Here is a 57,671-nt window from a genome sequence, read left to right on the forward strand (position 1 = left end):
CCTCTCCCTCCCCGCCGGCTCCGACGGCACGCTCGCCGCGGTCGCCGAGGGCGTCGCTCTCGGCGTCCACCGACGGGGTCGCCTCGTCAGTGGCCTCGGTCTCGGCGGCCTGGACCTCGGGGGCCTCCTCGGCGGGAGCCTCGGGCTCGGACGCCGACGCGGCTCCGGAGCCGTCTCCGATGCGCACCAGCTCGGCGCCGACCTCGACGGTCTCGTCCTCCTGGACGAGGATCTCCTCGATCACTCCCGCGACGGGCGACGGGATCTCGGTGTCGACCTTGTCGGTCGAGACCTCGAGCAGGGGCTCGTCCACCTCGACGCGGTCCCCGACGTTCTTCAGCCAGCGGGTGACCGTTCCTTCCGTGACACTCTCTCCGAGTGCCGGGAGGCTGACGGATTCGCTCATGAGCCTGTCTCCTTAAGACGCTTGTGTTTCGATGTCCAGCTTACTAATGCGGAAGCGGCGGGTCGCCGCACCGCAGTGGTTCTACAGGGCGTGCAGCGGCTTCCCGGCCAGAGCGAGGTGCGCCTCGCCGAGCGCCTCGTTCTGAGTGGGGTGCGCGTGCACGAGGGGTGCGACATCCTCGGGGTGCGCCTCCCAGTTCACGATGAGCTGAGCCTCGCCGATCAGCTCGCCGACGCGGGCTCCGACCATGTGCACGCCGACGACCGGGCCGTCGACCAGGCGCACGACCTTCACGGAGCCGGTGGTCCCGATGATCGTGCTCCGGGCGTTGCCGCCGAGGCCGTAGTCGTACACGGCGACGCGCTCGGCGCCGTACTCGGCGATCGCGCGGGCCTCGCCGAGGCCGACGGAGGCCACTTCGGGGTCGCTGTAGGTCACCTTCGGGACGTTGACGTCCGAGACGACCTGCGGGCCCAGACCGGCGATCTCCTCCGCGACGAAGATCCCCTGCTGGAAGCTCCGGTGCGCGAGCTGGAGCCCCGGCACGATGTCGCCCACGGCGTACACGCCGGGGACGGAGGTCTGCAGGCGCTCGTCGGTCAGCACGTAGCCGCGGTCGAGGCGGACCCCGGCCTCCTCGAGGCCGATGCCCGCGGTCACCGGGCCGCGGCCGACGGCGACCAGCAGGATCTCGCCCTCCACCGTGGCGCCGCTCTCGAGCGACACGGAGACGCCGCCCTCGCTCTGCGAGACCGACGCGACGCGGGATCCCAGCTGGAAGGCGATGCCCCGCTTGCGGAAGGCGCGCTCCAGCTGCTTGCTGACGCTCTCGTCCTCGTTGGGGACGAGGTGGGGGAGGGCCTCGACGATCGTGACCTCGGCGCCGAACGAGCGCCAGACGCTCGCGAACTCGACGCCGATCACTCCGCCGCCCAGGACGACGACGCTCGCGGGAACGTGGTCGAGCTCGAGAGCCTGGTCGCTCGTCAGGATGCGGCCACCGATCTCGATCCCGGGGAGGGTGCGGGAGGCGGACCCGGTGGCGACGACGACCGACGCGCCGTGGAGCACGTGCTCACCGACCGTCACGGTGCCCGGCGCGGTGAGGCGGCCCTCGCCCGTGACGACCGTGATGCCGCGCGAGGACACGAGGCTCTGGAGCCCCTTGTACTTGCCGGCGACGACGCCCTCGCGGTAGCGCGTGACGCCCGCCATGTCGATCCCGGTGAAGCTCGAGAGCACGCCGTACTTCTCTCCCTCGCGGGCGCCGTCCGCCAGCTCGGCGGCGTGCAGCAGGGCCTTGGTGGGCACGCACCCGCGGTGCAGGCAGGTGCCGCCGAGCTTGTCGCGCTCCACGAGCGCGACGCTCATCCCGAGCTGCGTCGCCCGGAGGGCCGCCGCGTACCCGCCGCTGCCACCTCCGAGCACGACCAGGTCGTAGCGCTCTTCCGACACCCAGTGACTCCCTCGCGACGTGCGGTCCCGCTTCCCGGCCGACCGGCTCCGGCGCTGAGCGCCGAGCGGATCGGGAGGGGGGACGAGGCGGGATCTCCCGCCCCGTCGACCCTACTACGCGCTCGCGAAGCGCTCAGCCAGGGCGATCAGCGCGCGCACCGAGACCCCCGTGGCGCCGGCTCCGGTGAAGCCGTAGCCGCCGCCTCCGTTGCTCGAGGGGCCGGCGATGTCGAGGTGCGCCCACGGGATCGTGGTCGCGTCCTCGCCCTCGCCGCGCTTCCCGACGAACTCGCGGAGGAAGTGGCCGGCGAGGAGCATGCCGCCGGCGGTGTTGCCCGGCTTGACGTTCGCGATGTCGGCGATGTCGGAGTTGAGCAGCGGTCGCAGCTCCGCGGGGAGGGGCATCTGCCAGAAGGGCTCTCCCGCCGCGCGGGCGGCGTCGAGGACGCGGGAGACCAGCTCGTCGTCGCCCAGAGCGCCGACGGTCCGGTTGCCGAGGGCGACCACGGAGGCGCCGGTCAGCGTCGCGACGTCGATGATCGCATCGGGCTGCTCCTCGCTGGCGGCGACGAGGCCGTCGGCGAGCACCAGTCGGCCCTCGGCGTCGGTGTTCAGCACCTCCACCGTGGTCCCGCCGCGCACGGTGAGCACGTCGTCCGGGCGGATCGCGGTCCCGGAGGGGAGGTTCTCGGCGATGCAGAGCCAGGCGGTCGCGCGGAGCGGGAGGCCGAGCTCCGCGATGGCGCGCACGACGGCGTACACGGTCGCCGCGCCCGCCATGTCGGTCTTCATCCCGATCATCGCGGCCGGCGGCTTGAGCGAGAGTCCGCCGCTGTCGAAGGTGATGCCCTTGCCGACCAGGGCGAGGTGGGTGCTCGCGCCCTCGGGCGCGTAGGCGACCTTCACGAGGCGGGGCGGGCGGGAGGAGCCGCTGCCGACTCCGAGGATGCCGCCGAACCCGTCCTCCGCGAGGGCCTCCTCGTCCCAGACGGTGACCTCGAGGGGCAGTCCCTCTGCGCCGGTCTGCACGGCCTCGGCCAGCGTCTGCGGGTAGAGGTGCGACGGGGGAGTGTTGACGAGGTCCTTCACCGTGCCGACCGCGCGGCCGAGCACGAGCGCCCGGTCCAGGACGGCGGGGTCGGCCGACTCGCCGCCCAGCAGGACGACGTGCTCGACGGGCGCCTTAGACGCGGCGGCGGTGCTGCCGCGGAAGGCGGTGAAGGAGTAGGAGCCGAGCGCGGCGCCCTCGGCGACCGCGGCGAGCGTGCCGTCGGAGCCGGCGGGGAGGGAGAGGGCCACGGAGGCGGACCCCGCGAGCAGGCGGACGGCGGCGCCCGCGGCGTTCCGCAGCGCGGTGTCGTCGGGCTCCGCCGAGCCGAGTCCGACGAGCACGATCACTCCGGCACGGACCGAGGACGGCACGCGCACGAGCGTCTCGGCCGCGCCGGTCGCGCCGAGCGCGCTCAGCGCGGGGGCCAGCTCCTCGAAGCCCTCCGCACCGACGAGCCGGGGACCGTCGGGTCCCGGGGCGACGCCGAGGACGAGGGCGTCGGTGTCGATGTCGGAGGCGGGAACGGTCGAGTACTCGAGAGAGGAGAGGGGCATGGCGGCAATGCTAAGCGCTGTTCGCTGAGGGCTCAGCGGACCCGGCCGGGGCGCCGGGACCCCCGTTTAGACTGGACGCATGCTGGATCCGGAAGACCTGTTCGAGATCGAGGGCGACCTCTCCGAGATCCCGCGCGGGCTGCACCTCGTCGCGGGCCTGACCGGCTCGGCCGACGCCGGGGGAGCGGTGGGGCAGCTGGGGGAGTACCTCTTCGAGACCCTCGAGCACCGCGGGGTCGCGGTCTTCGACCAGGATCAGCTGCTCGACTACCGGGCCCGCCGCCCCATCATCACGTTCGACCAGGACCACCTGACGGACTACCGTCCTGCGATGCTCCGGCTCTCGCTCGCGCACGACGAGCTGCACCAGCCGTTCCTCCTGCTCACCGGCTTCGAGCCCGACTTCCAGTGGGAGCGGTTCACCCGCGCGGTGGTCTCCCTCCTCGAGCGGCTCGACGTCGCCTCGACCACGTGGGTCCAGGCGATCCCGATGCCCGTGCCGCACACCCGGCCCGTCGGCGTCACCGTGAGCGGCAACCGCGAGGACCTGATCGAGGCGATGTCGGTCTGGAAGCCGCACACGCAGGTGCCCTCGAACGTCCTCCACCTGCTCGAGCTGCGCCTCTACGAGCGCGGTCTGACCGTGGTCGGCTTCGCGCTGCTCATCCCGCACTACCTGTCGGACACCGAGTACCCGCAGGCGGCGGTCGCGGCGCTCGAGAGCATCTCGGCGTCGACCGGCCTCATCTTCCCGACGGACCGCCTGCGCGAGAGCGGGCGGGAGTTCCTCGGCAAGGTCGACGAGCAGGTCGGCGGCAACGACGAGCTGCAGAAGCTGGTCTCGGCCCTCGAGGCGCGGCACGACACCTACATGGAGGGGACGAGCCTCCGCTCGCCGCTCACCGACGAGGACGGCTTCGTGCCAAGCGCCGACGCGATCGCCGCCGAGCTCGAGAAGTTCCTCGCGATCCGCCGCCCGGGCGAGGAGCCCACCGCCTCCTGAGCGGCCGTAGGATCGGACGAGTGCGTGATCGTCGAGCCTGGTTCGTCTTCGGTGCCGGAGCGTTCGCCTACCTCGTGGCGGTCCTGGACCGCACGACGCTGGGCGTCGCAGGAGTGGACGCCGCGGAGCGGTTCGGGGTGGCGGCCGCCGTCCTCTCGTCGCTCGCCGTCGTCCAGCTGATCGTCTACGCCGGGATGCAGATCCCGGTCGGGATCCTCATCGACCGGTTCGGCCCGCGGACCCTGATCCTCTCGGGCACGGCCCTGATGATGGCGGGCCAGGTCGTGGTCGCGATCGCGCCGAGCATCGGCGTCGCGATCGTCGGGCGGATCCTGCTGGGAGCCGGGGACGCCGCGATCTTCACCTCCGTGATCCGCCTCACGGTGACCTGGTTCAGCGGACCGATCGTGCCGCAGCTCTCGCAGTGGATCGGCAACATCGGCCAGGTGGGCCAGATCCTCTCCGCACTCCCGTTCGCGGCGATCCTCCACACGTTCGGCTGGGAGCCCGCGTTCCTCAGCGCCGCCGGCCTCGGGGCCGTGTCCTTCCTCGGCGTGCTCCTCCTGGTCGCCGACGTCCCGCCGCGCACCGAGCCGATCACCCTGGTGCCGCCGACGCTCCGGGCGACGATCGCGCAGCTCGGAGTGAGCCTGCGCCGGCCGGGGACGCAGCTCGGCTTCTGGTCGCACTTCGTCACGCAGTCCTCCGGCACGGTGTTCACGCTGCTCTGGGGCTACCCCTTCCTCGTCTACGCGATCGGCCTGCCGCCCACCGTCGCCGCGCCGACCCTCACGATCGTCGTGATCGCGGGGATCGTCGTCGGGCCGGTGCTCGGCGTCCTGACCGCTCGCCACCCCATGCGCCGCAGCAACCTCGTGCTCGGGATCGTCTCGGCGATGGCGGTCGCCTGGACCGTCGTGCTGCTCTGGCCCGGCGTCCCGCCGTACTGGCTCGTGGTGCTGCTCCTGATCGTCGTCGGAGCGGGCGGCCCCGGCTCCATGATCGGGTTCGACTTCGCCCGCACGTTCAACCCCTCGCGGAGCCTCGGCGCGGCCAACGGAGTCGTGAACGTGGGCGGGTTCCTGGCCAGCTTCACGATGATGTTCGCGATCGGCCTGATCCTCGACGCACTGGCCGGTCCCGGCGCCTCCTCGGAGCAGACCTACTCGCTCGAGCACTTCCGCCTGGCGTGGTGCGTGCAGTACGTGGTGGTCGGCGCCGGAGTCGTCGGACTCGTCGTCGCGCGCCGCCGGACCCGCCGCCGCCTGGCCGAGGACGAGGGAATAACCGTGGCCCCTCTCTGGGTTGCACTGAGTGACCGGATGCGCCGCGGCCGCGCGGGGTGCTGACGGTCGTCCCCGTCGATCCGCCCTTCTGCAGACGCGATGTCCCAGCGGAACGGCCCGGATCCCGTCCGATCGAGCCCCACTCGCACCGCACCGCACGGCTGCACTACTCAGACGTGCAATAATTGTCAATAGGACCCGTTCGGGTCGAGGAGCACCAGGCCCACGTCGGGCGTGCGACGTCCTCGACTTGACATGGGTCCTCGTAATGCCCACCGACGGACGACGCCCTCCCGCGCCGCCCGCCCCCGGGACGCAACGGATGGAGAGGTGCCGCCATGGCCACCAGAGCTACCAAGACCGCAACGCTCGACCCCGTCGACGACGACGTGACGACGACCACCAAGAAGCCCGCGACGCGCAAGCCCGCGGCGAAGACCACGGCGGCCAAGACCACCGCGGCCAAGACGACCCGCTCGCGCGCCACGACCAAGGCCGCCGCTCCCGCCGACACCGAGGAGGAGCCGACCGACGCCGTCGAGCCCGACGAGGCAGCGGAGGAGGAGGAGACCGAGGTCGTCGCCGAGGACACCGAGACCGACGCCAAGGACGACGCGGAGACGCCGGAGGCCCCGGCCGCCGCTGCCGTCGCCGCTCCGGCCGAGCCGCTCCCTAGTGGTGCGCTCGTCCTGTCCTTCGGCGGAGAGGACGACGAGGTCCCGGTCTACTCGACCGCGATCACCGGTGCCACCGCCGACCCGGTCAAGGACTACCTGAAGCAGATCGGCAAGGTCGCGCTCCTGAACGCGGCCGAGGAGGTCGAGCTCGCGATGCGCATCGAGGCCGGCCTGTTCGCCGAGGACAAGCTCGCCAACTCGACCGACCTCAGCCCGGAGCTCGTCCGCGAGCTGCGCTGGGTCGCGAAGGACGGCCAGCGCGCGAAGAGCCACCTGCTCGGAGCGAACCTCCGGCTCGTCGTCAGCCTCGCGAAGCGCTACACCGGTCGCGGGATGCAGTTCCTCGACCTCATCCAGGAGGGCAACCTGGGCCTCATCCGCGCGGTCGAGAAGTTCGACTACACCAAGGGCTTCAAGTTCTCGACCTACGCCACGTGGTGGATCCGCCAGGCGATCACCCGCGCGATGGCCGACCAGGCCCGCACCATCCGCATCCCGGTGCACATGGTCGAGGTCATCAACAAGCTGGCCCGCGTGCAGCGCCAGATGCTCCAGGACCTGGGCCGCGAGCCCACGCCCGAGGAGCTCTCGCGCGAGCTCGACATGACCCCCGAGAAGGTCATCGAGGTGCAGAAGTACGGGCGCGAGCCGATCTCGCTGCACACGCCCCTGGGCGAGGACGGCGACAGCGAGTTCGGCGACCTCATCGAGGACACCGAGGCGGTCGTCCCGGCCGACGCCGTGGGCTTCACCATGCTGCAGAAGCAGCTGGAGTCGCTGCTCGACTCGCTCTCGGAGCGCGAGGCCGGCGTGATCCGCATGCGCTTCGGCCTCGGCGACGGCATGCCGAAGACGCTCGACCAGATCGGCGACACCTTCGGCGTGACGCGCGAGCGCATCCGTCAGATCGAGTCCAAGACGATGGCCAAGCTCCGCCACCCGTCCCGCTCGCAGTCGCTCCGCGACTACCTCGAGTAGGCCGGTGATCCGCTACGCGCCGGCGGTCCTCCTCGGGAGGGCCGCCCGGTTCGCCGCGCGGGTCCGGAAGCCCGGCGGGGGATCCGCCGTGCCCGGACTCGTGGTGAACCGCGTCGCGCCCGGATTCCTGCCCGCGGTGCTCGACGGGTTCCGGGACGGCCTCGTGGTCGTCACGGGATCGGCGGGCAAGTCGACCACGACCAAGATGCTGGTCGCGGTGCTCCGCGCGCACGGGCTCCGGGTCTTCACCAACCCCTCGACGGCCAACATCGCCCAGGGGCTGACCTCCGCGCTCCTGGAGCGGGCGGACCTCCGCGGACGGATCGACGCCGACATCGCCGTCCTCGAGATGGACGAGGGTCACGGCGCGCGCCTCGCGCCCCGGATGCGCCCTCGCGTCGTTCTGTTGACAAACGTGGTGGTCGACCAGATCGACCGCTTCTTCGATCCGGCCATGGTCGCCCGGATGCTCGGCACCATCGCCTCCCGCGCGACCGGTCCCGTCGTGCTGAACGCCGACGACCGCCACGTCGCCGATGTCGCGACCTCCCTCCCCGACGAGCGGATCCGCTGGTACGGCGTCTCCTCCTCCGTCCGCGACTCCGCGTCCGGCGGTCTCGGCTACGCCGCGGAGGCGGAGACCGGGACCGACCGTGCGACCACCGTCGTCGAGAGCACGACGGGAGCGGCCGCGCGCATCATCAGCGACGGCGACCCGCTCGAGGTCCGGCTCCCCGCGCGGGGGGTCCACTACGCGGTGGACGCCGCGGCGGCCGTCTCCACGGCCCGCGCCGTGCTCGCCGAGCGCTTCGACCCGGCCCTCGCCGCCTCCGCGCTCTCGAGCATCGACCCCGTCTTCGGGCGGGGCGAGATCGTCACCGTGCGCGGCCACGAGGTCGAGTTCGTCCTGGTCCAGAACCCGGCGAGCTACCGCCTGAACATCGCGGAGATCCCCGAGGGGACCGAGCAGATCATGCTCGCGATCGGCTCCGACGTCCGAGACCCCTCCTACTTCTGGCCCGTGGACACCTCCGTGCTCGGGCACGTCCGTGTCGTCTCGGGGTCGAAGGCGCACGAGGCGGCGCTGCACCTGCGCTACGACGGCGTGCGCGTCGACTCCGTCGACGAGGACCTGGGTCGCGCGCTCGACGCGTTCCTCGCTCTGCCGACCCCCGCCTCCGGCCGGAAGACCATCGTCTTCTCGGCCGATTCGATGCGCCGCACCCGTGCGCACCTGCAGCTCGTCACCAACCGCGAGGAGACCGCGTGACCACCCTCCGCATCGCCGTGCTCGCTCCCGACGTCCTGGACAGCAACGGCGACGCGGCGAACGCCCGGGTCCTCGCGGCTCGGGCGCGCTGGTCGGGCGTCGAGGCGGAGGTGGTGCCGCTGGTGACCGCCTCCGACGCCGAGGTCCGTCCGGACGTCCTGGTCGCCGGGACGGGAGCGGACGAGGACCTCCCGGGCGTCCTGGCACTCCTCCACGAGATCGCGCCGACGCTGCGGGCCTGGGTCGACCAGGGCACTCAGGTGGTCGCGGTCGGAGCCGGCTGGGAGATGCTGGCCGGTTCGATCAGCACGGCCGCGGGCGGAGCCCGGGGGATCGGACTGTTCCCCGGAGACTCCGTCACGGGCGAGCGCGCGACCGACGACCTCCTCGTCGAGACGCCGGGCGGCGTCCTCGTCGGCTTCGAGAACCACGAGCGCCGGATGACCGGGATCGCGCCCGAGCACGCGCTCGGCCGAGTGCTGCACGGCACCGGCGACGGCGCCGGCCACGAGGGCTACGCGGTGGGAGGCCTTCTGGGCACGCACCTGCACGGCCCCGTCCTCGCGAAGAACCCCTCGCTCGCGGACGCGATCCTGCGGCGCGCCCTCGGCGACGCCTACTCCCCGTCGGACGAGCGTCTCCGCCTGGTCGATGAAACGGCACGAGCCGCTCGCGAAGTGATCGCGAAGCGGCTCGGTGTCGGTCTGTAGGGCGCTGACGCGCCGTCCGGGCTGATCGGGGACGCGCTAGGGGCGCTGCTCCTCGAAGAGTCGGGCGGACTCGTCGTGCCAGCTCTGGGCGATGCTGGAGAGCTTCTCCTGGTACTTCTTCCCGTGGTGCGCGCAGAACAGCAGTTCTCCGTTGTTCACGACCACTCGGATGTACGCCTGCGCACCGCAGCTGTCGCAGCGGTCGGCGGCGGAGAGCTGGTGGGCACCGGCGAGCTCGTCCACGCCGTTCTGGGTTGCTGTGGTCGACATGACTTGGCCTCCTGCACTCGGTCTTCGATCTCTGCTTAGTGGAACCCATCCAAGCACGCGATTGTTTCCGCACGGAGTCGATCGGTCGGCATTTCGCTCTGCGCGTAGGGACCCCGCGCCGAGCGGCCATCGTGCTGCCGCCGGGTGCCGCGCCACCGCGGCCGGAGCGGTTCCCGAAAGTAGACTGGGCGGATGGCCTCCACCGACTACAACGCCCGTCACCTCTCCGTCCTCGAGGGTCTCGAGGCGGTCCGGAAGCGGCCCGGCATGTACATCGGATCGACCGACTCGCGCGGCCTCATGCACTGCCTCTGGGAGGTCATCGACAACTCCGTCGACGAGGCGCTGGCCGGGCACGGGACCGAGATCAGCGTGCTCCTGCACGCCGACGGCAGCGTCGAGGTGCGCGACCGCGCGCGCGGGATCCCGGTCGACATCGAGCCGAAGACGGGGCTCTCCGGAGTCGAGGTCGTGTTCACGAAGCTGCACGCGGGCGGCAAGTTCGGCTCCGGGTCCTACGCGGCGTCCGGCGGTCTGCACGGCGTCGGCGCCTCCGTGGTCAACGCGCTCTCGGAGCGCCTGGACGTCGAGGTCGACCGCAACGGCCGCACCTACCGGATGTCGTTCCACCGGGGGGAGCCCGGGCGCTTCGCCGACGCGGGCGAGCCCACCCCCGACGCTCCGTTCACGCCGTTCGAGAACGGGTCGGAGCTGACGGTCGTCGGGAAGGTCGCCAAGGGCGTCACCGGTACGCGCGTGCGCTACTGGGCCGACCGCCAGATCTTCACGAAGGGCGCCTCGTTCCAGACGGACGACCTGGTGACGCGTGCCCGGCAGACCGCGTTCCTCGTCCCCGGCCTGACGATCGACATCGTCGACGACCGAGCGGACGAGCGCCGCGCCGAGATGTTCCGCTACGACGGCGGCATCTCGGAGTTCGTCGAGTTCCTCGCCCCCGACGCCCCCGTGACCGAGGTGCTGCGCCTCACCGGCTCCGGCACCTTCACCGAGACCGTGCCGGTGCTGACCCCCGGCGGCGCCATGGTGCCCACCGAGGTGGAGCGCACCTGCGAGGTCGACATCGCCCTGCGCTGGGGCACCGGCTACGAGACGGTGATGCGCAGCTTCGTGAACATCATCTCGACGCCCAAGGGCGGGACGCACCAGACCGGCTTCGAGCAGGGCCTGCTGAAGCTGCTCCGCTCCCAGGTGGAGGCGAACGCCCGCCGCCTCAAGGTCGGCTCGGACAAGCTCGAGAAGGACGACGTCCTCGCCGGGCTCAGCGCCGTGCTGACCGTGCGGCTCCCTGAGCCGCAGTTCGAAGGCCAGACGAAGGAGGTGCTGGGCACGCCCGCGGTTCGCGCGATCGTCGCCTCCACCATCGCCTCGACGCTGGGCGCGGTGTTCTCCTCGACGCGCCGCGAGGACAAGGCGCAGACCTCCCAGCTCCTCGAGAAGGTCGTCGCCGAGATGAAGTCGCGGATCTCGGCCCGCGCGCACAAGGAGACGCAGCGCCGCAAGAACGCGCTGGAGTCCTCCTCCCTTCCGGCGAAGCTGGTCGACTGCCGCAGCAGCGACGTCGAGAACAGCGAGCTCTTCATCGTCGAGGGCGACTCCGCCCTCGGCACCGCCAAGCTCGCCCGCAACAGCGAGTACCAGGCCCTGCTGCCGATCCGGGGGAAGATCCTCAACACGCAGAAGGCGAGCATCGCCGACATGCTCTCGAACGCCGAGTGCGCCTCGATGATCCAGGTGATCGGAGCCGGCTCCGGCCGCTCCTTCGACCTCTCGGCCGCCCGCTACGGGAAGATCATCCTGATGAGCGACGCCGACGTCGACGGCGCCCACATCCGCACCCTGCTGCTCACGCTCTTCTTCCGCTACATGCGGCCGCTCGTCGAGGCGGGGCGCGTCTTCGCCGCCGTGCCTCCGCTGCATCGGCTCGTGGTGATGAACGCGGGGAAGAAGCCGAACGAGACGATCTACACCTACTCCGAGAAGGAGCTGCAGAGCGTGCTCGCGACCCTCGGCAAGGCGGGCCGCCGTTACCAGGACCCGATCCAGCGCTACAAGGGGCTCGGCGAGATGGACGCGGACCAGCTGGCCACGACGACCATGGACCGCTCCCGCCGCACCCTCCGCCGGGTGCGGGTCGCCGACGCGGAGAACGCCGGCCGGGTGTTCGAGCTGCTGATGGGCAACGACGTGGCACCCCGCAAGGAGTTCATCGTCCGCGGGTCCGAGTCGCTGTCGCGGGACCGCATCGACGTCTGATCCGCGGGGCTCACAACACCTCGGGCGCCGCTCCGATCGTCGCGATCGGCGCCGCGAGCGCCACGCCGGAGCCGTCGCGCTTCATCCCGGAGTCGGGCAGCGCGGCGACCGAGCCGTCGGCCTCGAGCGCGTGCGCGGGACCGGGGCCGACCCACGCCACTCCGAGGGCGGTCTCACCCTTGAGGAAGCGCTGCGCACGGACTCCGCCGGTGGCCCTGCCCTTGGCGGGGAACTCCGAGAACGGCGAGACCTTCGCACTACCGGTGTCGGTCCCCGAGAGGGCCCAGCTGTCGACGGCGACCGTCGCGACGACGGCCTCGTCCCGGTCCTCGGCGGCGACGACGGCGAAGTGCACGACGTCGTCGGTCTCGGCCAGCTTGACCCCGGCCATCCCCGCGGCGGTCCGGCCCTGAGGGCGGACGGCGGACGCGGGGAAGCGCAGCAGCTGGGCCTCGCCGGTGACGAAGACCAGCTCGTCCTCCTCACCCGACGCGGCCGCGCCCACGACGGCGTCCTTCGGCTTCAGGGCGATGAGCTCGATGTCCGGGCGGTTGGGCAGCTCGCCCGGCGCGACGCGCTTGACGACGCCCTGCTGGGTGCCGAGCGCGATCGGCCGCTCGTCGTCGAGGGCGACGAGCGCGAGCACCCGCTCGTCCTTCGCCAGGTGCGGGAGGTAGTCGCTCATGCGCACGCCCGCGCCCAGCTGCACCGAGGAGGAGGGGACGGCGGGCACGTCGACCGGCGAGAAGCGGAGGAGCCGACCGGCGCTGGTGACCGCGCCGATCTCCGTCCGGCTGGTCGTGTCGAGCACGCTGAGGACGGCGTCGTGCTTCGAGCGGCGCGTGGCGCGCTCGGGGTGGGGAGCGGCCTCGGGGTCGCGGTCGACCCGCACCATGCGGCCGGTGGTGCTCAGCAGCACCCGGCAGGGCACGTCCGCGATCTCGAGCACCGCGGCGGCCTTCCGCCCGGTGGTGGCGACGGAGGGACGCGCCTCGGTGAGCAGGGTGCGCCGCGGGGTCCCGAGGCGCTGGGCGACCTCGTCGAGCTCGTCCGAGACCAGCTCGTCGATCCGTGAGCGGCTGGCGAGGAGGGCCTCGAGCTCGGCGATCTCGGCGAGGAGGGTGTCGCGCTCGGTCTCGAGCTCGATGCGCGAGAACTTCGTGAGGCGGCGGAGCTGGAGCTCGAGGATGTAGTCGGCCTGCAGGGTGCTGAGGTCGAAGACCTCGATCAGCCGGGCCCGCGCCGCCGCGGTGTCGTCGCTCCCGCGGATCAGCTGGATGACCTCGTCGATGTCGAGGATCGCGATGAGCAGGCCCTCGACCAGGTGCAGCCGCTCCTGGCGCTTGCGCAGTCGGTAGCGGGTTCGCCGGGTGACGACCTGCACCCGGTGGCCGATGTAGACCTGCAGCAGCTCCTTCAGGCCGAGGGTGCGCGGGCCGCCGTCGACCAGCGCGACGTTGTTGATCGAGAACGCGTCCTCGAGGGGCGTGTAGCGGTAGAGCTGCTCGAGGACGGCCTCCGGGCTGAAGCCGGTCTTGATCCCGATGACGAGCCGGAGGCCGTTGTCCCGGTCCGTGAGGTCGGTGACGTCCGAGATGCCGCTGAGCTTCTTATTCTGGACGCCGTCCTTGATCTTGTCGATGACCTTCTCGGCGCCGACGAGGTAGGGCAGCTCGGTGACGACCAGGCCGGACTTGCGCGCGGTGATGCTCTCGACCGAGACGCGGGCGCGGGTCTTGAAGCCGCCCCGGCCGGTCGCATAGGCGTCGCGCACGCCGGCGAGGCCGACGATCGTGCCACCGCTCGGGAAGTCCGGTCCCGGGACGAACGACATCAGGTCGTCCAGGGACGCGTCGGGATGGGCGATCAGGTGCCGGGCCGCCCCGATCACCTCCACGAGGTTGTGGGGCGCCATGTTCGTCGCCATGCCGACGGCGATGCCGCTGGCCCCGTTGACCAGCAGGTTCGGGAACGCGGAGGGGAGGACCTCGGGCTGGTCGTGCGAGTTGTCGTAGTTCGGGACGAAGTCGACGACGTCCTCGCCGAGGTGCTCGGTCATGGCCGTGGCGGCCGGGGCGAGGCGGGCCTCGGTGTAGCGGGCCGCGGCCGGGCCGTCGTCGAGGGAGCCGAAGTTGCCGTGCCCGTCGACGAGGGCGACCCTCATCGTGAACGGCTGGGCGAGGCGGACGAGCGAGTCGTAGATCGAGGCGTCGCCGTGCGGGTGCAGCTTGCCCATCACCTCGCCGACCACGCGGGCCGACTTCACGTGGCCGTGATCGGGCCGCAGCCCCATCTCGCTCATCATGTAGAGGATCCGGCGCTGCACCGGCTTGAGGCCGTCGCGGGCGTCGGGCAGGGCCCGCGAGTAGATGACCGAGTACGCGTACTCGAGGAAGGACCCCTCCATCTCGGCCGAGACGTCGACGTCCTCGATGCGCTCGGTGAGCGAGGATCCGGAGGAGGGGGCTGCAGCGTTCATGACTCGATTCGATGGCGGGCGCGGGGCGGCGGCGGGGGACTGCACCGCCCTGCGGCGCTCGACGGGACGGGCGGAGCGGAGACGGCGCCTCGCGGACGGGACCGGCCCTCCCGTTCACGCGGACGCTCCGCCGCACCGGCCCGGCGGGGACGGCGGCGCTGTGCGAAACTGGGCGCGATGACCCACATGCTACCGCCAGCCCCCGACGGGCGGCGGAGCCTCGCCGACGTCCTGCCGGGCGCCCTCGACGCGCTCCTGGGCCGCCCCGGCCTCTTCGGCTCGCCCCGCGTCGAGCGGATCGTGGTCGTCCTCGTCGACGGCCTGGGTGCCGCGAACCTCCGCCAGCGCGGGGGCCACTCGCGCACGCTCGCTCCGGCCCTCAACCGCGGCACCACGCTCGTCTCGGGCTTCCCGACGACCACCGCGGCGGCCCTGGCGAGCCTGACGACGGGCCTGCGCCCGGGCGGGCACGGGATGGTCGGCTACCGCGTGCTCGACCGCGCCTCCGACCGCCTGGTCAACCAGCTCTCCGGCTGGGACGAGGGCATGGTGCCCGAGACGTGGCAGCCCCACCCCACGGTCTTCGAGCAGGCCTCGGCCGCCGGTGTCCGGGCCGGAGTGATCGGCCCCGCGCGGTACGCCCGCTCCGGTCTCACGCGGGCGATCCTGCGCGGCGCCGAGTACCACTCCGCCGGCGGCGTCGCCGAGCGCTTCACGGCGGCGCGCGCCCTGCTCGACGAGGGCGGCCGGCAGCTCGTGTACCTCTACGTCCCCGAGCTCGACCAGGCGGCGCACGCGCGCGGCTGGGAGTCGCCGGAGTGGACGGCAGCGCTCGAGCTCCTCGACGGCGAGGTCGGCGTAGCGGTCCGCGGGCTCTCCACCCGCGAGAGCGTGCTGGTCACCGCCGACCACGGCATCGTGGACGTCCCGGCGTCCTCGCACGTGCTCGTCGAGCGGGGACCGCTGCTCGAGGGCGTCCGGCACCTCGGCGGAGAGCCCCGCTGCCTGCAGCTGCACCTCGAGCCGGGTGTGGACCCCGAGGAGGTGGCGCGGCACTGGATCGAGGCGGAGGGCGCGCGCGCCTGGATCGCGACACGCGACGAGGTCGCTGCGAGCGGCTGGTTCGGCGAGGTCTCTCCGGCGGCGGCCGAGCGGATGGGCGACGTGTTCGTCGCGGCGCGGAGGACCATCGCCTACTACGCGGCGGACTACTCCTCCGGCCGCTCCATGATCGGGCAGCACGGGTCGCTCACGCCGGAGGAGACGCAGGTGCCGCTCCTCCGCTTCGGCGCGCTGGCCTGAGCCGGGCCGAGGGGACGGGGGCACCGTCCACCCCGGCGGAGCCGCGCCGGCGGAGGGTCAGTCGTCGCTGCGCGCTCCGAAGACGATCTCGTCCCAGCTCGGCATGGACGCCCGTCCCCTGCGGAGGCTCCCGCGCACGCCCGACGGCTGCTCGGGGACCGGGGGAGCGGTGCGCGGCGGCTCCGGTGCCTTCTCGACGGGAGGAGCGGCCTCGGCCTCGGGCTCCGGCTCCTCGCGGACGCGGAGGCTCGAGGCGTGATCGCGCTCGCCCCGGCGGCGCCGCAGGGCGTCGAGCAGGTCGGCGGTGTCGTTGAGGTTGCGCTCGCGCTGCTCCGTCGTGCTGGTGACGGGGCGGGGGAGCGTCGAGATCGGGCGCGGGGTCTCGGAGAGGGCCGGCTGCGGCTCCGTGTCGGAGGGGCGGACGGCGGCCGGCCGGGCGTGCGGCATCGCGGCGGGGCGGCCGGCGGTGGGGTGGTCGGCCCGGGCGGAGCGGCTCGGCGCCTCCGCGGACTCCGTGTCGAAGCGCGTGGCGAGCTCGTCGACGGCGGCGGGGATGACGGCGCGCAGGCGCGGGATGAGGGTCGGCCGGATCTCACCCTGCTGCGAGAGCGTGATCGCCTCGGAGGTCAGCGGCGACAGCAGCGCCTTCCGCGGGTCGAAGCGCCAGCGGGCGTCGTGGTCGATCTCGTCCGAGCGGAAGAGGAGCTTGACGACCCAGCCCTCCTCCTCCTTCCAGCTCGACCACTGCTCGCCCTCGGCGCCGAGCGACGCGAGGCGGTCGCGGATGACATCGCCGAAGGGCGTGCCCTCCTCGAGGGGATCGGGGTCGGTGGTCGTGTAGACGCGCACGGCGAGAGCGGACGCGACGATGTGCTCGCGCTCGGCCGTGACGGGTCCCTCGAAGCGCTGGACGTAGCCCAGGTCGGCGCCCGTGAGCTCGGCGACCTCCTCGGCGGAGAGCCCGGAGCGGATGTGGGCCTGGATCTCGCGGGGGGAGACGCGCTTCTCGCGCGGCGGGAGGGTGTGGACCCGCGGCCGCAGCTGGCTCTGCAGCGTCTCGTCGATGCGGACCGAGAAGCGCTCGCCGCCCTCGGACACGAGGACGAGCGATCCGCCCTCGACGCCGATCACCTTCAGTTCCATCATCGTGGGGACCCTCCTTCTGGACGCGGACCGGGCAAGGATGCCACGCGCCCGGGCGATCGGCCGGGAATACCCCGGGCGGGTCGAAAGTTGGTGCGGAAGGAGGCGGGGCGAGCGGGTGTCAAGAGCCGTTCGAGGTGGTTTGCGAATCGATGCGTCGTGATGCACACTGACCCCGCCGATTTGTTGAACAGCAGAAATAAGAAGTGGATGGGAATGGCTACGGACTACGACGCCCCCCGCAAGACCGATGACGACTCCGAGTCGATCGAGGCCCTGAAGGAGCGAGTCCCCGACAAGATGTCCGGAGTCGTCGACGTCGATGACGCCGACAACCCGGGCGGATTCGAACTGCCCGGTGCCGATCTGTCCGACCTCGATCTGGACGTCGTGGTCCTTCCGCCCCAGGCGGACGAGTTCACGTGCGTGAGCTGCTTCCTCGTGAAGCACCGCTCGCAGATCGACCACGAGGAGAAGCTCGGACCGATCTGCCTGGAGTGCGCCGCTTAAGCGCCTCCCGGCTCCGAAGGACGACCGCTCCGTCGCCGTGATCCCCGGATCGCGGCGACGATGTCGTCCGGGCGGCGAGTGGAGACCAGCCAGTACGGCGTCGGGTCGGCCGGATCCTCGATCGGGACCCGCACCACCTCCTTCACCCAGCCGCGGATGACCAGGTACGCCCGCGCGTCCAGGCGCGTCCCGCGCTCGGCGAACGCCTGGTCCCCCGAGTAGGAGGACGGCTCGCCCACGAGGTCCAGCGGGATGTGCGCGCGGCCGGCGCGCAGCTCCCCCTCCGCCACCTCGATCACGGGGGAGAGCGCCAGCAGCGACAGCACGCAGCCCGCGTACAGAACGACCGCGACGATCACCCCCACCGCGAGGTCGATAGGCGCGAACACCAGGATGCTGGCGGGGATCACGAGGGCGGTGGCGACGAAGAGCCAGGGCGCTGGCCACAGCCTCTCTCGGTAGGACGGCATGACCCTATTGGATCAGACGTTTGGTCTACCCTCGTCACGTGCCTGCAACCGTCGACGTCCCGATCACCGCGGACCGGCTCCCCTCCTACGCCCGTCCGGGCGACGCGGGAGCCGATCTCCACTCGACGGAGGACGTGGTGCTCGCCCCCGGTGAGCGCGCCTCCGTCGGCACCGGGGTGGCCGTCGCCCTCCCGGAGGGCCACGCCGGCTTCGTCGTCCCCCGCAGCGGGCTGGCCTTCAGGCACGGCATCACCGTCGTCAACGCCCCCGGAACGATCGACGCGGGCTACCGCGGCGAGATCCGGGTGGCGCTGCTGAACACCGACAGCCGCGAGACGTACCGCGTCTCGGCGGGGGACCGGATCGCGCAGCTCGTGATCGTCCCCGTCGTCCAGGCGAGGTTCACGGCCGTCGACGAGCTTCCCGAGTCGGTCCGCGGCACGGGCGGCTTCGGATCCACCGGGTACGCCGCCGGCGCCCAGGAGACCAGAATCCACGAGGAGAGCGCATGAGCGACATCCAGTCCACGACCGGCGAGGCCGCCGAGCCCGTCCAGCAGGACTTCGAGAAGTCGGCGCCGGAGGACCGCGCGGAGGCCGGGCCCCTGGACGAGCGCGAGGCCAACCCGGTCCGCCCCTACATCGACCTCGGCGGGGTGAAGGTGCTTCCCCGCGAGGGCATGCACATCCGCCTCGAGGTCGAGGAGGGGACCAAGCGCGTCATCGCCGTCGGCCTCGACTACGCAGGGTCGACGCTGCAGGTGCAGCCCTTCTCCGCGCCGCGCTCCTCGGGCCTCTGGCACGAGATCCGCGGCCAGATCGCCGAGCAGATCGGCCGTCAGGGCGGATCGACGACGGAGCGCGACGGCGTCTTCGGTCCGGAGCTCGTCGCCGAGCTCCCGATCGCCGGCGGCCAGACCCGCGTCGCCCGGTTCATCGGCGTCGACGGTCCGCGCTGGTTCCTCCGCGGCGTGATCGCCGGAGCCGGAGCCGTCGACGAGCAGGCGGCCGCCTCGGTCGAGGAGCTCTTCCGCAGCATCGTCGTGGTCCGCGGCAGCGGCCCGATGCCTCCGCGCGACCTGATCCCGCTGAAGGTGCCGACCGGCAGCCAGACCCAGCAGAGCGCGAGCTGACCGGCATGGAGCCGGTGCGGCCCGAGGACCCGGCCCGATCGGAGGAGCCGGTCCGGCCCGAGGTGGGCGACGCGATCGCGCAGGCCGCCCGCCGCTCGGGACTCGGCGCGGTCGCCGACGGCGAGCCGTTCGACGGGAAGGCGCTGCTGCGCACCATGGGCGGCGTCCGGGGGATCCTCGAGGCCGTCGTGCCCGGCATAGCCTTCGTCCTGCTCTACACGGTCACCTCGGAGCTCGTGCTCTCGCTGGTCGCATCCGTCGGGCTCGCCGTGGCGTTCACGGTGGCGCGGGTGCTCGGCCGGACGCCGGTGATCCAGGCCGTCGGCGGACTGCTCGCCGTGGTGGTCTCGGCCGCACTGGCGCTGTTCACCGGGCGGGGCGTCGACAACTTCGCCCTGGGGCTGCTCACCAACCTCGTCTACGGGCTCGTCTTCCTCCTCTCCGTCCTCGTGCGCTGGCCCCTGATCGGCGTCGCCGCCGGCTTCCTGATGGGGGACGGCACCGCCTGGCGATCCGATCGGCGCAAGCGCCGCCTCTTCGGCGCCCTGACCCTCGCGTGGGCGGGGCTCTTCCTCCTGCGCCTGGCCGTGCAGTACCCGCTGTTCCTCGCCGAGGACACCACGGCGCTGGGCATCTGGAAGCTGGCGCTGGGCCTGCCCCTGTACGCGCCGCTGCTGGTGCTCACCGTGCTCGCCGTCCGGGCCGAGTACCGCGGAGCCGGCGAGCGCGCCGATGCGGGCGATGCTCCGGATCGTGCATAGAATTGTCTCGACGTCGAGATAAATAGCGCTCGCCTCCCCGCACCGTCGCGGCGAGGTCGACCGGGCGCCTCGGCGTCGAGGAGTTAGGTCCTCCTTGGTGGCAGGCCGCTGTGCGCGGTCGTCAAGATGAGGACGGAGAGCGGCGCCGCCCGTCGGCGGACGCTGCAGTCAGCGAAGGAGAGGGCGACGTGTCCGCGGTAGACAGCTTTGGATCGAAAGACACCCTGAAGGTCGGCTCGACCGACTACGAGGTATTCCGCATCGACCGGGTCCCCGGTCACGAGAAGCTCCCGTTCAGCCTCAAGGTGCTGCTCGAGAACCTCCTCCGCACGGAGGACGGCGCGAACATCACCGCCGACCACATCCGCGCCCTCGGCGAGTGGGTCCCGGAGTCGGAGCCCGACACCGAGATCCAGTTCACGCCGGCCCGCGTGGTCATGCAGGACTTCACCGGCGTGCCCTGCATCGTCGACCTCGCCACGATGCGCGAGGCCGTCGCTGCACTGGGCGGCGACGCGAACCGGATCAACCCGCTCGCGCCCGCCGAGATGGTCATCGACCACTCCGTCATCGCCGACCTCTTCGGCACCGAGGACGCGCTCGAGCGCAACGTCGAGCTCGAGTACGAGCGCAACGGCGAGCGGTACCAGTTCCTCCGCTGGGGCCAGACCGCATTCGACGACTTCAAGGTCGTCCCGCCCGGAACCGGCATCGTGCACCAGGTCAACATCGAGTACCTGGCCCGCGTCACCATGACCCGCGAGGTGGGCGGTGCGCTGCGCGCCTACCCCGACACCTGCGTCGGCACCGACTCGCACACGACGATGGTCAACGGCCTCGGCGTGCTCGGCTGGGGCGTCGGCGGCATCGAGGCCGAGGCCGCGATGCTCGGCCAGCCCGTCTCGATGCTCATCCCGAAGGTCGTCGGCTTCAAACTCACCGGCTCGATCCCGACCGGCGTGACCGCGACGGACGTCGTGCTCACCATCACGCAGATGCTGCGCAAGCACGGCGTGGTCGGCAAGTTCGTCGAGTTCTACGGGGCCGGCGTCGCCGCGGTGCCGCTCGCGAACCGCGCCACCATCGGCAACATGAGCCCCGAGTTCGGCTCCACCGCCGCGATGTTCCCCATCGACGACGTGACCCTCGACTACCTGCGCCTCACCGGCCGCAGCGACGAGCAGATCGCCCTCGTCGAGCAGTACTCCAAGCTGCAGAAGCTCTGGCACGACCCCGCGGTCGAGCCGGTCTTCAGCGAGTACCTCGAGCTCGACCTCGGCACCGTCGTCCCCTCGATCGCCGGCCCGAAGCGCCCGCAGGACCGGATCGAGCTCTCGTCCGCCAAGACGCAGTTCGAGTCGGATCTCACCAACTACGCGGACGTCTCGCACGACATCGTCGACCTGACCATCGCGGAGTCGTTCCCCGCCTCCGACCCCGGAGAGCTGCAGCCGCAGGACGAGCACAGCAGCCACGAGCACACCCACCGCTCGCACGCGCCGGCGACCGCCTCCAAGCCGACCACGGTCGAGCTCGGCGAGGGCGGGACCTTCACGATCGATCACGGCGCCGTCGCGATCGCGGCGATCACCTCGTGCACCAACACGTCGAACCCGTCCGTCATGCTCGCGGCCGGCCTGCTGGCCCGCAACGCAGCGCAGAAGGGCCTGAAGGCCAAGCCGTGGGTGAAGACCACGCTGGCACCCGGGTCGAAGGTCGTCACCGACTACTACGAGAAGGCCGGCCTGACCGAGTCGCTCGAGGCTCTCGGCTTCTACACGGTCGGCTACGGCTGCACGACCTGCATCGGCAACTCCGGCCCGCTGCTCGAGGAGATCTCGGCCGCGGTGCAGGACAACGACCTCGCCGTGACCGCCGTGCTCTCGGGCAACCGCAACTTCGAGGGCCGCATCAACCCGGACGTGAAGATGAACTACCTGGCGAGCCCCCCGCTCGTCATCGCCTACGCGCTCGCCGGCTCGATGAACTTCGACTTCGAGGTCGACGCGCTCGGCACCGACTCCGACGGCAACGACGTGTTCCTCAAGGACATCTGGCCCGACGCGGCCGAGGTGCAGGCGACGATCGACTCGTCGATCGACAAGTCGATGTTCGACACGCAGTACGCGGGCGTGTTCGACGGCGACGAGCGCTGGCGCGCGCTGCAGACCCCCGAGGGCTCGATCTTCGAGTGGGACGAGTCGTCGACCTACGTGCGGAAGCCCCCGTACTTCGACGGCATGACGATGGAGACGACCCCGGTCACCGACATCGCCGGTGCCCGCGTGCTCGCCAAGCTCGGCGACTCCGTCACGACCGACCACATCAGCCCCGCCGGCTCGATCAAGGCCGACAGCCCCGCCGGCCGCTACCTCGACGAGCACGGCATCGACCGCAAGGACTACAACTCCTACGGCTCGCGCCGCGGCAACCACGAGGTGATGATCCGCGGCACGTTCGCGAACATCCGCCTGCGCAACCAGCTGCTCGACGGCGTGGAGGGCGGCTACACCCGCGACTTCACCCAGCCGGACGCCCCGCAGTCGTTCATCTACGACGCGTCGCAGAACTACCAGGCCGAGGGCACCCCGCTCGTCATCCTGGGCGGCAAGGAGTACGGCTCCGGCTCGTCGCGCGACTGGGCGGCCAAGGGCACGAGCCTGCTGGGCGTCAAGGCGGTCATCGTCGAGAGCTTCGAGCGGATCCACCGCTCGAACCTCATCGGCATGGGCGTCGTCCCGCTGCAGTTCCCCGCGGGCGAGAGCTGGGAGTCGCTGGGCCTGGACGGCACCGAGTCGATCAGCATCTCGGGCATCGAGGAGCTGAACGAGGGCGTCACCCCCAAGACGGTGCACGTCGTCGCCGAGCCGACCGAGCACTCGGCCGAGGGCAAGCGGACCGTCGAGTTCGACGCGGTCGTCCGCATCGACACCCCCGGTGAGGCGGACTACTACCGCAACGGCGGCATCCTGCAGTACGTGCTGCGCTCGCTCGTCTAGATCAGCCGCAGAGCGTGTGCGCCTTCCCTGCGGGGGAGGCGCACACGCGTTCCCGGGGGCCCCGTGCGTAGACTCGGGAGACGTCCCCACCTCGCTCACGACCCCGGAAGGCGGCGCGCATGGCTGTTCTCGAGACCATCGGCGGTCCTCGCGATCTCGATCGCCTGACCGCGGCCGAGCTCGAGACGCTGGCGCAGGAGATCCGCGACTTCCTCGTGCGCGAGGTCTCGAAGACCGGCGGCCACCTGGGGCCGAATCTCGGCGTCGTCGAGACGACCATCGCGATCCACCGGGTCTTCGACTCGCCGCACGACGCGATCGTGTTCGACACCGGTCACCAGTCCTACGTCCACAAGCTGCTCACCGGTCGCCAGGACTTCTCGAAGCTCCGGCAGCGCGGCGGCCTCGCCGGCTACCCGCAGCGGAGGGAGTCGCCGCACGACATCGTCGAGAGCTCGCACGCCTCCAGCTCGCTGTCCTGGGCGGACGGGATCTCCCGCGCCTTCACGATGACCGGCCAGACCGACCGCCACGTCGTCGCGGTCGTGGGCGACGGCGCCCTCACCGGCGGCATGACCTGGGAGGCGCTGAACAACATCAGCGACGACAACTCCCGCGGGCTGGTCATCGTGGTCAACGACAACGGGCGCTCCTACGCCCCGACCATCGGCGGCATGGCCCGCTTCCTCAACGGCGTCCGCACGCGGCCGACCTACCGCACGATGCACCGCGGCTCCCGGGCCGTCTCGGAGCGGCTGGGCGGCCCCACCGCCGCCGTCTACCGCGGCGTGCGCGGCGGGCTCCACGGCTTCCTCAGCCGCTTCATCAACAACGAGGCGCTCTACTCCAACCTCGACATCAAGTACCTGGGGCCGATCGACGGACACGACCTGACGGCGATGGAGGAGGCCCTCCAGCAGGCGAAGGACTACGGCCAGCCGGTCATCGTCCACGCGATCACCCAGAAGGGCAAGGGCTTCGGTCCGGCCGTGCACGACCTCGCCGACCAGTTCCACGCCGTCGGGCAGATCGACCCCGAGACGGGCGAGTCGCTGAGCGCGGCCGGGGCCCGATCGTGGACCTCGGTGTTCGCCGAGGAGATCGTCGCCCTGGCCGACGAGGACCCGACGATCGTCGGCATCACGGCCGCCATGCTCCGGCCCGTCGGTCTCGACCGCCTCGCGGAGAAGTACCCGGAGCGCGTCTTCGACGTCGGCATCGCGGAGCAGCACGCCGTGACCTCGGCCGCCGGTCTCGCCTTCGGCGGGCTGCATCCGGTCGTCGCGCTGTACGCCACCTTCGTGAACCGCGCCTTCGACCAGGTGCTGATGGACGTCGCACTGCACCGCGCGGGCGTCACCTTCGTGCTGGACCGTGCCGGAGTCACCGGGCCCGACGGTCCGAGCCACCACGGCATGTGGGATCTGGCGATCCTGCAGGTCGTCCCGAACATCCGCCTCGCCGCTCCGCGCGACTCCGTGCGCCTGCGCGAGGAGCTGCGCGAGGCCGTGGGCGTCACCGACGCGCCGACCGTGGTGCGCTTCTCGAAGGGGAGCGTCGGCGACGAGATCGACGCCGTCGAGCGCCTCGGCGACGGGGTCGACGTGCTTGCCCGCGCCGAGCGCAAGGACGTGCTGCTGGTCACGGTCGGGCCGATGGCCGCGATGGGTCTCGAGGTCGCCCAGCGGCTCGCGGCCCAGGGCATCGGAGCCACCGTCGTCGACCCCCGCTGGGTCGTGCCCGTGCCCACCAGCATCATCGAGCTCGCCCGCGAGCACCGCATCGTCGTCTCGATCGAGGACGGGGTGCGCGTCGGCGGGATCGGCACGCGCATCCGCCAGGACCTGCGCGAGGCCGGCGTGGACACCGCGGTGACCGAGCTCGGGCTGCCCGACCAGTTCCTCGACCACGCCAAGCGCGAGGAGATCCTCGAGGACGTCGGACTCACTCCCCAGCACATCGCTCGCGACGTCGTCGCGCAGGTGCTGGGCAGCAAGATCCCGGTCGCCCGTCCGCTCCCGGACGAGGTCGAGGCCCGGGACGACGCCCGCAGCGACTGATCGGCCGTCGGGACCCCTCCCGCAGGCGACGCGCGGAAGGGGCGCCGGATCAGATCCGGCGCCCCTTCCGCGTCACTGCACTCCGCGTCAGTCGACGCCGCGGATCGCGGGGTGGTGGAACGTGTCCCCGAACGCCCGCTCGCTCGCGCCGACCCGGTCGAGGTAGGGCGTGAGCCCGCCCATCTGGAACGGGTAGCCCGCGCCGAGGATCAGGCAGAGGTCGATGTCCTCCGCGGCGTGCACGACGTCGTCGTCCAGCATCCGCTTGACCTCGTCCGCGAGACCCGTCTCGACGCGCAGCCGCAGCTGCTCGGCCGTCATCGGCTCCGTGCTCCCGGCGACGATCGCGACCGCGCGCTTGTCGACGCCCTTCACACGCCCCTTCGCGTCGCGCTCGAAGACGTGGCCGAGCTCGGCGAGGCGGTGCAGGTTGGGGCTGTCGAAGAAGCGGTCGGGGAACGCGGCGTGGTGGGTGTCGAGCACGTGCGCGCCGACCTTGAGGCCCACCAGCTCGAGCAGCTCGAACGGGGTCATCGGCAGGCCGAACGGAGCCAGCGACTGCTCGACGACCTCGAAGGGAGTGCCCGTGTCGACCGCGTGCATCGCCTCGCCCAGGACCTTCGCCAGCACGCGGTTCACCACGAAGCCCGGGGTGTCGCGCGTGATGACGGCGTTCTTCTTGAGCTTCGCGGCGGTGACCATCGCCGTCGAGAGGGTCTCGTCGTCGGTGTGCGGTGTCCGGACCACCTCGATCAGCGGCATGACCGCGACCGGGTTGAAGAAGTGGAAGCCGACGAGGCGCTCCGGGTGCTCCAGCCGCTCGCCGATGCGCTCGACGGAGAGGGACGAGGTGTTGGTCGCGAGCACCGCCGTGGGCGAGACGTAGCGCTCGATGTCGGCGAACACCTCCTGCTTCACCGACAGCTCCTCGAAGACCGCCTCGATCACCCAGTCGGCGTCGGCGAAGTCGGAGCGGTCGGTCGTGCCGGTGATCAGCGCGCGGAGGCGGTTCGCGTCGTCGGGGGAGACGCGTCCCTTCGCCAACAGCGCGTCGATCTCGGCGCGGATGCCCGCGACGCCCTTGTCGACCCGCTCCTGGTCGAGGTCGGTGATGACCACCGGCACCTGGAGGCGGCGGAGGAAGAGCAGCGCGAACTGCGAGGCCATGAGGCCCGCGCCGACCACCCCGACCTTGGTGACGGGCTTGGCCAGCGCCCTGTCGGGCGCTCCCGCGGGACGCTTGGCGCGCTTCTGCACCAGATCGAACGCGTAGATGCTCGCGCGGAACTGGTCGCCCGAGATCAGGTCGGCCAGCGCCTCGTCCTCGGCGGCGAAGCCCTCCTCGCGCGTGGTGTTCTTCGCGGCCTTGAGCAGCTCCAGCGCGCGGTACGGAGACGCCGCGACCGTGCCGATCCGCGACTCCAGCTGCTTGCGCGCGATCGAGATCGCGACGTCCCACTTGACCAGCCGCTCCAGCTTGCCGGGCGCGTTCGGCCGCTCCACCTTCACGGAGCCGCCGATCACACCGTCGGCCCAGCGGAGCGAGTCCTCGAGGAAGGCGGCGGGCGGGAAGATCGCGTCGGCGATGCCGAGGTCGAACACCTCCTGGCCCTTGAGCGTGCGGTTGTTCTTCAGCGGGTTCTCGACGACGACCTTGAGGGCGTTCTCGATGCCGATCAGGTTCGGCAGGAGCCACGCGCCGCCCCAGCCGGGGATGATGCCGAGGAAGACCTCGGGGAGCCCGAGCGCGGGGATGGAGGAGTCGACGGTGCGGTAGTCGGCGTTCAGGCCGATCTCGGTGCCGCCGCCCAGGGCGAGGCCGTTGATGAAGGCGAAGGACGGCACGCCCAGCTCGGCCAGCATCCCCAGCGTGCGGTGGCCCAGGCGCGCCAGCTGGCGGCCGAGCTCACGGCTCGGGATGGCCCCGACCTTGCTGAGGTCGGCTCCCGCGGCGAGGATGAACGGCTTGCCGGTGATGCCGACCGCCTGGATCTCGCCGCGCGAGGCGCGCTCCTTCTGCGTGAGGAGGACGTCCGCCAGCTCGAAGAGCGACGCCGGCCCGAAGGTGTTGGGGCGGGTGTGGTCGCGGTCGTTGTCGAGCGTGATCAGGGCGAGCGTGCGGCCGCTGGGCAGCGGCACGTCGCGGACGTAGGAGTGGGTGACGACCTCGCCCTCGGCGAGGTCCACGAGGTTCTCGAATCCGTCGAGCATGGGTCAGCGTCCCTTCCGTCGTCCGCGCTTGCCGTCGTAGTGCGGGTTCTCCCAGATCACCGTGCCGCCCTGGCCGAGGCCGACGCAGAGGGCCGTCACGCCGTAGCGGACCTCGGGGTGCGACTCGAACTGCCGGGCCAGCTGGATCATCAGCCGGACCCCGGAGGAGGCGAGCGGGTGGCCGATCGCGATCGCTCCGCCGTACTCGTTGACGCGCGGGTCGTCGTCGTCGAGGCCGAAATGGTCGAGGAAGGAGAGCACCTGCACGGCGAACGCCTCGTTGAGCTCGAAGAGCCCGATGTCCTCGATGCCCAGGCCCGCCTTGCGGAGCGCCTTCTCGGTCGAGGGGACCGGGCCGATGCCCATGATCTCGGGCTCGACGCCGGCGTACGCGAAGCTCACCATCCGCATCTTCGCGGACAGGCCCAGCTCCTGCGCGGCGTCGGCGCTGGCCAGGAGCGACACCGTCGCTCCGTCGTTGAGCCCGGAGGAGTTGCCCGCGGTCACCCGGCCGTGGGGGCGGAACGGGGTCCGCAGGCCCGCGAGGCCCTCGAGGGTCGTCTCGGGGCGCGGTGCCTCATCGGCGGTCGCGAGGCCCCAGCCCGCGGCGCTGCGCGTGGCGACGGGGACGAGGTCCGGCTGGATGCTGCCGGCGGCGTACGCGGCGGCGAGCTTCTGCTGGCTCCGCAGGGCGTAGTGGTCGGCGCGCTCCTTCGTCAGGTGCGGGAAGCGGTCGTGGATCCGCTCCGCCGTGCGGCCCATGTTGAGCGCGTCCTCGCCGACGAGGCGCTCGGAGAGGAAGCGCGGGTTGGGGTCGGCGCCGAAGCCCATCGGGTGCCGGCCCATGTGCTCCACGCCGCCGGCGAGGACCACGTCGTAGGCGCCGAACGCGATGCCGCCCGCGGTCGCGGTGACCGAGGTCATCGCTCCGGCGCACATGCGGTCGATGGCGAAGCCGGGCACCGACTTCGGCAGCCCTGCGAGCAGCGCCGCCGTGCGGCCGAGGGTCAGGCCCTGGTCGCCCTGCTGGGTGGTGGCGGCGATCGCCACCTCGTCCACCCGCTCCTTCGGCAGCGCGCCGTTGCGCTCCAGCAGACCGATCATCGCCTTGACGACGAGGTCGTCGGCCCGGGTCTGCCAGTACATGCCCTTCTCGCCGGCACGCCCGAACGGAGTACGGACTCCGTCGACGAACACGACTTCGGATCTCTCGGCCACAATGCCTCCCAGGAACTCACGGTCGCCGTCGATCGTAGGAACCGGCACCGCGCAGCCGGAATCCTTTGCCGCTTCCTACGAAAGGGTTTCGGTGCCCTCGGCCGGCGCTTGGGCCGCTTCGACAAACGCGGTGGCGATCGAGCCCGACGTGGCCTCGACCTGCCAGGCACGGGCGCCGGCACGGGTGAGCTCCGCGGCGACCGACTCCGCGGTCAGCGGCTCGGGCGGGTTCCAGGCCACCCGGCGCAGCAGCTCCGGCGTGAGCAGGTTCTCGACCGGGAGCGAGAGCAGCTCGGCGATCTCGGTGACCACGGCGCGTCCCGCCTTCAGACGGGCGTCGGCGGCCGGGTTGCGATCGCCCCACGCCCGCGGAGGGGGGAGCGTGTCGGCGGCCGGGCGGGTCGGGCTCGGCAGGTCCTCGGTCGTCGTCCCGCGCTCGATCGCGGCCCACCAGCGCTCGACCTCGCCGCGGCTGGCGCGGCCGGTGAAATCGCGGCGGCCCGAGAGCTGGCCGATGCTGGTCGGGATGTTGCGGGCGACCGCGATGATCGAGGAGTCGGGGATCAGGCGGCCGGGAGCGATGTCGCGCTCGCGGGCGAACGCGTCCCGGGCCAGCCAGAGCTCGCGCGCCACGGCGAGGGGGCGCGGGCCGCGGAGCGAGTGCATGCCGGAGAGGCGGCGCCACGGATCCGGCGGGACCGCCTTCGGGGCGCGCGCGAGCGTCGCCTCGAACTCCTCGCGGGCGATGCGCGTCTTCCGCGCGGCGATGAGCATCTCCTCCATGCGGTCGCGGAGGTCCACGAGGAGCTCCACGTCCTTCGCGGCGTAGACGAGCCAGCTCTGGGGGAGGGGGCGGGTCGACCAGTCGGCGGCCGAGTGCTCCTTGGCCAGGTGGATGCCGAGGAGGTCCTCGACGACGGCGCCGAGGCCCACCTTGGGCAGTCCGAGGAGCCGGGCGGCGAGCTCGGTGTCGAAGATCCGCACCGGGTCCAGGCCCACCTCGCGCAGGCAGGCGAGATCCTGGCTGGCGGCGTGGAGGACCCACTCCTCCTGGCCGATGACCGCCTGCAGGGCGTCCATCCGGCCGATGGCGGGGGGATCGAAGAGGAACGCGCCGGCACCGCGCCGGTAGACCTGGATCAGGTACGCGCGCTGCGAGTAGGTGAAGCCGGAGGCGCGCTCGGCGTCGACGGCGACGGGGCCCTCGCCGGCGGCGAGGGCGTCGACCGCGGCGAGGAACTCGTCGGGCGTGGAGAGGACACGGTAATCAGTCACGGTTGTTCCGTCGGAAGGCGAGCGGGGTCACACCGTCGCTCGATACGGGCGGGAGACCCGCGAGCATGCACAACAGCTCCCCCCACCCTTCCACGTGAGCGGCGAGCTGCGCATCATCCGGGCTCCAGGAGGCGCGGATCTCGATCTGCGCACCGTCGCCCTGAGCGGCCAGCTCGCCGAAACCGGTGGAGAGCACCTTGGTGGCCGTGCCGGACGCGGCGGAATAGGAGGCGCCCCGCGCCCCGAGGGCGTCGATGAGCCAGGACCAGGCGACCTCGGCGAGGAACGGATCGGTGCCGATCTCGACCTCGAGCGGGGCCTGGGCGAAGCAGACGACACGGAAGGGGCCGCCCCACTGCTCGGGCTCCTCGGGGTCGTAGAGCAGGATGAAGCGCCCCGTGCCCAGCTCGGAGTCGCGTCCGTGCGCGTGCGGCGCGACGTCGCCCGACAGGGCGAGGGCCCAGGGCGCGAGACCCGACGGCGAGGCGATCTCGGAGACGGTGAGCTCGGCGCGCGTGGCAGCGACGCGGATCGACTCCGTCGCGACCCGGAACTCCTCGGGGAGCTGGGACGACGCTGGGAATTCGGGCACGATCGCAGACTAGGGTTCCGACGCGCCCGGGACGCGGAGGCACGCCGGGTGGGCGGCTCTCAGCGCGTGCGGCTCCAGCGGGCGTAGACGGCTCCGGAATCGTCCGCGGCCAGCAGCGTCAGGGCGTAGGCGTCGTCGACGACGGCCGTGCCCGTCGCGACCGGGAGGCCCGGGAGGACCACGCGCGGCGAGGTGGTGAGGCACAGCTCGTCGACCCGGCCCGAGGCGAGGAACTGGCCCGAGAGCGAGGCGCCGCCCTCGCAGACGACGCGGTGCAGGCCGAGCCCGGCGAGAGCCTCCAGGAGCTCGTCGACGCCGATCCGCTCCGAGGAGGACGGGACCGGGACGACCTCGACGCCGGCGGGGAGCCCCTCCACCGCGCCGCGCGACTCCGGCACCAGCAGCAGGACCCGGGAGCCCTCCTGCAGCTCCAGGCGGTGCCCGGCGAGATCGCCCGAGGCGGAGACGACGGCGAGCGGGACCCGCCGGGGGACGCGGTAGCCCTCGGCGCGGACGCTGGCGGCTCCGACGAGGACGACGTCGGCCTGCTCGCGGACGACTCCGAGGATCGTGCGGTCGACGCGGTTGGTGAGCGTCTCGCTCGTGCCGTCGGAGCCGGTGCTGGAGCCGGTGACGCTCGCGATCATGTTCAGGCGCACGCGCACCGCCTCGTCGGGACGCCAGGCGTCCGCGACCGCCGCTCGCGCGCCCTCCTCGCCGATCACGATCGGCGGACCGGCGGGGACGAGCGGCCGGAGGATCATGCGGCCAGGTGCGCGCGGACCTGCCGCTTGGTACGGCCGAGCAGCGCGGTCATGCCGCGCAGGCGCAGCGGCGAGACCGCCTCCGAGAGGCCGATGGTCTGCGGGAAGTCGTCGGGAACGGCGAGCACCTGCTCGGGGGTGAGCCCGGCCAGGCCCTGCGCCAGGATCGACGCGAAGCCGCGCGTCGTGGGCGCCTCGCGGGGAGCCGTGGCGTGCAGGTGCACGATCCCGCCCTCGACGTCGACGACGATGAAGACGGGCGCCTGGCACTCCTCCACGCGCTCGAAGAGGTCCGGGTGGTCGCGGTAGCGCTCGGGCAGGTCGGGGAGCTCGTTCGAGAACTCGAGCAGGAGCTGCAGGCGCTCCGGCTTCTCGAGGGCGAGGAACTCCTCGCGGATGTCGCGCAGAGCGTCGGGGAGCGTGGTGTCGGTCATCCGGTCCAGTGTCTCATCGGGGGAGGGGCGGCGGGCGGTCGCAGCGGAGGCCGGGAGCCCGGATCCGGCCCGTCGACGGGCGGATCGGCGCTCCCGGCCTCCGTCGTGACGCGTCAGCGGGCCGCGGGAGCCTCGCCGGGCTCGGCGCCCTGCACGATCGGGACGCGGACGGCGCTGCCCCACTCGGTCCAGGAGCCGTCGTAGTTGCGGACGCCCTCGAAGCCGAGGAGGTGGGTCAGCACGAACCAGGTGTGGGCGGAGCGCTCGCCGATCCGGCAGTAGGCGATGACGGAGTCGCCGTCCTTCAGCCCCGCGCCCTCGCGGTAGATGCCGTTCAGCTCGTCGAGGGGGCGGAAGGTGCCGTCCTCGGCGGCGGCCCTGCCCCAGGGCACGTTCTGCGCGCTGGGGATGTGACCGGCGCGCAGGGCGCCCTCCTCCGGGTAGGCCGGCGCCGTGGTGCGCTGCCCGGTGAACTCCTCCGGGGAGCGGACGTCGATCAGCGGGTTGCCGAAGTGCGCGAGGACGTCGTCCTTGAAGGCGCGGATCTCGGCGTCGCTGCGCTCGACGACGGGGTACTCGGCGGGCTCCGGGGAGGAGGCGTCCGTGGTCGTCGGGCGGCCCTCCGCGAGCCACTTGTCGCGACCGCCGTCGAGCAGACGGACGTCCTCGTGGCCGAAGAGGGTGAAGACCCAGAGCGCGTAGGCGGCCCACCAGTTGTTCTTGTCGCCGTAGACGACGACGGTGGTGTCGCGGGCGATGCCCTTGCCGCCGACGAGCGCGGCGAACGCGGCACCGTGGATGTAGTCGCGCTGCACCGGGTCGTTGAGGTCGGTGTGCCAGTCGATCTTGACGGAGCCGGGGATGTGGCCGGTCTCGTAGAGCAGGACGTCCTCGTCGGACTCGACGACGACGAGACCGGGAGTGCCGAGGCGCTGCTCGAGCCAGTCGGCGCTGACGAGCCGTTCGGGGTGCGCGTAGGAGGCGAACTTCGGCGACGGATCGGTTTCGACGGACAAGGAGGACCTCCAGGATGGTGCGCGGAGCGCGGGCGTGATTCCACGGCGGGCTACGCTGGAGCCCGCCCTTCAGCGACAGTACGCGTCCGCGGACGACGCCGCACGGAGGGCGCCGTAAGAGTTCGACACAGAACCGCGGCGGCTCCGTGCCCGGTGCGGCCGCCGCCACTGAGCGCACGGACCCCCGCCGTGCGCAGGATGCGAGACGCGAGTGAGCCCCGACGACGTCCGATCGACGAGCAGCCTGACCGCCCGCTCGCCCCAGATCAGCGGGCACGAGATCGCGTCGACGCTGGTGCCCCCGCGCCAGTTCGAGGGCGCCACCTTCGAGAGCTACCGTCCCGACCCGGAGTACCCCTCGCAGGCCGACGCGGTGGAGGCTCTCCGCGCGTTCGCCGCCGGCGGCGGATCCAAGGGCGGCGGAGGCGGCTTCCTGGGCTTCGGCCGGAAGAAGGCCCCCGCGGTCAAGCCGGGCGTGTACCTCGACGGCGGCTTCGGCGTCGGCAAGACCCACCTGCTCGCGGCGATCTGGCACGCGGTGCCGGGCCGCACCTACTTCGGGACGTTCATCGAGTACACCGCGCTCGTCGGCGCGCTCGGCTACGCGGCGACCGTCTCGCTCCTCAAGGGCTCGGCGCTCCTGTGCATCGACGAGTTCGAACTGGACGACCCGGGCGACACGATGCTGATGACGCGGCTCCTCGGCGAGCTGGTCGCCTCCGGGACCCGCATCGCCGCGACCTCGAACACCCCGCCCAACGCGCTGGGCGAGGGGCGCTTCGCCGCGGCGGATTTCCTCCGCGAGATCCAGTCGATGGCCGCCCACTTCGAGACGATGCGGATCGACGGCACCGACTACCGGCGCCGCGACATCGAGGGCCACGCCGTGGTGCGCACCGACGAGGAGATCGACGCTCTCGTCGCGGCCGCCCCCGCAGGCTCCGTCGTCACCGACGACCCGTTCGCGGACGCCGTGCACCACCTGGGCACCGTGCACCCCTCCCGCTACATCAAGGTGATCGACGGCGTCGACACCATCGTGCTCCGGGGTGTCACCGCTCTGACCGACCAGACCGACGCCCTGCGCCTCGTGGCCTTCATCGACCGGGTCTACGACGCGCAGATCCCGGTCCTCGCCTCCGGGACGCCCCTCGACGAGGTCTTCGGCGGCGACATGCTGAGCGGCGGCTACCGCAAGAAGTACCTGCGCTCGATGTCGCGGCTCATCGCGCTCACCTCGATGGCGCCCCGCTCCTAGGGGCGGATCCGCTCTCCTCCCGGCGTTCCCGGGGTCGTCGTCGTGCCGTCCGCCAGCGCGCCGTAACGCGCTTTTTACACAGGGGCCTCGGCCGTAACCTCCGCGAAACGCGGTGCCTCACGGGACGAAACCTCGCGCCACCAGACTGTCGGCTACCCGAGGTGACCCGACACCCGCGTGTCTCCAGGCCGTGCTCCGACGCAGCGTCCTCGCTCCGGGCTTTTCTCTGCACACTCACGAGAGGTTCAACAATGGATCAAGGCAATACCGCGTTCCTGCTCATCGCAGCCGCGCTGGTCCTGCTCATGACCCCCGGGCTCGCCTTCTTCTACGGCGGCCTGGTGCGTGCGAAGAGCGTCATCAGCATGATGATGCTCAGCTTCGGAGCCATGGGCCTCATCGGGGTCCTCTGGGTCCTGTACGGCTACGCGATCGCGTTCGGCAACGGCCCGTCCGGCCCCGCAGGGACCGACACCTTCGTCGGCATCGACGGCGTCCTCGGCATCGACACCGCCCAGATCGGCCTGCAGGGCATCTACAACGACGCGCTCGGCGAGCAGACGTCGGCCTACCCGACGCTGGCCTTCGCCGCGTTCCAGGCGACGTTCGCGATCATCACCGTCGCGCTCATCTCCGGCGCCATCGCGGACCGCGCGAAGTTCGGCGCCTGGATGGTCTTCGCCGGCGTCTGGGCCACCGTCGTCTACTTCCCGGTCGCCTCGTGGGTCTTCAACTTCACCCTCGGCGACGACGCCACCGTCGTCGACGGCGGCTGGATCGCCTACGGCGTCGGCGCGATCGACTTCGCGGGCGGCACCGCCGTCCACATCAACGCCGGAGCGGCGGCCCTCGCCCTCGCCCTGGTGCTCGGCAAGCGCGTCAACTTCACCAAGGGCGCGCACCAGCCGCACAACCCGCCGTTCGTGCTCCTGGGCGCCGGACTGCTGTGGTTCGGCTGGTTCGGCTTCAACGCCGGCTCCGAGCTCGCCGCCGACGGCATCGCGGCCGTCGCCTTCCTCAACACCATCGCCGCTCCGGCCGCCGCGATCCTCGGCTGGCTCGTCGTCGAGAAGATCAAGGACGGCAAGCCCACCTCGATCGGCGCCGCCTCGGGCGCGGTCGCGGGCCTCGTCGCGATCACCCCGGCGTGCGCCAGCCTGTCGCCGTTCTGGGCGATCGTCCTGGGCGTCATCACCGGAGCCGTCTGCGCCCTGGCGATCGACCTCAAGTACCGCCTCGGCTACGACGACTCGCTCGACGTGGTCGGCGTGCACCTGGTCGGCGGCCTCATCGGAACGCTCTACATCGGCTTCTTCGGCACCGGCGTGGGCCTGTTCCTCACCGGCGACGCGAGCCAGCTCGGCAAGCAGGCCCTCGCGGCCTTCACCGTCCTCGCCTACTCCTTCGTCATGACGCTCCTCATCGGCTGGATCATCCAGAAGACGATGGGCTTCCGTGTGAAGAACGAGGACGAGATCGCCGGCATCGACACGGCCATCCACGGCGAGGCGGGCTACGTCCTGGCGGACTGACCCCCTCCTCCGCAGCACCCGACGGGGTGCCGGCTCTCCGGAGCCGGCACCTCGTCGGCGCGTCCGGGACGGGCGACCGCCGGGCACGCCCCCGCGGGCGGGCGGCCGCGGATCCGGGCTAGGGTTCCGGGGTGCCCTCCTCGCGCTCGGTCGTGTCCCTGCTCCTCCGACTCCTCGGCCGCGCGGTCGCCCCGCGGCCGGACGCCGGGCCCCGCCCGCAGCGCCCGTACCTGAGCACGACGGCGCCGACGCCGGGCGCGAGCGGAGTGGGCCGCACCGTCGAGGTCGACCCGTCGCGGCTCCGCGGGGTCCGCCTGGGCTACGCGCCCACGCCCGACGGCGACCCGGACCCGGGCGAGGTCGTCTGGACCTGGGTCCCCTACGAGGAGGACGACGGCCGCGGCAAGGACCGCCCGGTGCTCGTGCTCGCGGTCGAGAAGTCGGGGACGGTTCTCGCCGTGCGGCTGAGCTCGAAGGAGCACTCCGACTACCTGGCCGTCGGCACCGGCGGCTGGGACCCGGACGGGCGCCCCAGCTGGGTCGACCCGGAGCGCGTGTTCCGCGTGCACCCCGCCGGGATGCGCCGCGAAGGAGCAGCTCTGGAGCGCGCTCGGTACGACGCCGTCGCCCGGGTGCTCTCGGCGCGGTACGGCTGGCACTGAGCGCTCGACGCCGTCGAGCGGCCACGAGTGGTCGCCGCTGACCGCCTCACGGGAGATCCCTGCCCGTCGAACGAGGGCCGTGCTCCTCGGAGGAGGCGTCAGACCGGGTCGATCGGCACGAAGCCCGCGTACTTCGCGGCGCGGCCGTCCCCGGAGGACGTGCCGGTGAGCCTGCGCTGCACCCACGGCGCGACGTGCTGCCGGTAGTACTGCACGGTTCCGCCGCGCCGGAGTGCGGCCTCGGGAGCGTCGGGCAGCGCGGCGGGCGGCGTGAGCCCGAGCGCCCGCAGGACCCGGTCGGCCACCCGCCGGTGTCCCCGCGGGCCGAGGTGCAGGCGGTCCTCCGACCACAGCGCCGGATCGGCGAAAGCGGGGTCGTGCCAGTTGTCGGCGACGACCACGTCGGTCCGGTGGCTCGTCCGGCGCAGGACGGCGTCGGTCAGCGCGTCCCCGCGGCGACGGATGAGCGAGCCGAGCGGGAGCCGCGGCGACGGATCGGCGCCGGCCAGGGCGATCAGCACGACGCCCTGCTCGTCGCAGCGCTCGAGGACGCGGAGGTAGGCGTCGGCGATCCGCTCGATGTCGGCCCGCGGGCGCAGCATGTCGTTGCCGCCGCCGTTGAAGGAGAGGTGGGTCGGACCCAGGGCGAGCGCGGGCTCGAGCTGCTCGGCGAGGATCGGCGCGATGAGCCGGCCCCGGATCGCGAGGTTCGCGTACTCGATCCGCTCACCCGTGGCCGCCGCCCATCCCGCGGCCGCCAGATCGGCCCAGCCGCGCGGGGTGCCGTCCGGCCGCTCGTCGCCGACGCCCTCGGTGAAGGAATCGCCGATCGCGACGTAGCGGACGGCCGTCATCGGCGGGTTCCGGAGGTGCGCATCGTGGCACTGTACCGCTCCGAGGCCGGGCTCAGGCGCGGCGCCTCAGCGGGGTGACCGGTGCCGAGCGGATGCTGCTGGGGCGGGCCGGAGTCGCAGCGCCCGGCGCTGCGGTGAGCAGCTCCTCCTCGGGCCGGGTGCCGGGCCGATGCTCGCGCTCGGGACGCGGGGCGGCCCGGAACCAGGCGGCCAGCGCGGAGGACCGGCGGTGCCTCCGGTGGTCGCGGTCCAGCTCGGCGGTGCCCCGGTAGCCGGAGCCCCGGGCGATGCGGTCGAGGCCGCCGAGAGCGACGGGGGTGCTCGCCATCAGGACGGCGGCCAGCTCGAGTCGGCGGAGGGCGAGGTGCTCGTCGAGGCCGAGCCCGTAGCAGCGGCGGAACCGCAGCCGCAGCAGCAGGGCGGGCATGCACAGGAGACGCGTGAGGTCCTTGTTCGTGACGCGGAGGCGCGGAATGCGTTCCGGGTGGCGCAGTGATCGGTGTCGGACCGGCGCGACCGGCGAGGGCTGTGCCATCGTCGGGAGGGGGCGGAGTCCCCGCCGATCCGGAACCGACACCCAGGAGACGACCGCATGGCGCACGCCGCGCTGATCATCCACAGCGCACGGAAGGTCGACGCGGCCGGGACGGTGGAGGACCACTGGCTCCTCGCGCGGGACGGCGCGATCACGGCGACCGGCACCGGCACCGGCTGGCAGGCGCAGGCGGAGGGGGCGCAGCTGCACGACGCGCGGGGCCTCACCGCTGTCCCGGGCTTCCTCGACCTCCATGTGCACGGAGGGGGCGGTCACGGCTTCGACGGAGGAGCGGAGGCGATCCGCGCGGGCCTCGCGCTGCACCGCTCCCGCGGCACCACGCGCTCGCTGGTCAGCCTGGTCTCGGCGCCGCTGGAGCAGCTGGAGTCCTCTCTGGACGCGGTCTCGGCCCTCGCGGTCACCGACCCGCTCGTGCTCGGCGCGCACCTCGAGGGCCCGTTCCTCGCGCCCTCGCGCAGGGGAGCGCACGACCCCGCGGCTCTCGTGCACCCCTCCTCCGGCGCGGTCGGCCGGCTGCTGGACGCCGCCCGCGGACGCCTCGCGCAGATCACGCTCGCGCCCGAGCTGCCGGGAGCCCTCGCCGCGGTGGAGCGGCTCGCCGGCGCCGGCACGGTGGTCGCGGTGGGCCACACCGAGGCGGACGCCGACCAGGCGCGGGCAGCGTTCGACCGCGGAGCCCGGCTGGTCACGCACGCGTTCAACGCCATGCCCGGGATCGGCCACCGCTCCCCGGGCCCGATCCCGGTGGCCCTGGGAGACGAGCGGGTCGCGCTCGAGCTGATCCTCGACGGCCGGCACGTGGACGTCGAGGTGGTGCGGCTCGCGTTCGCGGCGGCTCCCGGGCGGATCGCGCTCGTCACCGACGCGATGGCGGCGGCCGGGGCGGGCGACGGAGCGCACCGCCTCGGCCCGCTCGACGTCGAGGTGCTCGGCGGAGTCGCCCGGCTCGCGGGCACCGCTGTGCTCGCCGGATCCACGCTCACGCAGGACGAGGCCCTGCGGCGCGCCGTCGGGCCCGGCCGGCTCGGGCTGGAGGCGTCCGTCGCCGCCCTCACCGCCGTTCCCGCCCGCGTGCTCGGCCGTGGCGACCTCGGCCTGCTGGCCCCCGGGTACCGCGCCGACGTCGTCCTGCTCGACGCGTCGCTCCGCGTGCAGCGGGTCTGGGCCGAGGGGCGCCTGTTCCCCGACTCCGCGGACGGCGCGTCGCGACCCCGGGTCAGGGCGTCGGCGTGACGGTCCAGGTCCCCTCGGTCTGGACGGCCATGACGCCGGGCAGGTCGGCCTCGAACACCTCGGAGAAGGCGACGGAGTCGCCGAACAGCTGCGGCTGATCGGAGGTCGTGAACACGCGGCCGGAGAACGAGTCGTCCGGACCCGCGGGCGTGTAGTCGACCGTCACGCGCGGGACGTCGTCGGAGAAGAAAAGGACGGCCGGGCCGGTGCCGGACTGCGCACCGCTCACCGTCGCGAGGTCGTTCCAGCTCTGCAGGCCGAGCGTCCACGGCCCGTCGGCTCGGACGATCACCTGCTGCTCGACGGGGTCGTCGCGGAAGATCCCGGTCAGGAACGACCCCGTCATCGGGGCGGCGGCCTCGCCGAAGGGCGTCATCCGGCCCGCGGCGGTGACGATCGCCGTGCCGGTGCAGGCCGAGCAGTCCAGGCTCAGGACGACCGCGAACTCGCCCTGCCGCTGGAACGACACGTCGGCCGGGCCGGTGCCCGAGACGGTGGCGGGGACTCCCTCGCCGACCGGCCCGGCGTCGACGACGGTTCCGACCGGCTCGGCGGTCGCCGGAGCGGAGGGGGTCGGGCTCGGAGTGATCAGGTCGGTGATGGCGGGTCTCGGCGTCCGCGAGGCGGGCGCGGACGCCGTGGCGCCCGCCTCGGCCCCGCCGCCGGCGGTGCACCCGCCCAGCAGCAGGAGCCCCGCCGCTGCCGTCGTCGCCACTGCTGCTGTCGTCCCCCGAGCCCTCATGCGTCCAGACTGCCAGGGCTGGTCCGGATCGTCGTCCCCGGAGGGAGTCAGAGGAGCAGGGCGCCGAGGCCCGCGGCGGCGAGGACGACGATCCACGGGGGCACGGTCCAGCGCGTCAGCGCCACGAAGGCGCCGATCGCGAGCGCCAGAGCGCCGGTCGAGCCGATGCCCTCGGTCAGCACCGGGTCGTAGAGGGCGCCGCCGAGCAGTCCCACCACGCCGGCGTTCACGCCGGCCAGCGCCCTCTGCGCGACCGGCAGGTGCCGCAGCCGCTGCCAGAACGGGAGCACGCCGACCACGAGCAGAGCGCCCGGCAGGAAGATCGCGACCAGCGCGATCGCCGCCCCCGCGACACCGTCCGGCGTCCCCGCGCCCACCGCGCCGAGGAACGCGGAGAAGGTGAAGAGCGGGCCGGGCACCGCCTGCGCCGCCCCGTATCCGGCCAGGAACTCGCTCTGCCCGACCGTGCCGGCGCCGACCGTCTGCGCCTCCAGCAGAGGCAGCACGACGTGGCCGCCCCCGAACACCAGAGCGCCCGCGCGGTAGAAGACGGAGGCGAGACCCGCCGCTCCCTCGCCCGTGAGAGCGACCAGCAGGGGGAGGCCGGCCAGGAGGAGTCCCCAGAGGGCGAGCGCCGAGACCGCGAGCGCCGTCGGGATCCGGACCGCGAAGCCCGGGCCGTCGTCTGGAGCCGCCTCCTCACGGCGGAGCCACAGGACGCCGGCCAGGCCCGCCGCCGCGATCACCGCCACTTGCAGCGCGGGCTCCGGGGCGAGGAGCACGGCGACGGCCGCCGCACCGGCGATCGTCGCGCGTCGGCGGTCCGGTGCGAGCGAGCGCGCCATCCCGAGCACGGCCTGTGCGACGACCGCGGCCGCCGCCGCCTGGAGGCCCAGGAGCCAGCCGGCGGAGGCGACATCGCCCGCCCCGGCGACGAGCCCGGCGACGAGGACCAGGGCGATCGCCGAGGGGAGCGTGAATCCGCACCACGCGGCGACCAGTCCGGCGAGTCCCGCGCGCTGCAGGCCGACCGCCATCCCGACCTGGCTGGACGCGGGTCCGGGGAGGAACTGGCACAGCGCGACGAGGTCGGCGTACGCGCGATCGGTCAGCCAGCCGCGGCGCACCACGAACTCCTCGCGGAAGTAGCCGAGGTGCGCGATCGGCCCGCCGAACGAGGTCAGCCCGAGGCGGAGGAACACGAGGAGCACGGGGAGGGCGCCGCCCCGCTGCAGCCGACCCGTCTCCGACACGGGGGCATCCTGCCAGACGGCGGTGTCCAGCACGCGTCGTGTCACCGGAAAAGGGACGATAAGCGGCCGGATAAGCGATTCCTCGCCCATTCTCCTCCGGTCGATAAAACGGTGGGTAGAAATACTGAACCCCTTCTCATCCCCTCTGTTAGCCTGATCCGGCTTCCCTTTCCTTCTCGAGGAGAAGGTGATCCGCATCAGTAGCGCGAGCGCTGCCGCTCGTTCACTGAACGCCTTCTCCTCCTCTTTCGATCGGTGTACCCGGAACGGTGACGATCGGAAAGGCTCTCTCTTCCGTGACTACTCAGGACACTGCCGTCGGCGACTCCGCCGACTCCTCCCGCACCGGCTCCCGATCGGGCGTCAAGGCCCTCTCCGCTCTCTCCCGCCGCACGATCCTCGCCGGATCCGTCGCCGGCGCGGGCGCGATCGCCTTCGCGACGCCGGCCCTCGCGGCCGGCGACCTCACCGCGGTGCCCCGACTGCCCGGCGAGGTCTCGCGCCTGTCCACCGCCACGTCGAAGACGGGCGGGAAGCGCTACGAGATCATCGACGTCGTCGTCGCGGGGGACCGGGCGCGCCTGTTCGTGCCGCACGCGACGCCTCCGTCGCAGACCAGGGGCGCATCGATGCTCTGGTACTACCACGCCCGCAACGGCACCCACACGGCGCTCTCGAGCGCCTTCGCGTACTCGGCCGACCTCGCCGTTGACCGCGGCATCGTCAGCATCTGCCCGACCTACGGCGGCAGCATTTGGTCGAGCCCGCGGGCGATCGAGATCCAGGCCGCTGTCGTCGCCTGGGCCTCGTCGGTGTGGCGGATCGACGCGAGCCTCCTGCGCTCCGACTCCGGGGGCGGGCCGCTTCTGACCTGGGCCTACGGGAAGCGGATGGTGCCGAACATCCGGGGCGCGTACCTCTGCAACAGCTCCTACGACATGGAGGAGCGGGCGGCGAGCGAACCGGACCGGATCGGCCCCGAGTACGCCGACGCCGCGGCCATCGCCGCCACCAACCCGGCGCGGCTGCCCGCGTCGGTGTGGCGCGGTGCGCGGCTGAGGATCACCGGATCGCCCGACGACAAGGTCGTGCCGTTCGCCCTGCACGGCGCCGCCCTGCACGCCGCGGCTCTGCCCCTGGCGAAGGAGGCGACGCTGCGCACCCACCCGGGGGAGGGCACCGACGGCCACAAGGTCCCGAGCTTCACGAACAAGGAGATGATCGACACCTTCCAGCGCTGGATCGCCGAGGGCCCCGTGCCGCAGACGGAGCCCGAGCCCGAGACGCCGCCCGTGTCCACGCTGCCCGGCGCGGGCACCTACGAGAACGGCGCCGCGCAGATCGTCACCACCGGCACCTGGACGACGCTGAAGGCCACCGCGGACAGCGGCGGGAGCATCGCCTACTCGACCAGCTCCGGCGCCTCCGCGACGCTCGCCTTCACCGGCACGAGCATCGCCTGGATCAGCCGACTCACGTCGTCCTCCGGGATCAACGACGTCGAGCTCGACGGTGTGAAGGTCGCCTCCGTCGACCGCTACAGCGCGTCCACCCGCTCGAAGCAGACGGTGTGGAGCAGCGGACAGCTCGCCGCCGGGCCGCACACGCTGACGATCCGCCGGGGGAGCGGCCGCAATCCGGCCTCGACCGGGACCAACCTGCTGCTCGACTCCTTCGTGGTCGGCGACGCGACGCCTCCGCCGGCGACGACGCTGCCCGGAGCGGGCACCTACGAGAACGGCGCCGCCCCGATCGTCACGACCGGCACCTGGTCGACGTTGAAGGCGAGCACGGACAGCGGCGGCAGCATCGCCTACTCGACCACCGCGGGCGCCTCCGCCACCCTCGCCTTCACGGGTACCAGCGTGAGCTGGATCAGCCGCCTCACCGGCTCGTCCGGCATCAACGAGGTCGAGCTCGACGGAGTCACGGTCGCGTCCGTCGACCGCTACAGCGCCGCGACGCGGTCGAAGCAGACGGTCTGGAGCAGCGGACAGCTCGCGCCCGGGCCGCACACGGTGACCATCCGCCGCGGGAGCGGCCGCAACCCGGCCTCGAGCGGCACCAACCTGATCCTCGACGCGTTCGTGGTCGGCGACGCCGCTCCGGTCCCCACGGTCACCGTGCCCACGCCGATCGCGGAGTGGTCCTTCGCCGAGAGCGCCGCCCCCTTCGCCTCGGCCGTCGCGGGCGCTCCGGCGCTCCGGCAGGGCGCGGGCTCCTCCGCCCGCGCCGTCGCCACGCCGTTCGGCACCGGAGTCGCCCTCAACGGGACGACGGACCACCTGGTCGTCCCCAAGGACGAGGTCGGCCCGCTCAACCTGGGCGCCTCGACCGGCCAGGTGACGATCGCGGTGTGGGTGCTCAACTCCGACGCGGACGGCGCCTGCATCGCGGGCGTCTGGGAGGAGTCGACGGTCGGGCCGCTGCGCTCCTATGCGCTGTTCAACAACCTCCCCGAGTACGGCGGCTGGGAGCGCGTGTGCATGCACGTCTCGAAGCTCGGCGGGCCGACGCCCGGCTACCCGTACTCGCGCGACTACTCGGTGGAGCCCCGCCGGATCACGCGCGGCGTGTGGCAGCTGCACGTCGGGACGTATGACGGCGCAGTCGCGGTCTCGTACCTCGACGGCGCCGCCACCGCGTACCCGGTGTACACCGACAAGCTCGGCGCGACCTACGCCAAGAACCCCTACGTCTACCCCGACGGCCTCAACTCGGCTCCGGGCGACTTCGTGGTCGGAGCGGTCGGCCGGGACGGCACGATGATCAACCGCTTCGCCGGCTCCCTCGCCCGACTGCGGGTGTGGGACCGGGCGCTGACCGCGGAGCAGGTGAAGCAGCTCTACTCGGCCGAGAAGGGCGCACTCGGCTGACGACCCGAGAGCGGTGACACGAGTCCGAGAAGCGGATGATCCGCTTCTCGGACAAGGCCGTGTGAGCAATAGCCGGTGTCCCTCTTTCGAGGATGGTTTTATCGGCTGAATTTGGATCTGCGGGCGGCCGCTCCACTGCTGCTCCGCCGTTCTCCGCCGCCTGTGTCCGCTGCGCGGGATTCCGCACTCACGCGGACGTGCGCTCCCGGAGGGGCGGACCGGGAATTCATCGCCCGGCGGCCGCGCAGCCCTGTCCCGGATCTCGGAGTGCGGCCCCGCGCCAGATGCGCGCCGGCGCGACCACCTCCCAGCCGAGGGTGAGGTAGAGGGCGCGGCCGTCCGTGCTGGCGACGAGGAGACCGCTCCGTGCACCCTCGGACCGGGCCCAGGCGGTGAGGGCGTCGACGACCCGCCGTCCCAGCCCGCGTCGGCGGAACCGCGCATCGGTCTCGATCCTGTCCAGGACCGCGACCGTCCCGTGCACGGCGGCGGTGCCCTGAGCGGCGACGACTCCGTCGACCAGCAGCCGGACGCTCGCCACTCCGTCGGCGGCCTCGAGCACGGCTCCCACGAGCAGGGCTCCCTCGGAGGTGCGGATCGGGCCGAGGGACGCCGCCATCAGGCTCTCGTCGCCCGACACGAGCTCCAGCCCGGCGGCGGGCGCGAGGCGGGCGTCGTCGCCCAGGCCGATGACCGTCATCCACTCCCGGGGCCCGGCCGTCTGCTCGGCGCCCGCCTGCAGCGCGGAGGGCGACGGATCGACCAGGATCCGCTCCCGCGTTCGCGACTCCGCTCCGACATCGACCAGCCAGGCCCCGTCCTCGCGGACGCGCTGCACGCCGCGTGCCGGCACCAGCCCTCGATCCAGTCGTCCACCCGCTCCGTCGTCGTGATCACGCCCCGAGAGTAGCCGCGACCGGACGGACGCGGTCGTGGAATGGGGCTCTCCCGGCGGCGGCCGTCGATCCACGCCAGGGCCCCCCTCGCCGCGGATCGCACCCCGCGCACCGCGATCCGCCGGGACCTCCCGTTGTCAACCTCAGTGCCACGGCGCCGTCCCCGGCCCTACCGTCGGCGCGAGACATCCGCTGCACCGCCGAGACCCTGACGGCCGTGCCGAGAGTGAGGGGCCGATCCGTTGCCCAGGCAGGAGGGCGACCCGCGGAGCACCACCCGAGTGCTGCGCGAGCTGGTCGCCGCGTTCGAGGATCCCGGGGCCGTGCACCCGGCGCTGGCCCGGCAGGTGCGGAGCACCGCCCGCGAGCTGCTCGGCGCGTCGGAGCGGGAACCGCTGCGCCTGCGCGTGCGGATGCCGACCCTGATGGTCCCGCGCTCGGTCGTGGTCGAGGTGCCCGATCCGCCCCCGGTGCCGCCCGCCGCGCTCTGACCCGACGGCGCTCGTACACTCGGACGATGCGACACGGCATCGTCATCCTCCCGCAGGACCCGTGGGCCGAGGCCCGCCGGAAGTGGCAGTCGGCCGAGGGCCTGGGCTTCGACCACGCGTGGACCTACGACCACCTCTCCTGGCGCTCCCTCGCCGACCAGCCGTGGCACGCGACCGTCCCCACCCTCACCGCTGCCGCGATGGTGACCGAGACGCTCCGCCTGGGCACGTTCGTGGCCTCCCCGAACTTCCGCCACCCGGTGCCGTTCGCGAAGGAGATCGCGACGCTGGACGAGATCTCGGGCGGTCGGACGATCCTCGGGGTCGGCTCGGGCGGCACGGGCTTCGACGCGCGCGTGCTCGGGCAGCCCGACTACTCGCCCCGGCAGCGGCACGAGCGCTTCACCGAGTTCGTCACGGCCCTTGACGCGCTGCTGCGCTTCGAGGAGCCCGGCTCGGGCGGAGTGGACCTCGAGGGGGAGTGGTTCACCGCCCGCTCGGCGCGGATGGTGGGCGAGCCCGTGCAGCGCCCCCGCGTCCCGTTCGTCCTCGCCGCGAACGGGCCGAAGGGCCTCGCGCTCGTCGCCGAGCGCGGGCAGGGCTGGGTCACGACCGGCCCGGAGGGAGTGTCGAGCGAGGAGTGGTGGCGGGCGGTCGCGTCCCTCTCCCGGCGGCTCGATGCGGCGCTCGAGGCGGCCGGGCGCGACCCGCGCACCGTCGAGCGCCACCTCTCGCTCGACTCCGGGGGCGACTACTCCCTCGAGAGCGTCGCCCGGTTCGAGGACATGGCCGGCCGGGCGGAGGAGCTCGGCTTCACGGACGTGATCGCGCACTGGCCGCGGCGCGACGGCGTCTACGCGGGCGACGACGAGGTCCTCTACGAGGTCGCCTCGCGATTCTGACCGGGCCTAGGGGCTCCGGAGCGGTCCTCAGACCGCGCGGGCGCTCCCGCGGTCGACGAGACGCGCGGGCAGGAGGCGGATCGACGGCTCCTCGCCGCGGGACGGCTGCTCGATCCGCTCGACGAGCGTGTCGACCAGGTGCGCGCCGAGCTCGGCGGCACCCGTCTCGACGTAGCTGTAGGGGAGCGAGAAGTCGCGGGCGAACTCGGCCGAGTACAGGCTCACGACGGACAGCTGCCCGGGCACGGCGACAGCGCGTCGGCCCAGGATCGCGGGAAGCATCGCGATGGTCCGGTCGCTGTGGACGACCAGCGCCGTGAGTCCGGGGTTGTCGTCGAGGAACGCCGTGATCATCGGCTCGACGGCGTCGGCGGCGGTGGCGGCCGGGCGCATCACCAGCTCGATCCCGAGCCGACCGGCGGTCTCGAGAGCCGACTCGCGGAACCGGAGCCCGTAGGTCCCTCCGCGGTCGAAGACGCGCTCAGGAGGGGTGACGAGACCGATGCTCCGATGCCCGAGGGCGCCCAGGTGCTCGATCAGCAGGCGGGCCGCGTCGCCGAAGTCGAGGTCGAAGACGTCCACCCCGGAGGGGTCCGCGGGCACGCCGAGGGCGGCACCGGGCCGCCGCGAGGCGCGCAGGACGGGCAGCCGGTCGTCGTCGTCCGCGACGCTCAGGAGGATCAGTCCGTCGACCTGGCCGGAGCGCGTGAGTCGGCGGACGGCAGCCGCCCCGTCGGCCTCGGTGGCCAGCAGCACGTCGTAGCCGAGCTCGCGGGCGCGGGCCGTGATGGGGAGCACGTACTCGACCATCGCGGGCGCGAACTCGTCCGGGTCGAAGTGGACGAGCAGGCCGAGCGCCATGGTGCGGCGCGTCGCGAGCGCCCGTGCTCCGGCGTTGACCGTGAAGTCGAGCTCGGCGATCGCGTCCTCGATGCGCTTGCGCGTCTCGGCGGAGATGCTGCGCTTGCCGGAGAGGACGTACGACACAGTGCTGCGAGAGACCCCTGCCGCTTTCGCGACGTCTCCGATCGTGGCCATCTCCACCCCCGCTCGAACCGTGTCGAGAGTGGCAGTGCGGCGCGGCGCACGCAACTCGGGCGCCGCGTCCCCGGAGCGAGGACCGGACGCTGCGGCTCCGGCGCTCTGCTCGTCCACGGCGCGGCCGTCCCCGTCGGGGAACGTCCGGTCCCGACCACACGCCGACGCGGCCGGGCGCACGAGGTGCCCGGCCGCGTCAGGGCGTTCTCGACGGATCAGCCGCAGCGCGCCGCACCGTAGGCCGGTGCCGTGGATCCGCTCGCCGCAGCGCCGTCGACCGTCCCCGCGATCCGCACGTCGAGAGCGCCGGCTCCGACGCTCGCAGCGCGGGTGCTGAAGGCGGCCGAGACCGTCTTGCCGGGAGCGACCCCGGTGAAGGTCTTCGTGCCCCAGGCCGAGCCGATCGTGACGTCAGCGGCGACCGCGCTGGTGTTGGTCGCCGTCCCCGTGATCGTGACCTTCCCCGCGGTGCAGCGCGAGGCCGCCGTGCCGCTCACCGTCAGGCCCGTGGTCCGCCCGACGAAGGGCGTGACCGAGATCCTGTCGATGTTGGGCGCGTACTGCGAGGTGAGCAGGACGCCGGGGAAGGTGTCGGAGAGGTAGGTCGTCCCGTCGAACCCCGGGAGCTCCTTCGAGGTGATCGCGATGGTGTTCGAGCCCTTCCTGAGCGTGACCGGCACGCTCAGGTCCCACAGCTGGTTCTGGTGGAACGTGTGCGGGAAGAGCACGCGCTGCGTCACTCCGTTGACCGTGATGTCCGCGTGGCGGGCGAGCGGGTCGGGGTTGTAGTGCGTCGCGGGGGACTGCTCCTCGTTGGAGTAGCGCAGCGTGAGCGCGTAGGTCCCGTCCTGCTCGGCCTTCACGTCGCCGAAGGTCAGGGTCGAGTCGCCGTCGCGTCCGCCGCCGATGTTCCCGACGGCCTTGCCGCCCGACGCGAAGGACAGGTCGCGGACCGTGGCGGGGCCGGTGATCGTGGCCGCCTCCGCCTCGTAGCTCGTCGTCGAGGGCGGGTTCGCGCTCGCTCCGACGACGATCCGATCGACGAGGAGCGTGCCGCTCGTGCCGACGACCTCGATCTTGTTCACGCCGCCCGAGAGGAAGACCTGGCGGGTCGAGCTCGCGCCCACCGGCCCGACCTTCACGTCGTTGACGTAGAGGTCGCCGGTGCCGCCGCCCAGGGTGTCCACCGTCACGGAGGACGGCGCGTCCTTCGCGGAGTAGCCCCAGACGGTGGTGGAGGCGCCGCTGGTGAGCGTCGCCGTGCCCGATCCGGAGACCCCGGCGCGGGAGTAGTCGGCCGTCGCGCCGTTCTCGAGCGTGCCGGTCTCGGCCTCGTGGATCGAGGTCGCGGCGGCCGCGCTGGGGAGGGAGAGCTCGATCTTGTCGACGATCGCGTCGCCCACGGTCGACTTCGTGCCGGCGAGGTTCTTCGCGGCGAGCGAGATCGTGTGGGTGCCGGCGGTCAGCTTCACCTTCGTGTCCGCGTGGTCCCAGACCACGAACTTGTAGGCCAGCGGAAGGAGGATCTCCTGCTCCGCAGCGCCGTCGACGCTCAGGAACGCGTTGATCGGACCCTGCTGGGCGTTGGCGGCGTAGGTGTTGAGGGAGTTGGCGAAGACGCTGAGGTCGTACTCGCCGTCCTTCGGGACGGTGACCGCGAAGTCGAGCTTCAGGTCACCGCCGGTGCGGATCCCGCCCACGTTGCGTCCGCCCGAGGTGTAGAAGCCGCCGACGTTGGTCGGCGAGCCCTCGGGTCCGTTGAGGTTCCGCGATCCGGTGTAGCGGGCGTCCTCGGCCTCGTACTTCTGGCGGAAGTCGACGGGCGAGGCGGACGGCGACGACGCGTTGGCGCCCGGGGTCAGGACGACTTCGTAGGCGGAGTCGATGTCGAGCGCGGGGAGGGATCCGCCGAAGTCCAGCGAGAGGGCGCCGTCCACGACGGACGCGTCGAACTCCTTGACCGTCTGCGGGGCTCCCGAGTCGCCGACCTGGCCGGTCCAGCGGATCTCGCTGACCTCCACGTGGACCTTCGAGCCGAAGGTGGCGGCCGGGATGCGCTCGAACGCGACCTTCTGCGAGCCGCCGACGCCTCCGAAGAGGGCTCTCGCCTGCTTGGCCGCGGTGTCGAGGGTCGCGACGCCCTGGAGGGTGTAGCTCTGGCCGGGCTTGGGCGGCGTGACCGCGACGGTGTCGCCGGTCATCGAGGCGTAGGCGTTGAGGAGCCACCACTGGCCGTTGGCGCGGTTGGCCTGCACCGCGGAGTCGGAGAGGTTGCCGTCGATGTTCCAGTAGGCGATGTCGCCGTCGACCTTCTTGTCCTCGAGCGCGCTGATCCACTGGACCATCTGGCCGGGCACGGAGGTGTGGTAGTTGAAGGCGTACTCGTTGAGGTTCACCGGCAGGTGCTTCCCGGCGTAGGACGTGCCCGCGTACAGCTCGTCCTCCCAGGCCCGGAAGCGGTCGACGTTGGTGCGGATCTCACCCGGGGCGCTCAGCTCGTGCCAGGTCATCACGTCGGGGACGGTGTCCTGCTCGAGCGTGTGGGTCATGAACCCGCGGACCTGGTCGTAGAGGACGCTGGTGTTCGGTCCGGCGATGCGGGCGTCGGGCATCCTGTCGCGGATCAGCGCGTAGGTGCTGTCCCAGGCCGCGAAGAACGCGGTCGGGTCCTCCAGCCAGCTCTTCCCGTCGTAGCTCCACTTCCCGTTGCCGAACATGTTGCCCTCGGGCTCGTTGAACGGCACGAACACGATGTTGTCCTGGTACTCCTCGGGGAGCGCGAGCACCTGGTCGACCTGCGTGGCGATCTTCGCCTGGTAGTCGGCCAGCTTCTCCTGGGGAGTGCTGCCCGGCCACTCGTAGGGGAAGCCGCGGTAGATGTCCGTCATGTAGATGTAGGTGTCGCCGTCCGAGGTGTCGGCGACGGCCTTCGCGACGCTGAGCGCGTCGGCGCCCGGATGCTGCGGCCCGTCCTGCGCCTTGGTCGAGACCGTGCGCAGGTCGATCCCCTCGAGGAGGTTGTCGGAGGGGAGGCCCTCGCCGTAGACCCCGTAGAGGGTGCCGGACGCGCCGCCCATGAACTCCCCGGTGCTCGTGCCGAGGTCGATGGTCATCTCGTCGAGTGCGCGCACCGTGACGGTCGCCGTGACCGCGGTGCCGAGGCCGGTGACGGTGCCCTTCACGGTGAAGGTGCCGCGCTTCGCGTACGCGGAGGCGGGGACGCTCTCCCAGGTGACCGGGGCGTCGCGGTTCACGCCGTCGGAGTAGGTGGCGGGGACCCCCGGCAGGGCCGGCGCGACGCCGATGCCGGTGGTGACCGCGACGCTCGTCGAGAGAACGCCGGTGACGGCCGGCGCGGCGTCCCCCGCCAGACCCCGGACCTGAGCGGCGGTCAGAGCCCGGTCGTAGACGCGGAAGTCGTCGATCGCTCCATCGAAGTAGGGGTGCACGTTCCAGAGCGCCCGGCCGATGTTGCCGCTCTTGGAGGCGGAGGCGGAGTAGAGCTGCTTCGCGAGATCGACGGAGGCGGGAGCCGTCGCGACCTGCAGACCGTTGAGGTACAGGGTCACGGTCGTGCCGTCCATCGTCGCGGTGACGTTGACCCACTGGTCCTTCTGCAGCGGCGAGGAGCTGGAGACACCGGTCTCGCCGCCGTCCTTCAGCTGCTTGATGATCGCGCGGGCGCTGCCGCCGTCGAACGACGGAGCGAAGGCCGACGCGGCGTCGGGGCTGATGCCCAGGCACCACAGCCACTGGAAGCCTCCGGTGCCGGACCACTTCGTCCAGGCGGAGACGGTGGTCTGCGTCACGCCCTGGAAGAGCCCGTTCGGCACGGTCAGGTACGGCGCGGAGGTCGAGTCCGCCGCGCCCCCGGGAAGGTCGATCGCGGTCGTACCGGCCTTCCGACCCGCGACGTACGTCGCTCTCGCGCTGTTGACGACGGTGCCGTCGAGCTTCTTCGACGAGAGGTCGGCGACCGTGGATCCGGACACCTGCCCCTGCTCGAAGTCGTACTGGAGGATGAGCGCGTCGGCGGGGACGGAGGTGTCGGCCGCGGAGGCGGACTCGGCGCTCGGGAGAGCGACGGCGAGGGCGGCGAGTGTCGCGGCACTCAGCGCGAGGGCGAGGGAGCGGGTGCCGCGCCTCGGGGAGGACATCGTTGTCACGCTGGTCACTTTCTGTGGGGACAGCCGGCCGGACGACGGCGGGCGTCGGTCCGAGGTCGGAGCAACAGTGCTTCGAACCGGTTCGACAAAACTAGGTTCCGCGCCTGCGACACGCAAGAGGACCTGAGAAGTTCCTCGTCCGGCTCGCAGGTGACGGCGGTCGCTCCGGGCTCTCGCCGGGACCCGTCAGCCCGCCGGAGCGGCCGTCGCCGCGACGCTCGACGGTGAGCGGACGGGCGCGCATCGCCGGGGAAGTGCTGCTGATCGGGATGCTCGCCGGATGCACGGCGGGTCCCTCCGCTCCCGTCGACGACCGGATCATCGTCGCCGCGGAGAACAGCTACCGGCACGCAGGAGGACGTCCTGGACGCGGTCGAGGGGAGCCGCCCGGACTGGCTGAGCCCCGACGGCGTCCTCCCGCGGTGACCCGCGGGACCGCGGCGGCCTGTGCCGCGTGCGGGAGGATGAGGGCATGACGCTCCCTCCGCCGACGCTCCTCTCCCCGCCGCTCCAGGACCGGCTGGCCCGGTGGTTCGACGAGAAGGCGCCGCCGGCCCCCTCGGTGAGCTGGGCCCTGTTCGACCGCAGCGGGCTCCTTGTCCACCACGGCCGCGGCGAGCACCGCCTCGACGGGGCCGCTCCCGGGCCCGGGACCGTGCACCGCATCGCCTCCATGTCGAAGAGCTTCGAGGCGGCGGCGGTGCTGATCCTGCGCGACCGCGGGCTGCTCCGCCTCGACGACCGCGTCGCCGACCACGTGCCGGAGTTCACCGACCCGCTCGACTCCGCGGGCCGACCGCTGCCCGTGACGGTCAGGATGCTCCTCAGCAACTGCTCGGGTCTCCCGGAGGACAACGGCTGGGCCGACGACGTCATGGCTCTGACGCGGGAGGAGTTCCTCGAGGTCGTCGGCCGCGGGCTGACCTTCACGGAGCGGCCGGGTGAGGTCTACCAGTACTCGAACATCGGCTTCTGGCTGCTCGGCGTGCTCGTCGAGAACGTGACCGGGGAGGACTTCCCGTCCTTCGCGACGCGGACGATCCTCGAGCCGCTCGGCCTCCACGACACCCGCTACGACAGCGGCGACTACCCCGACGGCACCGACCTGGCGGCCGGCTTCAGCACCTTCGACGACGGAGCGACCTGGGTGCCCCGCCCCGTGACCGGCACCGGAGCGGGCGCCTGCGCCGCGAGCATGTTCAGCACGGTCGGCGACATCGCCCGCTGGAGCGGCTGGCTCTCCTCCGCGTTCGAGGGCGAGGACGGCGCGGACGACGACCCGGTGCTGAGCCGTGCCTCCCGCCGCGAGATGCAGCGCGGCTGGACGCCGGTCCCCGCGCTGAGCCCTCGCGCCGTCGAGAGCACGCTCGACGGCTCCGCGTACGGGTTCGGCCTCGTCGTCGAGCACGACGTCCGCTTCGGCGGGATCGCCCACCACTCCGGCGGCCTGCCGGGCTGGTAGTCGAACATGCGGTGGCATCTGGAGTCGGGCCTGGGGGCCGTGGTCTTCGCGACCGCGAACGGGGCGAAGCTCGCCGCCGCCGCGACGGGACTCCTCCGCGCCGCCCTCGAGGACACCGCTCCTCCGGCGCGGACCATCACCCTCCTCCCGTGGACGCTCGCCGCGGCCGCCGCCGTCGAGGCCGCGATCGTCGCGGGAGACCTCACCCGGGCGGGGGAGCCGGGCAGCGGCGCCCTGTTCAGCCCAAACCTGCTGAGCGATGTGCCGGCCGACGTGCGCGCCCGCCGCCTCGCCACGGCGATCGCGGAGATCGGCGGGCTCGCCGAGGACCCGACCGCGAGGCCGCTGGTGGAGCGGCTGCTCTGGAGCGCCTCCGCGGCGCAGGCGGCCTTCCTCCTGCCGGGCCGCGACGGAGAGCTCGAGTGCCGGCTCGAGACCACGCCGACCGTCCCGGCCCTGATCCAGCGCCTCGAGATCGTCGTGCGCGAGGCTCCGACGGCTGCCCTCCCGGTCGTGCGCTTCTACCGCCCTCGGGCCGGCTAGCGGTCGAAGACGAGGCGCGGACGCGGCGGACCTCGACGCTCCCGCATCGAGAACGGCGGGCGGCCCGCGAGGGACCGCCCGCCGTCACGCTCCCGCGGTCAGCGGATCGTCGTGCTCGCCGTGTCCGCGTTGCTGCGGATGGACGGGTCGGGCGTCTTCGTCGAGAACGCCGCCGCCAGCGCGGTCGCCGTGCCCGAGACGGCCGCCCTCACCGTGATCTTCTCCGACACGGTCCGCCCGTCCGCCAGGCCGGCCCGCTGGAACCCCACGACGTTCCCGACCCTGGTGTACGAGCCTGTCGCCGAGACGAACTGCACACCCGCGGGCAGGACGACCTGCGAGAAGACCGACCCAGACGCAGCCGGACCGGCGTTCGTCGTGATGAGGGTGTAGGTGAGCGTCCTCCCCTTCACCGCCGAGGCCGGCCCGGAGAGGTCGACGCGCAGATCGGCCTTCGTCGCGACCTGCTTCGGCGAGACCGTCAGCGTGCTCGTCGCCCGAGCCGTGCCCGCCGAGTTCGCGGCCTGGATGCTGAAGGTGGTGGTCCCGGCCGTGGTCGGCGTCCCGGAGAGGCGCCCGGTCGCGTCGAGGGTGAGTCCGGCGGGCAGTGCGCCGGAGACCAGGGAGACCGATGGAGCGGGCGTGCCGCTCACCGCGTAGCGGAAGTCGTAGGCCGAGCCGACGACGCCGGCCGCGACCGTCCCGGAGAGGGTCGGCGCGACCGTCGGCGACGACACGGTGACGGTGCTGGTGGTCTCCGCGGAGGCGGTGCCGGCGCGGGCCGCCAGCGTGAACGTGAAGGTGCCTGGCGCGGACGGAGTCCCGGTCAGGCGCCCGGCCGGAGTCAGGGTGAGGCCGGACGGGAGCGCACCGGAGGAGACGGCCACCGACGGCGCGGGGAAGCCCGAGACGGTGTAGCCGAAGTCGTAGGGGGTGCCGACGACGCCCGGCCCGGGGGTACCGGAGATCCCCGGTGCAGCGGCGGCGGGGGAGACGACGACGGTGCTGGTGGTCTCCGCGCTCCCCGCAGCGCTCGAGGCCCGCAGGGTGAAGGTGGAGCGTCCGGCGGTCGTCGGCGTCCCGGTCAGGCCGCCACGATCATCGAGGCTCAGGCCGGCGGGGAGCGTTCCGGAGACGAGCGAGACCGTCGGCGCCGGTGTGCCCGTCACGCTGTAGTCGAAGTCGTACGGGGTGCCCACCGTCGCGGCGGGCGGGTCGCCGGCCAGGGTCGGCGCGACCGTCGTCTCCGCCACGGCGAACGTGTGCGGGGCCCCGACGGTGGCGCCGAAGGGGTTCCGCGCGGAGACGGCGAAGGTGGACGTGCCCGCGGTCGTCGGCGTGCCGGAGAGGACCCCGGACGCGCTGAGCAACAGGCCGTCGGGGAGGGAGCCGGAGGCGACCGCGAACGAGGCGGGGCGGTCGGCCGCGAAGGTGTACGAGGCGGCCGCTCCGAGCGGCCCGGACGCGGGAGGAGCATCCGCCGTCAGGACCGGACGCGGGCCCCGGGCGAGCACGTGATCGGGTCCGGCTGCGAGAGCCGTCGTGCCGGCGAGGCCGGCGGGGAACTGCAACTGCCCGGCCGAGCTCCGGCCCCAGCCGACGATCGTGCCGTCGCCCTTCAGCGCGAGGCTGTAGTCGGACGCGGCGGCGATCGCCACGACCCCGGACAGGCCTTCCGGCACCGTGGTCTGGCCGTAGTCGACGACGACCGAGTCGGAGCTCGCGCCCCAGGCGACGACGGTGCCGTCCTCCTTCAGCGCGAGGCTGTGGGTCTCTCCCGCCGCGACGGCCACCACGCCCTCGAGCCCCGCGGGGACGTCGGTCTGCCCGTAGAGGTCCCAGCCCCAGGCGATCACCCTCCCGCCGGACACGGCGAGGCTGTGGCGCTGGCCCGCGGCGATGGCCGTGACGCCTCCGAGGCCGGCCGGGACCAGGCCCTCGCCCAGCCCGTTGCTGCCCCACGACGTGACGGTGCCGTCGTTGCCGAGCGCGAGGCTGTTGTCGCGGGAGGACGAGATCGCGACGATCCCGGTCAGCGCGGCACTCCTCGAGACCTGCCCGTCGCCGTCGTAGCCCCAGGAGACGACGGTCCCGTCGCTCTTCAGCGCATGGCTGCTGTAGTCGCCGGCGGAGACCGCGACGACCCCCGTGAGACCGTCGGGGACGCTGGTCTGCCCGTACGACCCGCGGCCCCAGGCGACGACCCCGCCGTCGCCGTTCGCGGCGAGGCTGTGGGTCCGGCCCGCGGCGAGGGAGAGGACGCCCTCGACCCCGGCCGGGACCGTGGTCTTCCCGTCGGTGCTGCTTCCCCAGGCCGCCACCCCGAGGACCGGGGCGGACGGAGCGGCGACCGCCGCGAGAGGAACGGCGGTGCCGACGAGGAGCGCGACGGCCGCGGTCAGCCCGAGCAGACCCCGCCGGAGCCGCCGCGCCGCTCCTGGATCCCGCGGCTGCGACGTGCCGTCCTCGACGGCGGGCGGACGAGGGACGGTGCTGGAGCGCATGTGCTGCCTTCGATCGGGACGGCCCCCATCGGCCGTCCTCGAACCGTGGCACGGCCGTCCCGCCGCTGACAATGTCCTCTAGCGGCCCTGTCCGGAAGAGGGCGCCGCGGAGCTCCGCGGAGGGGACGTAGGCCCGGTCTCACTGCGGCCGAGCGCTCCCGCCGCGGGCCCGGGATGGTCGGCGCTCCCCGAGGGACGCCGTCGCGTCCTGACCGCTCAGCGGGGTCGGAACGGGGACCCCGACCCTCCCGCGTACGGAGCGTCCGCCTGGTCGAAGTCCCAGCGGCCCGCGGTGGACGGGCGGACGACGGGGGTCTTCGTCGGGGTCGGCGTCGCCGACGGCGCCGGCGCGGCGGCCAGCCCGGCGTGCCAGCGGAAGATCGCATCGATGCCGTCCTGGTTCACCCACGACGGTGCGTTGTGGCCGAGCGCGTGCGTCCGGACGGTCGCCTCCCTGGCCGTGGCCGTCGCCTTCTTCACGAGGGCGAGCCCGTGCAGTGCCGGCGGCACGCTCGGGTCCGGGTGGGCCGTGTCGGACACCACCGCGCGGATGTTCGCGCCGGCCCAGGCGGAGGCGGGCAGCCGCTTCGGGTTGTGGGAGTCGATCTGAGCGGTGCTGCCGCCGAAGGCACCGCCGATCGAGAAGCGGCCCCGCGTCGTGCGGTCGTGGGTGTCGCGGAGGTCGTAGACGCCGTTGACCAGGTAGACGCCGTTGATGCCGGGGAAGACCCGCGCGCCGTAGTCCTCGCAGGCGAGCGCACCGCCGGCCGACATCGCCCAGAGGTAGCTCGCGGCGATCGGGAACTGGCCGGAGAGGTAGGCGTAGCCGTTCCGCTGGTGCTTCTGCGCAGTGTCGTTGGTCCAGATCGTGCCGCCGAGCGTCTGGCAGATCGCGATGGCGCCCCGCTCGACGGCGAGCTCTGCCGGGTACGCGAAGACGCTGGACAGCGAGGTGTGGTCGGCCTGCGCGGAGTGGATGAACCAGATCACCGGTACCGCCGCGGCCTGCCGCGGCTTCACCGTCTGCGGCACGAAGATCCGCGCGAGGTCGCCCGCGATCGAGACCGTGAGGACGTCGTAGAGCACGCCGCGGTTCTTCGTCCTGACGTTGATCGTGCGGGTCCTCTCCCCGGGCAGGCCCGGCACGGGGGAGGCGGCGGCGGAGGCGGCCGGGAGCGTCGCCGCGCCCAGAGCGAGAGCACCCGTGAGGGCGCCGCCGACGACGGTGCGCCGCCGGAGGCCGGGAGTTCGAGAGGGGGGTCCTGCGGAATCGTCGGGGGACACGGGGGCTCCTCGTGCAGGGACCGCGGGCCGACGAGGTCGGCGGAGCGGTCCGGGTCGGCGGGGGGTGTGCCTGCAACGCTAGCCGGAGGACCGGCCGGACGACCCGTCGATGCGCGCCAGTCGCGGGACGGCGGAGGGACGACGCCGCACGGACGGAACGGTCGGCGGCTCGGCGACCGCATCGGCGGCGGATCGAGGCGCTCAGGAGGCGAAGGAGAGGCCCGTTCCTGATCGTCCGCCCCGCCGGTTCCGACCCTTTCGCCCCGTTCGGGAGCACTTCCCCGCACCGGTCCGGCCCCCCGGTGTGAAGGCTCCCAGGTTCCTCGCGCTCGTCGGCGGACCGGTGCCAGCGTGAAGGGACCGAGAAGCAGAAGGAGAAACGACCATGACTCTTCGACGAACTCTTGCCACCCTCGCCCTCACGGGCGCCATCGCCTCCGTCGGCGTCGTCGCTGTCGCGACGCCCGCCTCCGCGGCCGAGGTCGCGAACGGACAGTACGTGAACGCCGGGAACTACGCGTGCGGAGCCCAGGAGGTGGCCACCGGCGCCACCCTCGGACCCGAGGGCGTCCTGCGCCAGCGCGCTCTCGTCTTCCGCAACTGCGGGTCGAGCACGGTCGAGCGCAAGGCCGACATCATCGCCGACTTCGACGGCAGCTGCTACTCCGTGGCGCCGGGCAAGGCCCGAGTCCTCGACGCGCTGTTCGTGGCGGCGGGACGCAACACCTACCGCGCGTCCAAGGCCTGCTGAGGTCGCGTGCTCCGCCGGAGGGGCGGGTCGGGGACATCCCCGGCCCGCCCCTCCGGCTGTCCGGAACGACCACGCCGTCCGAGCCGTCCTCCCGCCGACCCGCCCGCGGATCACTCCAGCACAGGCCCCAGCTCCGCCAGGACCTCCGCGACCCGGGCCCGCGCCCGTGCATCCAGCCCGCGGACCGGACGCGGGAGGCAGCGCGCCTCGGCGAGACCGAGCTGCTCCGCCATCGCCGCGACCACGCGGTAGCTGCCGCCGTGCTCCGCGAAGAGGTCCCAGACGGGCTGCAGGCGCGCCGATCCCGCGATCGCCGCCGCCTCGTCGCCCGACTGCGCCGCCCGGGCGATCGACAGCGCCGTCCGCGG

At 72.6% G+C, this 57,671-nt stretch carries 47 protein-coding genes (1 of these 47 running past the window's edge); 23 read left to right on the forward strand and 24 right to left on the reverse strand.

The genetic code is table 11. From position 1 onward, the window contains the following. The 3 genes from C5C69_RS05955 to C5C69_RS05965 form a co-directional block, all read right to left on the reverse strand. Nucleotides 1-406 (reverse strand): biotin/lipoyl-containing protein (locus tag C5C69_RS05955; RefSeq protein WP_308558079.1); only part of this gene is annotated, 406 nt, incomplete at its 3' end. An 81-nt stretch (nucleotides 407-487) separates the two neighbouring features. Beyond that, a complete protein-coding gene (gene lpdA / locus C5C69_RS05960; protein WP_104232557.1) occupies nucleotides 488-1,861 on the reverse strand; it encodes a dihydrolipoyl dehydrogenase in 1,374 nt (457 codons plus the stop codon). A gap of 114 nt (nucleotides 1,862-1,975) precedes the next feature. Next, the gene (locus tag C5C69_RS05965) at nucleotides 1,976-3,466 is read right to left on the reverse strand and encodes a leucyl aminopeptidase (protein WP_104232558.1); all 1,491 of its coding nucleotides are present in this window, start codon (nucleotides 3,464-3,466) and stop codon (nucleotides 1,976-1,978) included. 79 nt (nucleotides 3,467-3,545) lie between these two features. On the opposite strand from C5C69_RS05965, the gene C5C69_RS05970 reads away from it, so the two are divergent. The 5 genes from C5C69_RS05970 to C5C69_RS05990 all read left to right on the forward strand — a co-directional run bounded on the left by C5C69_RS05970 (nucleotide 3,546) and on the right by C5C69_RS05990 (nucleotide 9,390). Beyond that, nucleotides 3,546-4,469, forward strand: coding sequence for a proteasome assembly chaperone family protein (locus tag C5C69_RS05970; RefSeq protein WP_104225227.1), 924 nt, complete (start codon nucleotides 3,546-3,548; stop codon nucleotides 4,467-4,469). Nucleotides 4,470-4,489: 20 nt separating this feature from the next. Further along, nucleotides 4,490-5,818, forward strand: coding sequence for a nitrate/nitrite transporter (locus C5C69_RS05975; protein WP_104232560.1), 1,329 nt, complete (start codon nucleotides 4,490-4,492; stop codon nucleotides 5,816-5,818). Nucleotides 5,819-6,093: 275 nt separating this feature from the next. Then, complete coding sequence (locus tag C5C69_RS05980; protein WP_104257517.1) at nucleotides 6,094-7,410, forward strand: RNA polymerase sigma factor; 1,317 nt, start codon at nucleotides 6,094-6,096, stop codon at nucleotides 7,408-7,410. 4 nt (nucleotides 7,411-7,414) lie between these two features. After that, nucleotides 7,415-8,680 carry a Mur ligase family protein gene (locus C5C69_RS05985; protein WP_104257518.1) on the forward strand — a complete coding sequence of 422 codons (1,266 nt, stop codon included), beginning with the start codon at nucleotides 7,415-7,417 and terminating at the stop codon, nucleotides 8,678-8,680. Further along, nucleotides 8,677-9,390, forward strand: a complete 714-nt coding sequence (locus C5C69_RS05990) for a type 1 glutamine amidotransferase (protein ID WP_146083601.1) — start codon at nucleotides 8,677-8,679, stop codon at nucleotides 9,388-9,390. The genes C5C69_RS05985 and C5C69_RS05990 overlap by 4 nt, the downstream gene beginning before the upstream one ends. A gap of 36 nt (nucleotides 9,391-9,426) precedes the next feature. Here C5C69_RS05990 and C5C69_RS05995 read toward each other — a convergent pair whose 3' ends face one another. After that, nucleotides 9,427-9,660, reverse strand: coding sequence for a hypothetical protein (locus tag C5C69_RS05995; RefSeq protein ID WP_068212876.1), 234 nt, complete (start codon nucleotides 9,658-9,660; stop codon nucleotides 9,427-9,429). Between the two features lie 192 nt (nucleotides 9,661-9,852). Here C5C69_RS05995 and C5C69_RS06000 point away from each other — a divergent pair, with 192 nt between their 5' ends. Further along, on the forward strand, nucleotides 9,853-11,934 hold the full coding sequence (locus tag C5C69_RS06000; RefSeq protein WP_104257520.1) for a type IIA DNA topoisomerase subunit B: 2,082 nt from the start codon (nucleotides 9,853-9,855) through the stop codon (nucleotides 11,932-11,934). 10 nt (nucleotides 11,935-11,944) lie between these two features. On the opposite strand, the gene C5C69_RS06005 is transcribed toward C5C69_RS06000, so the two are convergent. Further along, nucleotides 11,945-14,413, reverse strand: coding sequence for a DNA topoisomerase (ATP-hydrolyzing) subunit A (locus C5C69_RS06005; protein ID WP_104257521.1), 2,469 nt, complete (start codon nucleotides 14,411-14,413; stop codon nucleotides 11,945-11,947). 177 nt (nucleotides 14,414-14,590) lie between these two features. On the opposite strand from C5C69_RS06005, the gene C5C69_RS06010 reads away from it, so the two are divergent. After that, entirely contained in the window at nucleotides 14,591-15,715 is a 1,125-nt protein-coding gene (locus tag C5C69_RS06010) for an alkaline phosphatase family protein (RefSeq protein ID WP_258067491.1), read from the forward strand. Nucleotides 15,716-15,772: 57 nt separating this feature from the next. Here the strand turns inward: C5C69_RS06010 and sepH are convergent, their stop codons facing one another. After that, the gene (sepH, locus tag C5C69_RS06015) at nucleotides 15,773-16,861 is read right to left on the reverse strand and encodes a septation protein SepH (protein WP_104232567.1); all 1,089 of its coding nucleotides are present in this window, start codon (nucleotides 16,859-16,861) and stop codon (nucleotides 15,773-15,775) included. Between the two features lie 213 nt (nucleotides 16,862-17,074). On the opposite strand from sepH, the gene C5C69_RS06020 reads away from it, so the two are divergent. After that, nucleotides 17,075-17,368, forward strand: a complete 294-nt coding sequence (locus C5C69_RS06020; protein ID WP_055792269.1) for a DUF4193 domain-containing protein — start codon at nucleotides 17,075-17,077, stop codon at nucleotides 17,366-17,368. Here C5C69_RS06020 and C5C69_RS06025 read toward each other — a convergent pair. Then, nucleotides 17,365-17,838, reverse strand: a complete 474-nt coding sequence (locus tag C5C69_RS06025; protein ID WP_104232568.1) for a DUF3093 domain-containing protein — start codon at nucleotides 17,836-17,838, stop codon at nucleotides 17,365-17,367. The genes C5C69_RS06020 and C5C69_RS06025 overlap by 4 nt on opposite strands. A 38-nt stretch (nucleotides 17,839-17,876) precedes the next feature. Between C5C69_RS06025 and dut the strand changes: the two genes are divergently transcribed. The 5 genes from dut (at nucleotide 17,877) to dxs (ending at nucleotide 24,790) form a co-directional block, all read left to right on the forward strand. Continuing rightward, complete coding sequence (gene dut, locus C5C69_RS06030) at nucleotides 17,877-18,350, forward strand: dUTP diphosphatase (RefSeq protein ID WP_104222105.1); 474 nt, start codon at nucleotides 17,877-17,879, stop codon at nucleotides 18,348-18,350. After that, the gene (locus C5C69_RS06035) at nucleotides 18,347-18,970 is read left to right on the forward strand and encodes a DUF3710 domain-containing protein (protein ID WP_104232569.1); all 624 of its coding nucleotides are present in this window, start codon (nucleotides 18,347-18,349) and stop codon (nucleotides 18,968-18,970) included. Before dut ends, C5C69_RS06035 begins: the two co-directional genes overlap by 4 nt. A 5-nt stretch (nucleotides 18,971-18,975) precedes the next feature. Beyond that, nucleotides 18,976-19,731, forward strand: a complete 756-nt coding sequence (locus tag C5C69_RS06040) for a DUF3159 domain-containing protein (protein WP_104222101.1) — start codon at nucleotides 18,976-18,978, stop codon at nucleotides 19,729-19,731. A 188-nt stretch (nucleotides 19,732-19,919) separates the two neighbouring features. Continuing rightward, nucleotides 19,920-22,730, forward strand: coding sequence for an aconitate hydratase AcnA (acnA, locus tag C5C69_RS06045; RefSeq protein ID WP_104222099.1), 2,811 nt, complete (start codon nucleotides 19,920-19,922; stop codon nucleotides 22,728-22,730). Nucleotides 22,731-22,849: 119 nt separating this feature from the next. Further along, nucleotides 22,850-24,790 (forward strand): 1-deoxy-D-xylulose-5-phosphate synthase, encoded by a 1,941-nt coding sequence (gene dxs, locus C5C69_RS06050; RefSeq protein ID WP_104257522.1) that lies wholly within the window; start codon nucleotides 22,850-22,852, stop codon nucleotides 24,788-24,790. An 87-nt stretch (nucleotides 24,791-24,877) separates the two neighbouring features. On the opposite strand, the gene C5C69_RS06055 is transcribed toward dxs, so the two are convergent. From C5C69_RS06055 to C5C69_RS06085, 7 genes are all read right to left on the reverse strand, one after another. Next, entirely contained in the window at nucleotides 24,878-27,001 is a 2,124-nt protein-coding gene (locus C5C69_RS06055) for a 3-hydroxyacyl-CoA dehydrogenase NAD-binding domain-containing protein (RefSeq protein ID WP_104257523.1), read from the reverse strand. 3 nt (nucleotides 27,002-27,004) lie between these two features. Further along, on the reverse strand, nucleotides 27,005-28,219 hold the full coding sequence (locus tag C5C69_RS06060; protein ID WP_104250321.1) for a thiolase family protein: 1,215 nt from the start codon (nucleotides 28,217-28,219) through the stop codon (nucleotides 27,005-27,007). A gap of 75 nt (nucleotides 28,220-28,294) precedes the next feature. Further along, a complete protein-coding gene (locus C5C69_RS06065; RefSeq protein ID WP_104257524.1) occupies nucleotides 28,295-29,494 on the reverse strand; it encodes a ribonuclease D in 1,200 nt (399 codons plus the stop codon). Further along, nucleotides 29,487-30,086: a DUF3000 domain-containing protein gene (locus tag C5C69_RS06070; protein WP_104257525.1), complete on the reverse strand. Its 600-nt coding sequence runs from the start codon at nucleotides 30,084-30,086 to the stop codon at nucleotides 29,487-29,489. The genes C5C69_RS06065 and C5C69_RS06070 overlap by 8 nt, the downstream gene beginning before the upstream one ends. Before the next feature lie 59 nt (nucleotides 30,087-30,145). Further along, entirely contained in the window at nucleotides 30,146-30,850 is a 705-nt protein-coding gene (locus C5C69_RS06075) for a dihydrofolate reductase family protein (RefSeq protein WP_104222088.1), read from the reverse strand. Further along, complete coding sequence (locus C5C69_RS06080; RefSeq protein ID WP_104222086.1) at nucleotides 30,847-31,284, reverse strand: SufE family protein; 438 nt, start codon at nucleotides 31,282-31,284, stop codon at nucleotides 30,847-30,849. The genes C5C69_RS06075 and C5C69_RS06080 overlap by 4 nt, the downstream gene beginning before the upstream one ends. Nucleotides 31,285-31,397: 113 nt before the next feature. Beyond that, complete coding sequence (locus C5C69_RS06085; protein WP_104225237.1) at nucleotides 31,398-32,300, reverse strand: sulfurtransferase; 903 nt, start codon at nucleotides 32,298-32,300, stop codon at nucleotides 31,398-31,400. A 211-nt stretch (nucleotides 32,301-32,511) separates the two neighbouring features. Here C5C69_RS06085 and zapE point away from each other — a divergent pair, with 211 nt between their 5' ends. The 3 genes from zapE (at nucleotide 32,512) to C5C69_RS06100 (ending at nucleotide 35,752) form a co-directional block, all read left to right on the forward strand. Continuing rightward, nucleotides 32,512-33,558 carry a cell division protein ZapE gene (gene zapE / locus C5C69_RS06090; protein WP_104222082.1) on the forward strand — a complete coding sequence of 349 codons (1,047 nt, stop codon included), beginning with the start codon at nucleotides 32,512-32,514 and terminating at the stop codon, nucleotides 33,556-33,558. Between the two features lie 251 nt (nucleotides 33,559-33,809). Continuing rightward, nucleotides 33,810-35,090, forward strand: coding sequence for an ammonium transporter (locus C5C69_RS06095; protein WP_104222080.1), 1,281 nt, complete (start codon nucleotides 33,810-33,812; stop codon nucleotides 35,088-35,090). A 131-nt stretch (nucleotides 35,091-35,221) separates the two neighbouring features. Beyond that, the gene (locus C5C69_RS06100; RefSeq protein ID WP_167299028.1) at nucleotides 35,222-35,752 is read left to right on the forward strand and encodes a type II toxin-antitoxin system PemK/MazF family toxin; all 531 of its coding nucleotides are present in this window, start codon (nucleotides 35,222-35,224) and stop codon (nucleotides 35,750-35,752) included. Nucleotides 35,753-35,850: 98 nt separating this feature from the next. Here the strand turns inward: C5C69_RS06100 and C5C69_RS06105 are convergent, their stop codons facing one another. Together C5C69_RS06105 and C5C69_RS06110 are read right to left on the reverse strand one after the other, a co-directional pair. Further along, nucleotides 35,851-36,606 (reverse strand): SGNH/GDSL hydrolase family protein, encoded by a 756-nt coding sequence (locus C5C69_RS06105; protein ID WP_104225240.1) that lies wholly within the window; start codon nucleotides 36,604-36,606, stop codon nucleotides 35,851-35,853. Between the two features lie 52 nt (nucleotides 36,607-36,658). Further along, entirely contained in the window at nucleotides 36,659-37,033 is a 375-nt protein-coding gene (locus C5C69_RS06110) for a hypothetical protein (protein ID WP_104257526.1), read from the reverse strand. A gap of 165 nt (nucleotides 37,034-37,198) precedes the next feature. On the opposite strand from C5C69_RS06110, the gene C5C69_RS06115 reads away from it, so the two are divergent. After that, on the forward strand, nucleotides 37,199-38,395 hold the full coding sequence (locus tag C5C69_RS06115) for an N-acetylglucosamine-6-phosphate deacetylase (RefSeq protein ID WP_104257527.1): 1,197 nt from the start codon (nucleotides 37,199-37,201) through the stop codon (nucleotides 38,393-38,395). Here the strand turns inward: C5C69_RS06115 and C5C69_RS06120 are convergent. Continuing rightward, nucleotides 38,379-39,137 (reverse strand): hypothetical protein, encoded by a 759-nt coding sequence (locus C5C69_RS06120; RefSeq protein WP_146076890.1) that lies wholly within the window; start codon nucleotides 39,135-39,137, stop codon nucleotides 38,379-38,381. The genes C5C69_RS06115 and C5C69_RS06120 overlap by 17 nt on opposite strands. Nucleotides 39,138-39,184: 47 nt before the next feature. Continuing rightward, the gene (gene chrA, locus C5C69_RS06125; protein ID WP_258065142.1) at nucleotides 39,185-40,390 is read right to left on the reverse strand and encodes a chromate efflux transporter; all 1,206 of its coding nucleotides are present in this window, start codon (nucleotides 40,388-40,390) and stop codon (nucleotides 39,185-39,187) included. 296 nt (nucleotides 40,391-40,686) lie between these two features. Here chrA and C5C69_RS06130 point away from each other — a divergent pair, with 296 nt between their 5' ends. Continuing rightward, the gene (locus tag C5C69_RS06130) at nucleotides 40,687-43,266 is read left to right on the forward strand and encodes a LamG-like jellyroll fold domain-containing protein (protein ID WP_104257529.1); all 2,580 of its coding nucleotides are present in this window, start codon (nucleotides 40,687-40,689) and stop codon (nucleotides 43,264-43,266) included. 226 nt (nucleotides 43,267-43,492) lie between these two features. On the opposite strand, the gene C5C69_RS06135 is transcribed toward C5C69_RS06130, so the two are convergent. Next, nucleotides 43,493-44,119, reverse strand: coding sequence for a GNAT family N-acetyltransferase (locus C5C69_RS06135; protein WP_219812345.1), 627 nt, complete (start codon nucleotides 44,117-44,119; stop codon nucleotides 43,493-43,495). A 285-nt stretch (nucleotides 44,120-44,404) separates the two neighbouring features. Here C5C69_RS06135 and C5C69_RS06140 point away from each other — a divergent pair, with 285 nt between their 5' ends. Together C5C69_RS06140 and C5C69_RS06145 are read left to right on the forward strand one after the other, a co-directional pair. Continuing rightward, nucleotides 44,405-44,653 carry a hypothetical protein gene (locus C5C69_RS06140; RefSeq protein ID WP_146083602.1) on the forward strand — a complete coding sequence of 83 codons (249 nt, stop codon included), beginning with the start codon at nucleotides 44,405-44,407 and terminating at the stop codon, nucleotides 44,651-44,653. 26 nt (nucleotides 44,654-44,679) lie between these two features. Then, the gene (locus tag C5C69_RS06145) at nucleotides 44,680-45,555 is read left to right on the forward strand and encodes an LLM class flavin-dependent oxidoreductase (protein ID WP_104257531.1); all 876 of its coding nucleotides are present in this window, start codon (nucleotides 44,680-44,682) and stop codon (nucleotides 45,553-45,555) included. A 27-nt stretch (nucleotides 45,556-45,582) separates the two neighbouring features. Here C5C69_RS06145 and C5C69_RS06150 read toward each other — a convergent pair whose 3' ends face one another. Both C5C69_RS06150 and C5C69_RS06155 read right to left on the reverse strand, forming a co-directional pair. Continuing rightward, nucleotides 45,583-46,593 carry a LacI family DNA-binding transcriptional regulator gene (locus C5C69_RS06150; protein WP_104257563.1) on the reverse strand — a complete coding sequence of 337 codons (1,011 nt, stop codon included), beginning with the start codon at nucleotides 46,591-46,593 and terminating at the stop codon, nucleotides 45,583-45,585. A 215-nt stretch (nucleotides 46,594-46,808) separates the two neighbouring features. Continuing rightward, a complete protein-coding gene (locus C5C69_RS06155) occupies nucleotides 46,809-50,750 on the reverse strand; it encodes a LamG-like jellyroll fold domain-containing protein (protein WP_104257532.1) in 3,942 nt (1,313 codons plus the stop codon). Between the two features lie 481 nt (nucleotides 50,751-51,231). Here C5C69_RS06155 and C5C69_RS06160 point away from each other — a divergent pair, with 481 nt between their 5' ends. Both C5C69_RS06160 and C5C69_RS06165 read left to right on the forward strand, forming a co-directional pair. Next, entirely contained in the window at nucleotides 51,232-52,221 is a 990-nt protein-coding gene (locus tag C5C69_RS06160) for a serine hydrolase (RefSeq protein ID WP_104257533.1), read from the forward strand. 6 nt (nucleotides 52,222-52,227) lie between these two features. Next, complete coding sequence (locus tag C5C69_RS06165) at nucleotides 52,228-52,764, forward strand: hypothetical protein (protein ID WP_146083603.1); 537 nt, start codon at nucleotides 52,228-52,230, stop codon at nucleotides 52,762-52,764. Nucleotides 52,765-52,862: 98 nt separating this feature from the next. Here C5C69_RS06165 and C5C69_RS06170 read toward each other — a convergent pair whose 3' ends face one another. Beyond that, a complete protein-coding gene (locus C5C69_RS06170; protein WP_104257535.1) occupies nucleotides 52,863-55,268 on the reverse strand; it encodes a putative Ig domain-containing protein in 2,406 nt (801 codons plus the stop codon). Between the two features lie 216 nt (nucleotides 55,269-55,484). Next, entirely contained in the window at nucleotides 55,485-56,552 is a 1,068-nt protein-coding gene (locus tag C5C69_RS06175; protein WP_104257536.1) for a hypothetical protein, read from the reverse strand. 385 nt (nucleotides 56,553-56,937) lie between these two features. Between C5C69_RS06175 and C5C69_RS06180 the strand changes: the two genes are divergently transcribed. Continuing rightward, nucleotides 56,938-57,303 carry a hypothetical protein gene (locus C5C69_RS06180; protein ID WP_104232590.1) on the forward strand — a complete coding sequence of 122 codons (366 nt, stop codon included), beginning with the start codon at nucleotides 56,938-56,940 and terminating at the stop codon, nucleotides 57,301-57,303. Between the two features lie 110 nt (nucleotides 57,304-57,413). Here the strand turns inward: C5C69_RS06180 and C5C69_RS06185 are convergent, their stop codons facing one another. Continuing rightward, nucleotides 57,414-57,671, reverse strand: the 3' end of a protein-coding gene (locus tag C5C69_RS06185) for a dihydrodipicolinate synthase family protein (protein ID WP_104257537.1). The gene runs 642 nt beyond the window's last position; only the last 258 of its 900 coding nucleotides appear in the window; its start codon lies off the right edge, out of view; its stop codon occupies nucleotides 57,414-57,416.

Source organism: Rathayibacter sp. AY1C7 (assembly GCF_002931865.1).
Taxonomy (GTDB): Bacteria; Actinomycetota; Actinomycetes; order Actinomycetales; family Microbacteriaceae; genus Rathayibacter.

Excerpts from the sequence above, each read along its gene's own strand:
- C5C69_RS05965 (WP_104232558.1), bottom strand. The coding sequence starts at position 3,466 with ATGCCCCTCTCCTCTCTCGAGTACTCGACCGTTCCCGCCTCCGACATC.
- C5C69_RS05970 (WP_104225227.1), top strand. The coding sequence starts at position 3,546 with ATGCTGGATCCGGAAGACCTGTTCGAGATCGAGGGCGACCTCTCCGAG.
- C5C69_RS05980 (WP_104257517.1), top strand. The coding sequence starts at position 6,094 with ATGGCCACCAGAGCTACCAAGACCGCAACGCTCGACCCCGTCGACGAC.
- C5C69_RS05995 (WP_068212876.1), bottom strand. The coding sequence starts at position 9,660 with ATGTCGACCACAGCAACCCAGAACGGCGTGGACGAGCTCGCCGGTGCC.
- C5C69_RS06000 (WP_104257520.1), top strand. The coding sequence starts at position 9,853 with ATGGCCTCCACCGACTACAACGCCCGTCACCTCTCCGTCCTCGAGGGT.
- C5C69_RS06005 (WP_104257521.1), bottom strand. The coding sequence starts at position 14,413 with ATGAACGCTGCAGCCCCCTCCTCCGGATCCTCGCTCACCGAGCGCATC.
- C5C69_RS06010 (WP_258067491.1), top strand. The coding sequence starts at position 14,591 with ATGACCCACATGCTACCGCCAGCCCCCGACGGGCGGCGGAGCCTCGCC.
- sepH (WP_104232567.1), bottom strand. The coding sequence starts at position 16,861 with ATGATGGAACTGAAGGTGATCGGCGTCGAGGGCGGATCGCTCGTCCTC.
- C5C69_RS06020 (WP_055792269.1), top strand. The coding sequence starts at position 17,075 with ATGGCTACGGACTACGACGCCCCCCGCAAGACCGATGACGACTCCGAG.
- C5C69_RS06025 (WP_104232568.1), bottom strand. The coding sequence starts at position 17,838 with ATGCCGTCCTACCGAGAGAGGCTGTGGCCAGCGCCCTGGCTCTTCGTC.
- C5C69_RS06035 (WP_104232569.1), top strand. The coding sequence starts at position 18,347 with ATGAGCGACATCCAGTCCACGACCGGCGAGGCCGCCGAGCCCGTCCAG.
- C5C69_RS06040 (WP_104222101.1), top strand. The coding sequence starts at position 18,976 with ATGGAGCCGGTGCGGCCCGAGGACCCGGCCCGATCGGAGGAGCCGGTC.
- dxs (WP_104257522.1), top strand. The coding sequence starts at position 22,850 with ATGGCTGTTCTCGAGACCATCGGCGGTCCTCGCGATCTCGATCGCCTG.
- C5C69_RS06055 (WP_104257523.1), bottom strand. The coding sequence starts at position 27,001 with ATGCTCGACGGATTCGAGAACCTCGTGGACCTCGCCGAGGGCGAGGTC.
- C5C69_RS06075 (WP_104222088.1), bottom strand. The coding sequence starts at position 30,850 with ATGATCCTCCGGCCGCTCGTCCCCGCCGGTCCGCCGATCGTGATCGGC.
- C5C69_RS06080 (WP_104222086.1), bottom strand. The coding sequence starts at position 31,284 with ATGACCGACACCACGCTCCCCGACGCTCTGCGCGACATCCGCGAGGAG.
- C5C69_RS06095 (WP_104222080.1), top strand. The coding sequence starts at position 33,810 with ATGGATCAAGGCAATACCGCGTTCCTGCTCATCGCAGCCGCGCTGGTC.
- C5C69_RS06105 (WP_104225240.1), bottom strand. The coding sequence starts at position 36,606 with ATGACGGCCGTCCGCTACGTCGCGATCGGCGATTCCTTCACCGAGGGC.
- C5C69_RS06110 (WP_104257526.1), bottom strand. The coding sequence starts at position 37,033 with ATGCCCGCCCTGCTGCTGCGGCTGCGGTTCCGCCGCTGCTACGGGCTC.
- C5C69_RS06115 (WP_104257527.1), top strand. The coding sequence starts at position 37,199 with ATGGCGCACGCCGCGCTGATCATCCACAGCGCACGGAAGGTCGACGCG.
- C5C69_RS06120 (WP_146076890.1), bottom strand. The coding sequence starts at position 39,137 with ATGAGGGCTCGGGGGACGACAGCAGCAGTGGCGACGACGGCAGCGGCG.
- C5C69_RS06145 (WP_104257531.1), top strand. The coding sequence starts at position 44,680 with ATGCGACACGGCATCGTCATCCTCCCGCAGGACCCGTGGGCCGAGGCC.
- C5C69_RS06150 (WP_104257563.1), bottom strand. The coding sequence starts at position 46,593 with ATGGCCACGATCGGAGACGTCGCGAAAGCGGCAGGGGTCTCTCGCAGC.
- C5C69_RS06155 (WP_104257532.1), bottom strand. The coding sequence starts at position 50,750 with ATGTCCTCCCCGAGGCGCGGCACCCGCTCCCTCGCCCTCGCGCTGAGT.
- C5C69_RS06160 (WP_104257533.1), top strand. The coding sequence starts at position 51,232 with ATGACGCTCCCTCCGCCGACGCTCCTCTCCCCGCCGCTCCAGGACCGG.
- C5C69_RS06165 (WP_146083603.1), top strand. The coding sequence starts at position 52,228 with ATGCGGTGGCATCTGGAGTCGGGCCTGGGGGCCGTGGTCTTCGCGACC.
- C5C69_RS06170 (WP_104257535.1), bottom strand. The coding sequence starts at position 55,268 with ATGCGCTCCAGCACCGTCCCTCGTCCGCCCGCCGTCGAGGACGGCACG.
- C5C69_RS06180 (WP_104232590.1), top strand. The coding sequence starts at position 56,938 with ATGACTCTTCGACGAACTCTTGCCACCCTCGCCCTCACGGGCGCCATC.